The sequence below is a fragment of the Micromonospora sp. NPDC002575 genome (assembly GCF_042889525.1).
Classification (GTDB): Bacteria; Actinomycetota; Actinomycetes; order Mycobacteriales; family Micromonosporaceae; genus Micromonospora; species Micromonospora carbonacea.
Map to the genome: position 1 here is coordinate 1 of NZ_JBIARA010000031.1, position 57,399 is coordinate 57,399.

At 73.6% G+C, this 57,399-nt stretch carries 49 protein-coding genes (1 of these 49 only partly in view); 14 read left to right on the forward strand and 35 right to left on the reverse strand.

The window, feature by feature from the left end:
• Positions 1–500 (forward strand): cellulose binding domain-containing protein (locus ACFYWL_RS29390; RefSeq protein ID WP_386979435.1); only part of this gene is annotated, 500 nt, incomplete at its 5' end.
• A 46-nt stretch (positions 501–546) separates the two neighbouring features.
• Here ACFYWL_RS29390 and ACFYWL_RS29395 read toward each other — a convergent pair.
• From ACFYWL_RS29395 to ACFYWL_RS29410, 4 genes are all read right to left on the reverse strand, one after another.
• A complete protein-coding gene (locus ACFYWL_RS29395; RefSeq protein WP_386979438.1) occupies positions 547–1,536 on the reverse strand; it encodes a LacI family DNA-binding transcriptional regulator in 990 nt (329 codons plus the stop codon).
• A 98-nt stretch (positions 1,537–1,634) separates the two neighbouring features.
• Complete coding sequence (locus tag ACFYWL_RS29400) at positions 1,635–2,474, reverse strand: carbohydrate ABC transporter permease (protein ID WP_386979441.1); 840 nt, start codon at positions 2,472–2,474, stop codon at positions 1,635–1,637.
• Entirely contained in the window at positions 2,471–3,463 is a 993-nt protein-coding gene (locus tag ACFYWL_RS29405; RefSeq protein ID WP_386979444.1) for a carbohydrate ABC transporter permease, read from the reverse strand. Before ACFYWL_RS29405 ends, ACFYWL_RS29400 begins: the two co-directional genes overlap by 4 nt.
• Positions 3,464–3,510: 47 nt before the next feature.
• A complete protein-coding gene (locus tag ACFYWL_RS29410) occupies positions 3,511–4,806 on the reverse strand; it encodes an ABC transporter substrate-binding protein (protein WP_386979447.1) in 1,296 nt (431 codons plus the stop codon).
• 247 nt (positions 4,807–5,053) lie between these two features.
• Between ACFYWL_RS29410 and ACFYWL_RS29415 the strand changes: the two genes are divergently transcribed.
• Positions 5,054–6,679: a glycoside hydrolase family 43 protein gene (locus tag ACFYWL_RS29415; RefSeq protein WP_386979450.1), complete on the forward strand. Its 1,626-nt coding sequence runs from the start codon at positions 5,054–5,056 to the stop codon at positions 6,677–6,679.
• 38 nt (positions 6,680–6,717) lie between these two features.
• On the forward strand, positions 6,718–7,326 hold the full coding sequence (locus tag ACFYWL_RS29420) for a polysaccharide deacetylase family protein (RefSeq protein ID WP_386979453.1): 609 nt from the start codon (positions 6,718–6,720) through the stop codon (positions 7,324–7,326).
• Positions 7,327–7,356: 30 nt separating this feature from the next.
• Here ACFYWL_RS29420 and ACFYWL_RS29425 read toward each other — a convergent pair whose 3' ends face one another.
• A complete protein-coding gene (locus ACFYWL_RS29425; RefSeq protein ID WP_386979455.1) occupies positions 7,357–8,352 on the reverse strand; it encodes a zinc-binding alcohol dehydrogenase family protein in 996 nt (331 codons plus the stop codon).
• Positions 8,353–8,426: 74 nt separating this feature from the next.
• Between ACFYWL_RS29425 and ACFYWL_RS29430 the strand changes: the two genes are divergently transcribed.
• Entirely contained in the window at positions 8,427–8,801 is a 375-nt protein-coding gene (locus tag ACFYWL_RS29430) for a winged helix-turn-helix transcriptional regulator (RefSeq protein ID WP_386979458.1), read from the forward strand.
• 228 nt (positions 8,802–9,029) lie between these two features.
• On the opposite strand, the gene ACFYWL_RS29435 is transcribed toward ACFYWL_RS29430, so the two are convergent.
• Positions 9,030–10,487 (reverse strand): non-reducing end alpha-L-arabinofuranosidase family hydrolase, encoded by a 1,458-nt coding sequence (locus tag ACFYWL_RS29435; protein ID WP_386979461.1) that lies wholly within the window; start codon positions 10,485–10,487, stop codon positions 9,030–9,032.
• A gap of 749 nt (positions 10,488–11,236) precedes the next feature.
• On the opposite strand from ACFYWL_RS29435, the gene ACFYWL_RS29440 reads away from it, so the two are divergent.
• The gene (locus ACFYWL_RS29440; protein WP_386979464.1) at positions 11,237–12,289 is read left to right on the forward strand and encodes a S1 family peptidase; all 1,053 of its coding nucleotides are present in this window, start codon (positions 11,237–11,239) and stop codon (positions 12,287–12,289) included.
• An 893-nt stretch (positions 12,290–13,182) separates the two neighbouring features.
• Positions 13,183–14,478 carry a hypothetical protein gene (locus ACFYWL_RS29445; protein ID WP_386979467.1) on the forward strand — a complete coding sequence of 432 codons (1,296 nt, stop codon included), beginning with the start codon at positions 13,183–13,185 and terminating at the stop codon, positions 14,476–14,478.
• Positions 14,479–14,963: 485 nt separating this feature from the next.
• On the opposite strand, the gene ACFYWL_RS29450 is transcribed toward ACFYWL_RS29445, so the two are convergent.
• On the reverse strand, positions 14,964–16,025 hold the full coding sequence (locus tag ACFYWL_RS29450; RefSeq protein ID WP_386979470.1) for an ornithine cyclodeaminase family protein: 1,062 nt from the start codon (positions 16,023–16,025) through the stop codon (positions 14,964–14,966).
• Positions 16,026–16,543: 518 nt separating this feature from the next.
• On the opposite strand from ACFYWL_RS29450, the gene ACFYWL_RS29455 reads away from it, so the two are divergent.
• Entirely contained in the window at positions 16,544–17,947 is a 1,404-nt protein-coding gene (locus tag ACFYWL_RS29455; RefSeq protein WP_386979574.1) for a cellulase family glycosylhydrolase, read from the forward strand.
• Between the two features lie 166 nt (positions 17,948–18,113).
• On the opposite strand, the gene ACFYWL_RS29460 is transcribed toward ACFYWL_RS29455, so the two are convergent.
• Positions 18,114–18,803, reverse strand: coding sequence for a FadR/GntR family transcriptional regulator (locus tag ACFYWL_RS29460; protein WP_386979473.1), 690 nt, complete (start codon positions 18,801–18,803; stop codon positions 18,114–18,116).
• A 290-nt stretch (positions 18,804–19,093) separates the two neighbouring features.
• Between ACFYWL_RS29460 and leuA the strand changes: the two genes are divergently transcribed.
• Positions 19,094–20,791, forward strand: coding sequence for a 2-isopropylmalate synthase (gene leuA, locus ACFYWL_RS29465; protein ID WP_386979577.1), 1,698 nt, complete (start codon positions 19,094–19,096; stop codon positions 20,789–20,791).
• A gap of 20 nt (positions 20,792–20,811) precedes the next feature.
• Entirely contained in the window at positions 20,812–21,597 is a 786-nt protein-coding gene (locus ACFYWL_RS29470) for an ABC transporter ATP-binding protein (RefSeq protein WP_386979476.1), read from the forward strand.
• Positions 21,598–21,615: 18 nt separating this feature from the next.
• On the opposite strand, the gene npdG is transcribed toward ACFYWL_RS29470, so the two are convergent.
• From npdG to ACFYWL_RS29525, 11 genes are all read right to left on the reverse strand, one after another.
• Entirely contained in the window at positions 21,616–22,278 is a 663-nt protein-coding gene (npdG, locus tag ACFYWL_RS29475; protein WP_386979479.1) for an NADPH-dependent F420 reductase, read from the reverse strand.
• The gene (locus ACFYWL_RS29480; protein WP_386979482.1) at positions 22,275–22,613 is read right to left on the reverse strand and encodes a VOC family protein; all 339 of its coding nucleotides are present in this window, start codon (positions 22,611–22,613) and stop codon (positions 22,275–22,277) included. The genes npdG and ACFYWL_RS29480 overlap by 4 nt, the downstream gene beginning before the upstream one ends.
• Positions 22,610–23,593: an LLM class flavin-dependent oxidoreductase gene (locus ACFYWL_RS29485; RefSeq protein ID WP_386979485.1), complete on the reverse strand. Its 984-nt coding sequence runs from the start codon at positions 23,591–23,593 to the stop codon at positions 22,610–22,612. The genes ACFYWL_RS29480 and ACFYWL_RS29485 overlap by 4 nt, the downstream gene beginning before the upstream one ends.
• A gap of 9 nt (positions 23,594–23,602) precedes the next feature.
• A complete protein-coding gene (locus ACFYWL_RS29490; RefSeq protein WP_386979488.1) occupies positions 23,603–24,574 on the reverse strand; it encodes an enoyl-CoA hydratase/isomerase family protein in 972 nt (323 codons plus the stop codon).
• A 9-nt stretch (positions 24,575–24,583) separates the two neighbouring features.
• On the reverse strand, positions 24,584–25,582 hold the full coding sequence (locus tag ACFYWL_RS29495; RefSeq protein ID WP_386979491.1) for an LLM class flavin-dependent oxidoreductase: 999 nt from the start codon (positions 25,580–25,582) through the stop codon (positions 24,584–24,586).
• The gene (locus tag ACFYWL_RS29500; protein ID WP_386979494.1) at positions 25,579–27,138 is read right to left on the reverse strand and encodes a class I adenylate-forming enzyme family protein; all 1,560 of its coding nucleotides are present in this window, start codon (positions 27,136–27,138) and stop codon (positions 25,579–25,581) included. The genes ACFYWL_RS29495 and ACFYWL_RS29500 overlap by 4 nt, the downstream gene beginning before the upstream one ends.
• Complete coding sequence (locus ACFYWL_RS29505) at positions 27,135–28,142, reverse strand: LLM class flavin-dependent oxidoreductase (protein WP_386979497.1); 1,008 nt, start codon at positions 28,140–28,142, stop codon at positions 27,135–27,137. The genes ACFYWL_RS29500 and ACFYWL_RS29505 overlap by 4 nt, the downstream gene beginning before the upstream one ends.
• Positions 28,139–29,239: an LLM class flavin-dependent oxidoreductase gene (locus ACFYWL_RS29510; protein WP_386979500.1), complete on the reverse strand. Its 1,101-nt coding sequence runs from the start codon at positions 29,237–29,239 to the stop codon at positions 28,139–28,141. The genes ACFYWL_RS29505 and ACFYWL_RS29510 overlap by 4 nt, the downstream gene beginning before the upstream one ends.
• A gap of 72 nt (positions 29,240–29,311) precedes the next feature.
• Positions 29,312–30,364 (reverse strand): acyl-CoA dehydrogenase family protein, encoded by a 1,053-nt coding sequence (locus ACFYWL_RS29515; protein WP_386979503.1) that lies wholly within the window; start codon positions 30,362–30,364, stop codon positions 29,312–29,314.
• 13 nt (positions 30,365–30,377) lie between these two features.
• Entirely contained in the window at positions 30,378–31,529 is a 1,152-nt protein-coding gene (locus ACFYWL_RS29520) for an acyl-CoA dehydrogenase family protein (protein WP_386979506.1), read from the reverse strand.
• A 33-nt stretch (positions 31,530–31,562) separates the two neighbouring features.
• Positions 31,563–33,110 (reverse strand): AMP-binding protein, encoded by a 1,548-nt coding sequence (locus ACFYWL_RS29525; RefSeq protein ID WP_386979509.1) that lies wholly within the window; start codon positions 33,108–33,110, stop codon positions 31,563–31,565.
• 80 nt (positions 33,111–33,190) lie between these two features.
• Here ACFYWL_RS29525 and ACFYWL_RS29530 point away from each other — a divergent pair, with 80 nt between their 5' ends.
• Positions 33,191–34,159, forward strand: coding sequence for an MBL fold metallo-hydrolase (locus tag ACFYWL_RS29530; RefSeq protein WP_386979512.1), 969 nt, complete (start codon positions 33,191–33,193; stop codon positions 34,157–34,159).
• Between the two features lie 17 nt (positions 34,160–34,176).
• On the opposite strand, the gene ACFYWL_RS29535 is transcribed toward ACFYWL_RS29530, so the two are convergent.
• From ACFYWL_RS29535 to ACFYWL_RS29585, 11 genes are read right to left on the reverse strand one after another with little or no spacing between them, the layout of a single operon-like run.
• Positions 34,177–35,784 carry a class I adenylate-forming enzyme family protein gene (locus ACFYWL_RS29535; RefSeq protein WP_386979515.1) on the reverse strand — a complete coding sequence of 536 codons (1,608 nt, stop codon included), beginning with the start codon at positions 35,782–35,784 and terminating at the stop codon, positions 34,177–34,179.
• Positions 35,781–37,307, reverse strand: a complete 1,527-nt coding sequence (locus ACFYWL_RS29540) for a class I adenylate-forming enzyme family protein (protein ID WP_386979518.1) — start codon at positions 37,305–37,307, stop codon at positions 35,781–35,783. Before ACFYWL_RS29540 ends, ACFYWL_RS29535 begins: the two co-directional genes overlap by 4 nt.
• Entirely contained in the window at positions 37,307–37,804 is a 498-nt protein-coding gene (locus tag ACFYWL_RS29545) for a VOC family protein (protein ID WP_386979521.1), read from the reverse strand. Before ACFYWL_RS29545 ends, ACFYWL_RS29540 begins: the two co-directional genes overlap by 1 nt.
• Positions 37,805–37,842: 38 nt before the next feature.
• On the reverse strand, positions 37,843–38,760 hold the full coding sequence (locus tag ACFYWL_RS29550) for an SDR family NAD(P)-dependent oxidoreductase (protein ID WP_386979524.1): 918 nt from the start codon (positions 38,758–38,760) through the stop codon (positions 37,843–37,845).
• Complete coding sequence (locus ACFYWL_RS29555) at positions 38,757–39,941, reverse strand: acetyl-CoA acetyltransferase (RefSeq protein ID WP_386979527.1); 1,185 nt, start codon at positions 39,939–39,941, stop codon at positions 38,757–38,759. Before ACFYWL_RS29555 ends, ACFYWL_RS29550 begins: the two co-directional genes overlap by 4 nt.
• A complete protein-coding gene (locus tag ACFYWL_RS29560) occupies positions 39,931–41,352 on the reverse strand; it encodes a zinc ribbon domain-containing protein (RefSeq protein WP_386979530.1) in 1,422 nt (473 codons plus the stop codon). Before ACFYWL_RS29560 ends, ACFYWL_RS29555 begins: the two co-directional genes overlap by 11 nt.
• A 15-nt stretch (positions 41,353–41,367) precedes the next feature.
• Complete coding sequence (locus ACFYWL_RS29565; protein ID WP_386979533.1) at positions 41,368–42,159, reverse strand: ABC transporter ATP-binding protein; 792 nt, start codon at positions 42,157–42,159, stop codon at positions 41,368–41,370.
• Entirely contained in the window at positions 42,156–43,043 is an 888-nt protein-coding gene (locus ACFYWL_RS29570) for an ABC transporter permease (protein WP_386979536.1), read from the reverse strand. Before ACFYWL_RS29570 ends, ACFYWL_RS29565 begins: the two co-directional genes overlap by 4 nt.
• Positions 43,044–43,048: 5 nt before the next feature.
• Positions 43,049–43,972 (reverse strand): ABC transporter permease, encoded by a 924-nt coding sequence (locus ACFYWL_RS29575; RefSeq protein WP_386979539.1) that lies wholly within the window; start codon positions 43,970–43,972, stop codon positions 43,049–43,051.
• Positions 43,969–44,814 carry an ABC transporter ATP-binding protein gene (locus ACFYWL_RS29580; protein WP_386979543.1) on the reverse strand — a complete coding sequence of 282 codons (846 nt, stop codon included), beginning with the start codon at positions 44,812–44,814 and terminating at the stop codon, positions 43,969–43,971. Before ACFYWL_RS29580 ends, ACFYWL_RS29575 begins: the two co-directional genes overlap by 4 nt.
• A 2-nt stretch (positions 44,815–44,816) precedes the next feature.
• Positions 44,817–46,343 (reverse strand): ABC transporter substrate-binding protein, encoded by a 1,527-nt coding sequence (locus tag ACFYWL_RS29585; protein ID WP_386979546.1) that lies wholly within the window; start codon positions 46,341–46,343, stop codon positions 44,817–44,819.
• Positions 46,344–46,532: 189 nt separating this feature from the next.
• Here ACFYWL_RS29585 and ACFYWL_RS29590 point away from each other — a divergent pair, with 189 nt between their 5' ends.
• Genes ACFYWL_RS29590 through ACFYWL_RS29600 form a run of 3 tightly spaced genes read left to right on the forward strand, consistent with a single transcriptional unit; the run spans position 46,533 to position 48,597 of the window.
• Positions 46,533–47,270, forward strand: coding sequence for an enoyl-CoA hydratase/isomerase family protein (locus ACFYWL_RS29590; protein WP_386979549.1), 738 nt, complete (start codon positions 46,533–46,535; stop codon positions 47,268–47,270).
• Complete coding sequence (locus ACFYWL_RS29595; RefSeq protein WP_386979552.1) at positions 47,267–48,085, forward strand: VOC family protein; 819 nt, start codon at positions 47,267–47,269, stop codon at positions 48,083–48,085. Before ACFYWL_RS29590 ends, ACFYWL_RS29595 begins: the two co-directional genes overlap by 4 nt.
• Positions 48,082–48,597, forward strand: coding sequence for a flavin reductase family protein (locus tag ACFYWL_RS29600; protein WP_043963085.1), 516 nt, complete (start codon positions 48,082–48,084; stop codon positions 48,595–48,597). Before ACFYWL_RS29595 ends, ACFYWL_RS29600 begins: the two co-directional genes overlap by 4 nt.
• A 136-nt stretch (positions 48,598–48,733) precedes the next feature.
• Here ACFYWL_RS29600 and ACFYWL_RS29605 read toward each other — a convergent pair whose 3' ends face one another.
• Positions 48,734–49,222, reverse strand: a complete 489-nt coding sequence (locus ACFYWL_RS29605) for a MaoC family dehydratase (protein ID WP_386979556.1) — start codon at positions 49,220–49,222, stop codon at positions 48,734–48,736.
• A 234-nt stretch (positions 49,223–49,456) separates the two neighbouring features.
• On the opposite strand from ACFYWL_RS29605, the gene ACFYWL_RS29610 reads away from it, so the two are divergent.
• Entirely contained in the window at positions 49,457–50,605 is a 1,149-nt protein-coding gene (locus ACFYWL_RS29610) for an acyl-CoA dehydrogenase family protein (RefSeq protein WP_386979580.1), read from the forward strand.
• Positions 50,606–50,618: 13 nt separating this feature from the next.
• Here the strand turns inward: ACFYWL_RS29610 and ACFYWL_RS29615 are convergent, their stop codons facing one another.
• The 4 genes from ACFYWL_RS29615 to ACFYWL_RS29630 all read right to left on the reverse strand — a co-directional run.
• Complete coding sequence (locus tag ACFYWL_RS29615; protein ID WP_386979559.1) at positions 50,619–51,257, reverse strand: TetR/AcrR family transcriptional regulator; 639 nt, start codon at positions 51,255–51,257, stop codon at positions 50,619–50,621.
• Between the two features lie 97 nt (positions 51,258–51,354).
• Positions 51,355–52,089, reverse strand: coding sequence for an SDR family oxidoreductase (locus ACFYWL_RS29620; protein ID WP_386979562.1), 735 nt, complete (start codon positions 52,087–52,089; stop codon positions 51,355–51,357).
• A 168-nt stretch (positions 52,090–52,257) separates the two neighbouring features.
• The gene (locus tag ACFYWL_RS29625; protein ID WP_386979565.1) at positions 52,258–54,159 is read right to left on the reverse strand and encodes a hypothetical protein; all 1,902 of its coding nucleotides are present in this window, start codon (positions 54,157–54,159) and stop codon (positions 52,258–52,260) included.
• A protein-coding gene (locus ACFYWL_RS29630; RefSeq protein WP_386979568.1) for a DUF5682 family protein crosses the window boundary here: on the reverse strand, positions 54,156–57,399 show its 3' portion. It continues 425 nt past the right edge of the window; 3,244 of the gene's 3,669 nt are visible here — the last part of the coding sequence; its start codon lies beyond the right edge, outside the window; the stop codon is at positions 54,156–54,158. The genes ACFYWL_RS29625 and ACFYWL_RS29630 overlap by 4 nt, the downstream gene beginning before the upstream one ends.

The following is a 57,399-nucleotide window of genomic DNA, read 5'->3' on the forward strand; positions in this document are numbered from 1 at the left end:
CGTGTCCGGTGAGCGGCGCGACCGGCACCCAGGACCTGTACCTGCGGTTCGTCGGCGGCAGCGGCAACCTGTTCAACCTCAACTGGTGGCAGTTCGGCACCGGCGGCGACCCGACGCCCACGCCCACCCCCACCACCCCGGCCCCCACCACGCCCGCTCCCACCACCCCGCCGCCCACCACCCCGCCGGCCGGGCAGGCGTGCGGCGTCACGTTCACGCAGGTCGGATCCTGGTCCGGCGGCTACGAGGGCAGGCTCACCATCGCCAACACCGGGGGTGCCGCCATCAGCGGCTGGCGGGTGACCTTCTCGCTGCCCACCGGGCAGACCCTGTCGCAGGGCTGGAACGCGACCTTCGGCCAGCAGGGCAGCCAGGTCACCGTGACCAACGCCGCCTACAACGGACAGTTGTCCCCCGGCGGCTCGACCACGGCCGGCTACATCGCCTCCAGCACCGGCAGCGCCCAGGCGCCTACCAACCTCACCTGCACGTCCTCCTGACCGCGCGACGGTGACCGGGGGTGGGCCGGAGCAGGCCCACCCCCAGTCAGCGCGTACGGGACGGGGGCGCGGTGCTGTCGCGGACGACGAGCTCGGTGGCGAGCTCGATCCGCGGGCTCTCGATCCGCTCGCCCCGGGCGAGCCGCAGCACGGTACGCGCCGCCAGCATGCCCATCTCCGCGAGCGGCTGCCGGACGGTGGTCAGCGGCGGGGAGCACCACCGCACCTCGGGCAGGTCGTCGAAGCCCACCACGCTGACGTCGTCGGGCACCCGCAGGCCGCGCTTGCGGACCGCCTCGTAGACGCCGAGCGCCATCTGGTCGCTGGAGGCGAAGATCGCGGTCGGCGGGTCGGGCAACGCCAGCAGCTGGGTGCCGGCGGCGTAGCCGGACTCGTGGTAGAAGTTGCCCGGCCGGATGAGGGCGTCGTCGACGGCGACGCCCGCGGCGTCGAGCGCCGCCCGGTAGCCGTCCAGCCGGGCCCGGCTGCACATCAGCTGCGGCGGCCCGGCGATGAAGCCGACGCGCCGGTGGCCCAGGCCGAGCAGGTACTGGTTGGCCTCCAGGCTGCCCGCCCAGTTGGTGGCGCCGATGGTGGGCGCCTCCTGCGGGGCCACGCCGGCGGGGTCGACGATGACCACCGGCAGGTTGAGCCGCCGCAGCTCGGCCTGCAACGGCGGCGCCACCATCGAGGTCACGAAGATGACCCCCTCCGTGGACCGGCCGCGCATGTTGTCGAGCCACTGCTTGGCCGCCGAGGTGCGCTGGTGGATGGCCGAGACGACGGTGCCCGCGCCGCTGCTGTGCGCGACGTCCTCCACCCCCCGGATGATCTCCACGGCCCAGGGGCTGTCCAGGTCGTTGAAGACCAGGTCGATCAGGGCGGAGCTGGCGCGCCTGCTGGGCAGCCGGCGGCGGTAGCCGTGCCGGGTCAGCAGCTCCTCGACGCGCTCCCGGGTCTGCGGGGCGACGTCGGAGCGGCCGTTGATGACCCGGGAGACCGTAGGCACGGAAACGCCGGCCAGACGCGCGATCATCGCGATGGTGACGTTTCGGCTGCTGTCGGAACCCACGGCCCGCCCTTTCGTCTCACCTGGTGCCTACGGTCGCAGAAGGCTATCGCAGCAGCCGCCGGTCACCCCTTGACGCTGCCCGAGAGACCACTGATGAGCTGGCGTTCGGCCACGGCGTAGAAGCCGAGGGCCGGCACCATCGACAGCACCACGTAGGCGAGCACCCGGGCGGTGTCGTCGGAATACTGCCCCTGGAACGCCTGGACCCCGACGGGCAGGGTCCACCAGCTCTGGTCGGTGAACACGACCAGCGGCAGCATGAAGTTGTTCCAGCTCGTCACGAGGGCCAGCACGGAGACGGTGGCCAGCGCGGGGCGGGCCATCGGCAGCAGGATCCGCCAGAAGAACCCGAACGGGCTGCACCCGTCGAGGATCGCGGCCTCCTCGACCTCGCCGGGAATGGTGCGGAAGAACTGCCGCAGGATGATGACGGTGATCGGCAGGCCGAACGCGGCCTGGGGCAGGATCACCCCGAGGGGGTTGTCCAGCAGGCCCAGGCCACGCAGCAGCACGAACAGCGGCAGGATGGCCACCGCGAACGGGAACATCAGCCCCACGCCGAACAGGGTGAACAGCAGCTCCCGCCCCCGGAACGCGAAGCGCGCGAAGACGAACGCGGCCATCGCCGCCGCGGCGACCATGATGAACGTGCCGGTCACCGCGATGAGGACGCTGTTGCCCAGCTGCCGCCAGAACACCCCGGAGGTGAGGATGTCGGTGTAGTTGCTCGGCACCCACGGGTCGGGCCAGCCGAGGGGGTTGACGGACAGCTGCCCGTTGTCCTTGAACCCGCCGAGCACCCCGAACCAGACCGGCACGACGATGAGCGCGCCGACGGCGATGCAGACGAGGTGCAACACGAGGCGGCGGGCCCGCAGGGCGGGGTTCGCCGTGCTGGTCATCGGTTGTCTCCCTGGTTGGTGATCGCGCCCTCGGTGTCGCGGCGCAGCACGACGCGCTGGTAGATGAGGGCGAACACGAAGCTCAGCAGGAACATGACGATGCTGATCGCGCTGGCGTAGCCGACCTCGAAGCGGCGGAAGCCGTACTGGAACATCGTCACGGCCATCGTCTCGGAGGCGTGGATGGGGCCGCCGCCGGTGAGCACCCAGACCATGTCGAACAGCTGGATGGTGCCGATGACCGACAGGAAGACGCTGATCCGGATCGTCGGCCCGAGCAGGGGCAGGGTCACGTGCCGGAAGGCCTGCCAGGGCCCGGCGCCGTCGGTGGTGGCGGCCTCGTTCAGCTCCTTGGGGATGCCCTGCCGGGCGGCCAGGAAGAGCATCATGTAGAGCCCGAAGTACTTCCAGGACACGATCATGAAGACGGCGAACAGCACGGTGTCCGGGTCGGCGAAGATGGTGCCGGCGTCGGAGCCCAGCCACCGCGTGATCGAGTCACCCAGCCCCCGGTTCGGCGAGAACACCAGGTTGAACAGGACCGCGGTGGTGACCTCGGAGAGCACGTACGGGGCGAAGAAGATCAGCCGGTAGATGCTGCGACCCCGCAGGGGCTGGTTGAGCAGCATGGCCAGGCCCAGCGCGACGGGCAGCTGGATGGTCAGCGACAGCACGATCAGCACGAGGCCGTGCCAGAGGTCGCCGCGGAACGTCGGGTCGCCGAAGGCGCGGGTGTAGTTGTCCAGCCCGACGAAGTTCTGCGGCAGGTTGAAGCCGTTCCACTTGTAGAGGCTGGCGTAGCTGGCCACCACGATGGGGGCGATGACCAGCAGCAGGAACAGCACCAGGGCCGGGGTCAGGAAGATGGCGAGGACGCGGCGGCGGCCCGGCCGGGGCCGGGCGCCGCGCCGTCGCGCGGTACCCGGCCCCGGCGGGTCGGTCGCCGGGCCGCCGCGCCTGGTGTCCGGCACGGTCGATGGCCTGGTCATACGTGTTCCACTCGATTCTCTCAGCGGGCCACGGGTCGGGGGAACGGCTACTGGCTCTTCGCGACCGCGGTGATGTCCTTGAGGATCTCCGCGGACGTCTTGTTGCCGGCGATCAGTTCGGCGACGCTGTCGTTGACCTGCTGGCCGACGGCGGGCGGGTACGCCTGGTCGAGGTAGAGCTGGAAGCCGGTGGCGCTGGCCAGGGCCTGCGCGACGGTCTTGTTGTTGGGGTCGGCGATCGCGTCGGTCGCCTCCTTGACCGTCGGCAGCACCGCGCCGGTCTTGGCGGACTTGCGCTGGCTATCGACGCTGAGCAGGGCCTTGAGGAAGTCGAGGGTCGCGGCGGGGGCGTCCTTGCCGACGGCGAAGCCGTTGCCGCCGCCGAACACCTCGGTGGCGGAGCCCTTGCCGCCGTCGACGGCCGGGAACGGGAAGAAGCCGAGCTTGTCGCCGATGCCCTTCTTGCTGGTGGAGCTGGACGCCTGCACCGACGGGGCCCACTGCCCCATCAGCTCCAGCGCCGCGCCGCCGTTGCCCATGGTGGCGGCCTGGCCGTCCGGGGAGCCGTACTCGGCGCCGAGGAAGCCCTTCTGGAACGGCTGGAGGTCGATCAGCTCCTTGAGCCGGTCGCCGGCGGCCACGAAGTCGGGGGTGTCGAAGTTCTTGTCCTTGGCGGCCTGCTGGAGAGCGCCGAGCCCACCGATGCGCATGGACAGGTAGGCCCAGTAGAAGTGGGCCGGCCACTTCTCCTTGCCGGCCAGCGCGATCGGGACGATGCCGGCGGCCTTGAGCTTGCGGACCGTGTCGAGCAGCCCGGCCCAGGTGGTCGGCGGCTCGGTGATCTGGGCCTTGGCGAAGAGGTCCTTGTTGTACCAGAAGCCGACCATGCCAATGTCGAACGGCACGCCGTAGATCTTGCCGTCGATGGTGTAGGGCTCCAGGGACAGGGGCAGCAGGCTCCCGATCCACGGCTGCACGTCGTCGGTGATGTCCTTGACCAGGCCGGCCTCCGCCTGCTGCCGGAGCACGCCGCCGCCCCACGACTGGAAGAGGTCGGGCGGGGACCCGGCCTGGGTGGCGGTCGTCAGCTTGGCCTTGAACGCCTCGTTCTCCAGGGGCTGGATCTCGATCTTGACGTTCGGGTGCGCGGTCTTGTACTCCTCGGCCGCCGCCGCCCACACCGGCAGCATCGGCTCGGTGTTCTGGATGTGCCACCAGTCGATGGTCTGCGGGGCGTTCGGGTCGCCGGAGTCGTCGTCGCCGCTACAGCCGCTGAGCAGGTAGGCGCCGGCGCCGGCGCCGACGAGGCCGAGCAGCGATCTGCGGGAGAGGTGCGCTGACATGGTCCATCCCTTCGGGGACTCACGAGGTGCTCGGATGCTGATCGAGCCGGCAGGACTCGACGTAATCTTCGGAAGTTCCAATGCTTCGCCGGTATTACCGATCGATGGCGGGCACGCTACGACGAAGCGTATGTCCGGGTCAAGGGGTCTGTCCTAAGGCGACGTCAACGGCTACCGTGGTCGACACCTACCGATAATCCGGGCCGAGCGTCCGGAAGTTCCGAAAGCCGCACCATGAGGAGCCGACGTGTCGACCGAGACCGCTGACGTGGCGACCGCTGCCCGGTCGATCCGCAATCCCGTCCTTCCCGGGTTCCACCCGGACCCGTCGATCCTGCGGGTCGACGACGACTACTACCTGGCCACCTCCACCTTCGAGTGGTACCCGGGGGTCCGGGTGCACCACTCCCGCGACCTCGTGCACTGGCGTCCGCTCGGCGGGATCGTCACCGAGCGCCGCCTGCTCGACCTGCGCGGCTGCGGCGACTCCAACGGGGTGTGGGCACCCGACCTGACCTGGCACGACGGCCAGTTCTTCCTCGTCTACAGCGACGTGGCCAGCTTCGCCAGCGGCTACTGGGACCCGCAGAACTACCTCATCACCGCGCCCGACATCGCCGGCCCCTGGTCGGATCCGGTGCAGCTGCACGGGCGTGGCTTCGACGCGTCGCTGTTCCACGACGAGGACGGCAGCACCTGGATGCTGAGCATGCGCGCGGACTGGCGGCCCGGGCGCGACCGCTTCGCCGGCATCGAGATCCAGCGCTACGACCGCGCCGAGCGCCGCCTCGTCGGCCGCCCCCGGCTGCTGTTCACCGGCACGTCGGTCGGGCTGACCGAGGGCCCGCACCTCTACCGCCACGACGGCTGGTACTGGCTGGTCACCGCCGAGGGGGGCACCAGCTGGGAGCACCAGGTCACCGTGGCCCGCTCCCGCGAGCTGCTGGGGCCGTACGAGGTGGACCCGGCGGGACCGCTGCTGACCTCGGTGGGCCGGCCCGACCTGCCGCTGCAGAAGGCCGGGCACGGCAGCCTGGTGCAGACCCCGCACGGCGACTGGTACCTGGCGCACCTCGTCGGCCGCCCCTACACCCCGCTGGGCAACTGCGTGCTGGGGCGGGAGACCGCCATCCAGCGGGTCGAGTGGCCCGCCGGCGGCTGGCCGAGCATCCCCGGCGGCGTCCCGGCGGACGAGGTGGCCGCGCCCGGCCTGCCCGCGCACCCGTGGCCGGACGAGCCCGCCACCGACCACTTCGACGCCGGCGAGCTGGGCCCGTGCTGGTCGACGCTGCGCCGGCCCGCCACCGACGACTGGGTCGACCTGCGCAGCCGCCCGTCGCACCTGCGCGTCCACGGGGGACAGTCGCCGGTGGGCAGGCAGGCGCCCAGCCTGGTCGCGCGCCGCGTCGGCGCCACGCACTGCTCGCTGGAGACCGTCGTCGAGTTCGACCCGGTCGACCACTACCAACTCGCCGGGGTCACCGCCTACTACAACACCCTCAACTGGCACCACCTCTACCTCACCCGCGCCGACGACGGCCGGCGGGTGCTGGAGCTGCTCAGCTCCGACAGCGGGCGGCGCACGCCGTACCCCGAACTCACCGTCGACGCGCCCGGCACCGGCCCGGTCGGCCTGCGGGCCGAGTTCGACGGGCCCGTGGTGCGATTCTGGTACGACCTCGGCGCCGGGTGGCTGCGGCTCCCGGTGGAGCTGGACGCGACGATCCTGTCCGACGAGCACGCCGCGCTGATCATCGACGGCGAGCCGGCGGCGTGGGGCTTCACCGGCGCCCTGCTCGGGCTGTGGGTGCAGGACCTCGGCGGCGACGGGGCTTACGCCGACTTCGACCTGGCCACCTACCGGGAGCACTGACGACGCCCATGCGACCCGTCCCCGCACCCCGCCCCGGGGTGAGCGCCGACATCGTCGACACCACCCGTGGCGGGGGCCGGGTGCTCGGCCTCACCTTCGACGACGGGCCGAACCCCGCCGACACGCCGCGCCTGCTCGACGTGCTGCGCCGGCACGGCATCGCGGCCGTGTTCTGCCTGTGGGGCGAGCACGTCGACGCCCACCCCGAGGTGGCACGCCGGATCGTGGCCGACGGGCACACGCTGGGCAACCACAGCATGCGCCACGAGGACATGAGTTCCTGGTCCCCGGAGCGGATCGAGGCGGACCTGCGGGAGGCCGACGCGGCCATCCGCCGTGCCGTGCCGGGGGCGCGGATACCGTACTTCCGCGCCCCCTACGGCGCCTGGGGCCGCACGCCCGCCGTGGCCGCCGCCCTGGGCATGCGCCCGCTCGGCTGGCGGCTGGCCGTCGGCGACTGGGACCCGCCGGGGGCCGACGAGCTGGTCCGCCGCCTGTGCGACGGGATCACCCCGGGGGCCGTGGTGCTGCTGCACGACGGGGGCGGCGACCGCAGCCAGACCGTCGACGCGGTCGAGCGCGTCGTGCCCCTGCTGGCGGCGGAGGGCTGGCGGTTCGCCCTGCCACGGCGGCCGGACTGGCCCTGACGCCGGCCCGGCGGGTCGGGCGGGCGGTCCTCAGAACCCGGCGAGGACGATCTTGCCAATCGTCGCGCCGCTTTCGACCAAGGCGTGCGCCCGGCGCAGGTTGGCGGCGTCGATGCCGTCGATCCGCGTGGTCATCGTGGTACGCAGGACCCCCTTGTCCACCAGCTCCGAGACCTGCCGCAGAATGTGGTGCTGCGCGAGGCTGGCCGGGTCGTACAGGGGCCGGGTGAACATCAGCTCCCAGTGCCAGGCGATGCTCTTGGCCTTCAGGGGCAGCAGGTCCAGGCCCGCAGGCTCGTCGATGGCGACCACGGCACCGAACGGGCGCACGATCCGGGCGAAGGTCTCGACCATCCCGGCGGAGAACGGGCTGAAGACGTGGTCGACGCCGCCGGGCAGCGCCTCGGCCAGGTCCGCGTGGTGGTCGACGACGCGGTGCGCGCCCTGGTCGAGGACGAACCGCCGGGACTCCGGGCGCGACGCCGTCCCGACGACCTCGAGGTCGGTCAGGTGCCGGGCGAGCTGGACGAGGATGGAACCCACGCCGCCGGCCGCGCCCAGGACCAGCAGGGTGCCGGTGCTGGTGGCGGTCAGCCGGAGCCGGTCGAACAGTGACTCCCACGCGGTGAGCGCCGTGAGCGGCAGGGCCGCGGCCTCGGCGAAGTCCAGCGACGCCGGCTTCGGCCCGACGATGCGCTCGTCGACCAGGTGCAGCTCGGAGTTCGTGCCGGGGCGGACCATCGAGCCCGCGTACCAGACCTCGTCGCCCGGGGCGAAGAGGGTGACCGCGGGGCCGACGCGCTCCACCACGCCGGCCGCGTCGTACCCGAGGATCTTCGGCTCGTCGCCGGGGACGCTGCCGGCGCGGACCTTGACGTCGGCCGGGTTGACGGAGACGGCCTCGACCCGGACCAGGAGGTCGTGGTCCCCGGGCGTCGGGACGGGGAGGGTCAGGTCGAGCAGCGAGGACGGATCGGAGCTGGGCAGGTTCCTGCGGTACCCGACCGCACGCATCAAGTCAGCCATGCCCGGGACGCTATTTCGACGACCCTAGTTACCGTCAACGGTCATTGGTATCCGAAGGGAACTAGGATGGCCGCGTGCTCACGACCGCCTGCGGCCGGGCCCACGACGTCTACGACGCGTCCTGCCCGTGCCGCCACATCCTGGACCTGCTGGCCAACAAGTGGAGCGCGCTGGCGCTGGGGGCGCTGGAGGACGGGCCCCGGCGCTTCGGCGAACTCCGCGCCCGCCTCGACGGGATCAGCCCGAAGGTGCTCACCGCCACACTGCGCCGGCTGGAGGAGCACGGGCTCGTCGACCGCACGGTGTATCCGGCGGTGCCGCTGCACGTGGAATATTCCCTGACGGCCCTGGGATGGGACGCGTGCGAGCCACTGGCCCGGCTGCGCCGCTGGGTGGTGGAGAACATCGAGCGCTTCCCCGACCGGGCGCACGCGCCGCACGGCCAGTAGCCCCGGTCGGAGACGATGTCGACCGCGCGCCGGCCACGGCGGCGTCGCCGCGGTCGTCCCGGCGCACACCACGGGGCCGGTGCGGAGCTCGCCCCCTCCGCACCGGCCCCACCGGCTCGGCCAGCCGACGCGTCCGCGCCCGCCTGTGGCCGGTGCCCTGCCGGTGGTGATCCCGACGCCGGTCGTGGCCCGACCGGCGCCGGAGCGTCGACCCGCCGCCGGACGCGGTCAGCAGGTGGAGTTGGTCTGGGTGATCAGGCCCAGCCGCCAGGGCAGGCTGTTGTAGTCCCCACCCGCGTTCGGGTCCAGCCCCTGATAGAGGAAGCGCAGGTTGCAGGGGCTAATCGGCAGGGTCTGGTCGTTGCCGCTGCGGATCAGCTCACCGTGGCTGATGTCCCGCGACCAGGCCGTGCCGCTGAAGGTCACGTTGTTGTGCCGGGCGAACGGGTTGTTCTCCTCGGCGGCCAGGGCCTGCCACGGCCCGGCGATGCTGGTGGAGGTCCAGGACCGGAACCAGCGCCGCCCGTCGCTGCCGATCGCCTCGATCAGCAGCAGGTACCGGTCGCCGACCCGGTAGACGTTGGACGCCTCGAACAGCCGGTTCTTGTCGGTGTCCTGCATCGCGATCACCGGCTGGCTCATCCCGTTGGGGAAGTTCGCCACGCTCGTCTGCGAGCGGTAGAGGTGGCCGTTGTCGTCGGAGGAGAACAGGTGGCAGTTGGCGCTGTCGCAGATCACCCACATGTCGACCCAGTAGCCGTCGCCGATGTTGTCCCGGATGATCTGCGGCATGCCGCTGTAGAAGTGCTTCGGCGCGGTCCACCCGTTCGGGTTGCTGATGTCCGGGTTCGTCGAGTACGACGCGTTGCCCGTCTGGTAGACCAGGTACCACAGCCGCTGCGGCGCGAAGTAGAACACCTGCGGCGCCGCCCGGTAGCCGGTGCCGATGGGCGACTGGTCGAGGTAGTGGAACGTCGCCGAGCCCGCCTGCGACCAGTCGGTGAAGTTGAAGTAGACCAGGTTGTAGCCCGCCGACTGCGCCGTGCTGGCGAACACGTGGTACTTGCCGTCGTGGTAGACCACCGACGGGTCCTTGATCCCCGCGATGCCCCGGCCGTCGTTTTTCGGGCCGACCAGCGCGCCGCTGGAGGACCACCGAAAGCTGGACGGCAGCGTCCCGGTGGGCGGCGTGGTGGGCGGGGGCGTGGTGGGCGGGGGCGTGCTCGTGGGGGGCGGGGTGGTCGTGGGCGGGGGCGTGGTCGGGTTCGTGACGCCCCCCGTGCAGACGGTGCCGTTGAGGGTGAAGCTCGTCGGGGCGGGGTTGCTGCCGGCCCAGGAGCCGTTGAAGCCGAAGGACACGCTGGCGTTGGTGCCGATGGTGGCGTTGTAGCCGACGTTGCGGGCCGTCACCTGGGCCCCGCTCTGCGTCACCGTCGCGTTCCACGCCTGGGTCACCTGCTGCCCGGCCCCGTAGGTCCAGGTCAGCGCCCAACCGACGACCGCGTCACCCAGGTTCGTGACCGTCACGTTCGCGCCGAAGCCACCGGTCCACTGCGACGACACGGCGTAGCTGACCGAGCAACCGGCGGCAGCCGCCTGCGCGGGCAGCACGGCGGCGGCGCCGGAGGCGGCGAGCCCGGCGGCGGCCAGGACCAGGCCGGCTCGGACCCTCGCAGACTTTCGCACTGGCATTCCAATCTGTCATGGGTGTCGGAGACGAGAAGGCGGGCCGACGGCGGCGGACGCTCGCCCCGGGCCGGAACGGGCGTCGCGCGGCGCGCATCGGCTGGAGGTGCCCGGTGGCCGGGGCGCGGGGCGGGTGGACCCGCCGGCAACGTCCGCGCGCACGGCGTCGGGTGACGCTGGGCAGTGTGCGGCGGCGGCCCCGGACCTGCCGTTCGACACTGTCCCGCTCGACCGGCCGGCTCCGCAGCGGCGGGGCCGGCGGTCGGTGGAGCGTGCCCTTCGCTCCCGTAGCGGAGGGTAGCTTGTGACCGCTCACACTCACAAGGCATCGACCGGTGGCGATCTTGTCGCGTCGACCCAGGGCGGCTGTGGCTCCGCGGGGCCGGGCCGGCAATCCTGGCCCGACGCCACCGGGGCCTCCGGCGGCGCGCCGCCGACGCCGGGGCGACTTTTCGCCCCCGTCCCGCCATCCGGTCACCGGGCAACCGAACCCGTCGCCGGAAGGCCGCAAACCGCGACGAGCGGCCTGCGAAAACTCGCCAAACCGCCGGTAACCATCGGAGTTGCCGCTCACCGGACTGTCGGGACCCAACGTGTGAGATCCGGCCGAGTCCGACCAACCATCACCCTTGCAATGATTGTTAAACCTATGAATACTTCGACGCCTCCGATCGGGTGGGCCTCACCACCCGATCGGCTGCCCGGGGCAGTCCGAAAGGCTGCCCGCGCTCAGCTCCAGGAGGTACCACATGCGACTCTCCGGGTCCCCGCTGCGCCGCGCCACCGCCGTGTCGGCGGCAGGCGTGCTGGCTGTCGGCGCGCTGGCCGGCGCCCCCGCCCAGGCCGCACCCGCGACGCCCGCCTCCCCAGACAGAGTCACCGCGCTCGCCGCCGCACTCGGCGACCGCTCCGGCGGGGCGTACGCCCGCGCCGACGGCACCATGGTCGTCACCGTGACCGACGACTCCGCCGCCCGGCAGGTCCGCGCGGCCGGCGCGACCCCGAAGCTCGTCACCCGCGGCGCCGACGACCTCGCCCGCGCCACCGCCGCCCTCGGCAGCTCCGCGCGGATCCCCGGCACCGCGTGGTGGACCGATCCGGCCACCAACCAGGTCGTCGTCTCCGTCGACAGCACCGTCACCGGAGCGAAGCTCCAGCGCGTCGAGGCCGTCGCCGGCCGCCTCGGCGGCAGCGTCCGCATCGAGCGGGAGGCCGGGACGCTCAGCACCCGGGCCGCCGGCGGCGAGGCCATCTGGGCCGAGGGCGGTGGCCGCTGCTCGCTCGGCTTCAACGTCCGCAGCGGCGACACCTACTACTTCCTCACCGCCGGGCACTGCACCGACATCGCCGCCAACTGGTACGCCGACTCCGGGCAGAGCGTCCTGCTCGGCTCCGGCGGCACGGGCAGTTTCCCCGGCGACGACTACGGCATCGTCGCGCACAGCAGCGCGGCAGCCGCCGACGGCAGCGTCTCCCGCTACGACGGCACCGCCCAGGACATCACCGCAGCGGCCGACGCCTTCGTCGGCCAGAGCGTGCAGCGCTCCGGCAGCACCACCGGCCTGCACGACGGCACGGTCGAGGCGGTCGACGCCACGGTGAACTATGTCGAGGGCTCCGTCACCGGGCTGATCCGCACCACCGTCTGCGCGGAACCGGGCGACAGCGGCGGCGCGCTGTTCAGCGGGAGCACCGCCCTCGGCCTCACCTCCGGCGGCAACGGCAACTGCTCCTCGGGCGGCACCACCTACTTCCAGCCGGTGACCGAGGCGCTGAGCGTCTACGGGGTCGAGATCGTCTGATCATCGGTCGGGCGGCCGGGCGGGGCACGGGCTGTCGCCCCGCCCCGCCCGGCCGCCCTTCCCCGGGGCCGCGACGCAGCCTCCGAACGACAAACGCCAGGCATTTCGGCGCACGCCTGCACCGCGCCGAAATGCCTGGTGTACGCCTTCCCACCTCGCCTGTCACCGCGCTTGTCGACGCCAAGCTCCGACCCACGCCCGCCCGCATGGCTCCGCCCACCGCACGGGCGGTCCGGCATCGACGGCGCCGGAGCCGGTGACGGTGTTCCGACAATGCCCGGCCCGCGGGGACGCAGCCCTCCCGGCCGTGGCGCCGGAAACGTGGGAATGCGGCGCGACACTCGAATCGCCTGCCGCAGGAACGCGGTCTTTCCCGTGCCGACCCGGCGGGACGGCGCGCGGCCGACAACAGCGCCGACGGGCTCCGCCACGGACGCGATCCGCCGGCCATGGGAAAGCGTTCCCGTACCATCCGGACGACTCGGCACGGGCGAGGACCGCCTTACGCCGCGACGGGATCCGGGGCGGATCGGGCGACGGGGGCCACCCGGCCGGGCGCGATTCGAATTCGCCCAGGTGTGCGCCTTTCCGTTGAATGATGCGGATTTCGGCGTCTTGAGCGAAACGAACACTTCACCCTCCGGGCGGCCGCTATCGGCGAAGGCACCGAATCGACCCGGGCCGAACGGTGGAAATTGTCCACCGCTGATCCGCGTGTAACCTTCTGGCAATATCCATGTGGTCAAGTCGATCACATGACGATACCCGTTCGGGGAAAAGCGATTCGGAGTGCGGGCCGGGCACTCCTTTTGACGTCCGGGCTGATTGCGTTGGCCCTTCCTCTGACCGCGGCACCTGTCGACGCCCAGGGCCCGGCCGCCACCACCATCGCGATGCCCGAGTGCGCGTGGGCGTCGAAATACGGGGTTACGGGGCTGAATGCCTACTGGCCCGACAGCGCCGCCACCTACTGGTCGACCGTCTACCCCGTGACGGAGGACCTGGAGATCACCATCTCGGGGGTCTTCCCGGACGCCCGCTACGCGTCCTTCACCGTCTACGACGACAAGCCCACCTGGTTCAGCCGTAACGGTGCCAGCTCCAGCCTGCCCGACCACCTCATCGCACCGGACCCGGGCAGCGCCAACCCGTGGCAGGGCATCAGGGGGCCGGGCGGCCGGTTCACCATCACGCTCAGCCCGGACGTGGCCCCCGGGCAGACCAACCGGTTGCCGCTGTCCCGGGAGGACGCCGTGCCCGGGGCGAAGGCCTCGGTGATCTACCGGGTCTACCTGCCCACCGGCGGCGACTCGACGGTGGTCCTGCCGACCGTGACCCTGACCCAGGGGGGCGTGTCGAAGACGCTGCCCACCTGCCCTCCCGCACCACCGCCGACCCCGTCCCCGACCCCTCCGCCGCCCTCCCCGCCGACCAGCCCGTCACCCGCGCCCCCGTCGCCGACCGCCACGCCGACCGCCGTGCCGCCGGCCGCCGGGACGGAGGTGGGGGTGGCGACCTCCGACTCGACGGGGCAGTCGACCGGCGACGGGCCCGAGGGCCCCGGCCAGGCGAACCGCCCCAGCCCTCCCCCGATCACCGGCGACAAGCTCTTCACCCGCACGTCCGAGGTGGAGAACCTCGCTCCGAACCCGGACAACGCCTACCTCGGCACCTGGCTCATCCCGCCGGGGCCGGACCACGTCGTGGTGATCCGCGGCCGGGCGCCGCAGGCGGTCTCCGGGACCCGTCCGGTCTCCTGGCCCCGTCGGCGGTCCGAGGTCCGCTACTGGTCGATGTGCACCAACCTGGGCGGCCAGTACAAGCCCGTCGTGATCAACCGGTTCGCCGACGGGTCGACGAGCTACGGCTGCCGCTACAACGACGAGACCCGCGTCGACCGACACGGTAACTACGCCTTCGTCCTCGGCACGGAAGGCCAGCGGGCGGCCATCGAGGACGTCAGGAACACCACCTTCGTGCCCTTCTCCGTCTCCTACCCGACGGTCCCGCACATGGTCCTGCTCCGGCACCTGCTCCCGGTGGAGGACTTCCCGTACGCCGTGCAGAACGTGCCGATGAACAGCTCGGCGGAGACGGCGGCGGCGATCATGGGGGCGTACTACCCGCTGGTGACGGTCTGCTCGTTGGCCACGCTCACCACCGAGGGGCCCCACGGCTGCTCCGCCTGATCCGACCGGCGCACGCGCCACGATCGGGGTGCTGCCCGGGCTACGGCCCGACCACCCACCGCCCGGCCCGCTGGTCCCGCGGGCCGGGCGGACTGCCGTGGGGCTGGCCCGAGCAACCGTTGTCGCCGCTGCCGCCGGTCGTCCTAGCCGCCGGTTATCCTCGCCGCCGGTCGTCCTCGCCGCCGGTCGTCCTCCGCGTCGGGGCAACCGAGGCGGCAGTCCCGGCGGCTGGACCGGCACGTTGCGCCGGCGCGCCGATTCCGGCTGTCCGAGGGCTCCGGGAATGGCGCTGCCGGCTGCTGTGCTACGGGCAGCCCTACGCCACGACCGGCCCGTGCCGCGGCCGGCCGGTAGACGTATCGCCGGTTCGGACGTTCGCGCCCTGCGCCGCGTTCGGCGTTGCGCGGCCGGGAAGGCGACGCCACAGGGCCGTGTTCACCACCAGGACATCGGGGCGGGGTGCCCCGCGCGTGACGGCGTGCCCGTCAGCGCATCGACCGGGCCGCGGGCACGGCCGCCGTGCCGATGGCGTACGGGTTCAGCACGTCGGTCGGCTCGTCGGAGAACTCGACCTCCGTGCCCACCCGGAGCTGCGCGGCCAGTTCGACGAAGAGGTCCAGGGCGACGTGGTCCTCGAGCGCGATGCCGGTCGAGTCGAAGACCGTCTGCCCGTAGCGGGCGTCCGCCACGATGCCCGGGTCGGCGCAGATCTCGCTGAGCGAGGGGCCGAGGCGTCGCGGATCGAGGACCTGACTCTCGCCCTCCCGCGCCGCCTGCTCAGGGTGGTCGGGGCACACCAGCGCCCGGTCCACCAGCGTCCGGGGCAGCTCGACCTTGCCCACGATGTCGGAGCCGACCGCGTTGACGTGCAGGTGCTCCCGCAGCGAGGCGTCCGGGAAGACGGGACCCGCGCCGATGCCCACCGACGTCGCCGTCACCAGGATGTCGGCGGACCTCGCCACCTCAGCGGGGCTGGCCGCCGTCACCGCCAGCCCGGTGAAGCCGGCCCTACGGCCGAAGGACGCCAGGTGGGCGGGGTCGACGTCCCAGGCCAGCACCGCGTCGATCGGGAAGACGAGGCTCAGGGCGTGCAGTTGGGTGACCGCCTGCGCGCCGCAGCCGACCAGCCCGACCGTTCGGCTGTCGGGGTGGGCCAGCGCCCGGCTGGCCAGCGCCGACGCGGCACCGGTGCGCAGCGCGGTGAGCGCCGCGCCGTCGGCCACCACCGTCGTGCGCCCCGTCCGGTCGTCGAACCGGGCCACGCAGGCAGTGATCGTCGGCAGGCCGTGGTCGTCGACGTTCGCCGGGCTGTACGAGACGACCTTGATGGTGGTGCTCTCGTTCCGCTCCCGGTGCGGCATCCACTCGATCACCCCCGGGGCGGGCCCCTCCCGCTCGAAAGCCCCCCGGGCGGGCGACAACTCGGCCACGCCCTTGTGCACCTCGACGAACTTCTCGCCGAGACGCGAGATCAGCTCCGTCAGCAGCGCGTCGACGCCGACCTCGTTCATTATTCGGCCGATGTGCCGCTGGGTCAGAATGAGCATCTCGCTGGAACCCTGTCTGTCGAGCCACGGCTTCACCGTCGGGAACGCGTTCTGCGCGCGGAAAACAACAACCGGCCGGATTCGGCCGGAAAGCGCCACCAATAGAGCGATCGAAGGAAATTGTCATCCGTCGGCACGCGACAACATCGGATAGTAGTTGGCCCTCCAGCGGACGGCAATGGCCGACGCTCCCCGCATAGCCGATCCACACCACTTCCCGCTTCGGTTCACATCGTTTTCTCATCCAATTCGGAAACACATCGGAGCGAACCACCACACATCACTTGAGTCACCTCCCCCGCCACGGCGGCGGGCACCCCGCGGGCGGCGGGGGGGGGCACCCCGCGGGCGGCGGCGCGGCGGGGCCGGGAGGCCCGGCGCGAGGGCGGACAGGGGCGGCACCCCGACCACATCGACGATCCTCGTTGCCACAACACTTAACTTTCTTTATATTTCTATGGCGATAGATCACCTTCCCCGCCCCCCGGGAGGCACCCGTGCGACTCCTCGGCAGAACCATCCTGGCCGCCGGCCTCCTCGCGGCGGTCGCGCTGGCCCCGCTGACCCTCACCGGCACCGCTGGCGCGGCGGCGGCACCGACCGCCAGCTTCACCAAGGTCAACGACTGGGGCTCCGGGTGGGAAGGCAGCTACCGGATCACCAACTCCGGCAGCACCGCGATCAGCTCCTGGCGGCTGGAGTTCGACCTGCCCGCCGGCACCACCGTCGGCTCGTACTGGGACGCGCTGCTGACCAGCAGCGGTCAGCACCACACCTTCACCAACCGGTCCTGGAACGGCACGGTCGCCCCGGGCGCCTCGGTGACCTTCGGCTTCGTCGCCGCCGGCGTCGGCGCCCCGACCGGCTGCACCCTCAACGGCCAGCCCTGCGCCGGCGGCACCACCCCGACCACCGCCCCGCCGACCACTCCCCCGACCACCAGCGCGCCGCCCACGACGCCGCCGCCCACGACGCCGCCGCCGACCGCCGCCTCGCCGGTCGCCGCCAACGGCCAGCTCCGCGTCTGCGGCCGCCAGCTGTGCAACCGCGGCGGCCGGGCAATCCAGCTGCGCGGCATGAGCACGCACGGCATCCAGTGGTACGCCAACTGCGCCACCCCGGCCTCGCTGGACGTGCTCGCCCGCGAGTGGAACGCCGACGTGCTGCGTATCTCGATGTACGTCCAGGAGGACGGGTACGAGACCGACCCGCGCCGCTTCACCGACCTGGTGCACAACTACATCGAGCTGGCCACCGCCCGGGGCATGTACGCCATCGTCGACTGGCACATGCTCAGCCCCGGCGACCCGAACTACAACCTGACCCGGGCACGCGCCTTCTTCGCCGAGATCGCCGACCGGCACAAGGACAAGGTCAACGTGCTCTACGAGATCGCCAACGAGCCCAACGGCGTGCCGTGGAGCGCCATCAAGAGCTACGCCGAGCAGGTCGTCCCCGTCATCCGCAGCCGCGACCCGGAGGCCGTGGTGCTGGTCGGCACCCCCGACTGGTCGTCCCTCGGCGTCTCGGGCAGCGGCGGCGGGGTGGACACGATCGCGGCGAACCCGGTCGCCGGCGGCAACCTCATGTACGTCTTCCACTTCTACGCCGCCTCGCACGGCGACACGTACTACGACACCTTCGCCCGCGCCGCCGACCGGCTGCCGCTGTTCGTCACCGAGTTCGGCACCCAGGACTACTCCGGTGACGGCCCGAACGACTTCGCCATGGCCCAGCGCTACCTGGACCTGATGGCCAGCAAGAAGATCAGCTGGACGAACTGGAACTTCTCCGACGACTTCCGCTCCGGCGCGGTCTTCACCACGGGCACCTGCGGCAGCGGGCAGTTCGGCGGCACCGCCCGCCTCAAGCCGGCCGGCGCCTGGATCCGCGACCGCATCCGCACCCCCGACACCTTCTGACAATCCCCCCACACCCCCACTCGCCCCCTCGCCCCACCCGCCCCCCTCGCCCCACCCACCCGGCCAGGCTCCGGTGATCAAGAGAAATGTGTCATTCACGAGATCAACTCTGACGCAATCCTCTTGATCACCGGGGCGGGGAGGGGGGCGGGGAGGGGACGGCGGGTCAGAGGGAATGGAGCAGGGTGAGCGTCTGCGTGAGCTCGTCCCGCAGCGCCTTCCCGGCCGCCTCGGCGTCTCCCTCCGCGATGGCGCCCACCAGCATGGCGTGCCCCTCGTCGCCGTGGTTCGGGTCGTCGGCGCGCAGGTCGAGCAACTCCATCAGGTCGAGCAGCCGTTGTCGCAGCACCGGCACGAACTCGGTGAACAGGCCGGTGAGCACCGGGTTGTGCGCCGCGGCGACCACCTTCTCGTGCAGGACGATGTCGGCCGCGACGAACTCGGCGTCGCCGGCGGTCGCGGCAGCATGGCGCCTGGCCAGGGCCCCGTGCAGGGCAGCGATGTCCTCGTCGGTCCGGCGCTGCGCCGCCAGCTGCGCGGCGGCGACCTCGACGAGCATCCGGACCTCGTAGACATCGGTGATGGCCGCCTGGCGGAGCTGGGTGGACCAGCCCTCCCTGGGCTCGGTCGCGATGACGAAGACACCGGATCCCTGACGCGCCTGCACCAGCCCTGCGCCGGCGAGGGCGCGCAGGGCCTCACGGACGGTCGAACGCCCCACGCCGAGGGACTTGGCCAGGGCAATCTCGCCGGGGAGCTTCGTTCCGACGGACCATTCACCAGCGGTGATCTGCTCGCGGAGGCGGTCGGTGGCCTGCTCGACCAGGGGGGACGGCCGCAAGGCGCCTAGTGGCATCTGAGATTCACCCTTCCAGACCCATCGGGTTGTCTGAGGAGCTGAGTTGTTGTTACCGTACTCCCCATGCTGCCGCACGAGCTTCTTCTCCTCGGCTGCCGCTGCGGGGCCTGACACGACCGGCACCCCGCAGCGGGGTCCCGGGCTGCGCCGGTCACCGAATGGCCGACCGAAAGAAGTTCCGCACAGTGATCTCCCACTCTCAGGGCACGGTCTTCCCCACCCTGCACACTCCCTCCGGCGACGTCCCCGCGGACGCGCCGCGCTGGAATCCCCAGCGCCCCAGCGCGATGCCACATCACCGTTACCAGTCCGCGCACGAACGGGTCGCCCTGCCGCTCACGGACCGGACCTGGCCCTCGCGGCGGATCGAGCGCGCTCCCCTCTGGGTGCCCGTCGACCTGCGCGACGGCAACCAGGCGCTGGCCGAGCCGATGGACACCGGGCGCAAGCGCCGGATGTTCGACCTCCTGGTCACCATGGGATTCAAGGAGGTCGAGGTAGGCTACCCCTCCGCCAGCCAGACCGACTTCGACTTCGTACGCCACCTGGCCGACAGCGACGCCGTCCCCGAGGACGTCACCATCTCCGTGTTCACCGCCGCCCGCAAGGACCTGATCGACCGGACCATCGCCTCCGTCGAGGGGCTTCCCCGTACTCTCGTGCACCTCTACACCGCGACCGCGCCCACGTGGCGGAACGTGGTGCTCGGCCGCTCCCGTGCCGAAGTCCACCAGCTGATCCGGGACGCCGCCACCTACGTGATGCGCCGCGCCGAGGAGCGCCCGGACGTCGACATCCGGTTCGAGTTCTCCCCGGAGGTCTTCAACCTCACCGAGCCGGACTTCGTCCTGGAGGTCTGCAACAGCCTCACCGAGCTGTGGGAGGCGAGCCCGGACCGGCCGGTGGTCCACAACCTGCCGGCGACGGTGGAGATCGCGACCCCCAACGTGTACGCGGATCAGATCGAGTACATGGACCGGCATCTGGCGCGCCGTGGGTCGGTGATCCTGTCGGTCCACCCGCACAACGACCGCGGCACCGGCGTCGCCTGCGCCGAGCTCGCCGTCCTGGCGGGGGCGCAACGGGTGGAGGGCTGCCTGTTCGGCAACGGCGAGCGCACCGGCAACGTCGACCTGGTGACCCTGGCCCTGAACCTGTACGCACAGGGCGTGAACCCGATGATCGACTTCTCCGACATCGACGCGGTGCGCGAGGTGGTGGAGTACTGCAACCGGCTGCCAATCCACCCCCGCCACCCCTACGGGGGCGACCTCGTGCACACGGCCTTTTCCGGCACCCACCAGGACGCCATCGCCAAGGGCATGGCCCACCACGCCAAGCAGGCCGCCGAGCGGGGCGTCCCCGCCCGGCAGGCCCCGTGGGCGGTGCCGTACCTGCCCATCGACCCGGGCGACATCGGCCGCACGTACGAGGAGGTCATCCGCATCAACTCCCAGTCGGGCAAGGGAGGCATCGCGCATCTCCTCCGCACCCATCACGGCCTGGACCTGCCCCAGGCCATGCGCCCGGACTTCTCCCGCACGGTGCAACACGTCACCGACGCCACCGGTCAGGAGCTCACCCACAAGGAACTGTTCGAGCTCTTCCGCGCCACCTACCTCGCCCCGGCCCTGGACGGCCCGGTCACCCTGATGTCCTGGAACACCGCGGAGACCGCGCCCGGCGCGCACCGGTTCACCTGCACACTGCGGATCGACGGGCAGGAACGCTCCTGCCAGGGCACCGGCAACGGGCCGCTGTCCGCCCTCTCCGAAGCCCTCCGTGCGGTCGGCATCACGGTCGACATCCTCGGCTACGCCGAGCACTCCACCACCACCGGACCGGGCAGCCCCGCGGTCGCCTACGCCGAGTGCCGCGTGGACGACGTCACCTGCTGGGGCGCCGGCTGGGACACCTCCGTCCTCACCGCATCGGTGCACGCGGTCATGGCCGCCGTCAACCGCTCCCGACGGGCCTCCTCGTGACCGCGCCCCCGGTGCTGCGCGTGACGGACGCGACCGTCGTCCGCGACGGCAATCCGATCCTGTACGAGGTGTCGCTGACGGTGCGGGCCGGCGAGCACTGGGCGCTGCTCGGCCCGAACGGGGCGGGCAAGAGCACGCTGCTCGGCCTCCTCGGCGCCGTCGCGCACCCCACCCGTGGCACCGTCGAGGTGCTGGGTCACCGGCTGGGGCGCGTCGACATGCGCGAGTTGCGGTCCCACGTCGGCCACGTCAATCCGCGGCACGACCTGCGCTCGCCCCTCACGGTGCACGACGTCGTGCTGACCGGGCTGACCAACACCGTCGAACGCGTTCCCCGCTGGACGCCGACACCCGAACAGGTCGCGATGGCCGACCGGGTGATCGGCCTGCTCGGCCTCGGCGAGCGCCACGGCGCGCGGTGGCCGACCCTGTCGCAGGGGGAACGGGGCCGGGCGCTCATCGCCCGCGCGCTGATGCCCAGCCCGCGGCTGCTGCTGCTCGACGAGCCCGCGACCGGTCTCGACGTCGCCGGCCGGGAACAGCTCATCGAGCGGCTCGACGAGCTGCAACACGCCTACCCGGAGCTCGCGTCCGTCCTGGTCACCCATCACCTGGAGGAGCTTCCTCCCGGGACGACCCACGTGCTGCTGCTGCGGGACGGGCGCTGCCTGGCATCGGGCCCCGCCGACGAGGTCCTCACCAGCGACCAGGTCAGCAAGTGCTTCGACCATCCCATCCGGCTCACTCGCGCGGAAGGACGGTGGAGCGTACGGGCGAACCGCCCGGCCCGGCCACGAGCCGGCTGAGGCTCGCGCCGGGAGCGGTCACACGTCGGTGACGCGCAGGCCGGCGTGCGAGCGGTAGCGGCGGTTGACCGAGATGAGGTTGGCGGTGAACGCCTCCACCTGGTGCGCGTTGCGCAGCCGCCCGCCGTAGACGCCGCGCACGCCGGGGATGACGGCCGCGAGGTCCTGGACGAGGTCAGTGGCCTCGCGGTCGTCGCCGAGCACCAGCACGTCGGTGTCCACCGTGTCGAGGTCGGGGTCCTCCAGGAGCACGGCGGAGACGTGGTGGAACGCGCCGACCACCCGCGACCCGGTGAGGATGGCCGCGGCCTGCTGGGCGGCCGAGCCCTCGGCGACGGCGAGGGCGTAGGCGCCCTGCCTGTCGAAGCCCAGCGGGTTGACGCAGTCGACCACGACCTTCCCGGCCAGCGCCGGGGCAAGTTCGGTGAGCAGCTCGGCGTGGCCGTCCCACGGGACGGCGACCACGACGATGTCGCCGGCGGCTGCCGCGTCGGCGTTCGCCGCGCCCCGCACCCGGCCGGGCAGCGCCGCGGCGGTCTGCGCCGCCCGGTCGGCGTCCCGCGAGCCGAGCACCACGTCGAGGCCCGCTGCGGCGAAGCGGCGGGCGAGGCCGCGTCCCTGCGGGCCGGTGCCGCCGAGCACGGCGACGGTACGGCCGCGAAGCGTGTCGCTGACGGTCATGCCGGTGTCCTCTCGTAGACGACGAGCGGGTTGCCGCAGGGGTCGACGACCACCGCCCGCCGCTCGTGCGGGCCGGCCTGCGGGGCACCGGCCGTGGCTCCGGCCGCCGCCAGCCCGGCCAGGCAGGCGTCCAGGTCGTCGACCTGCACGCTGAGCAGGGTCCGCCCGGCGACGGGCTGCTGGGTGGCGTCGGCGAGGCCGACGGTGACCGCGCCGTCGGTGACGGCGGCATACCGGTCGCCGTCGCGGAACCGCACCGTCAGGCCGAGGCTGGTGTAGAAGGCGAGTTGGGCGTCCAGGTCCCCGGCGGGGACGATCACGTGCCCGATCCTCATGGGCGGAACCTCGGCATGACCTCGCGGGCGAACCGCTCGACGATCTCGACGGAGCGCTCGATGGGCAGGCCGAGCCACTGGGCGCGGAAGACGAAGTGGTTGTAGCCGGCGTCGGCGAAGTCGCGGATCTTCGCGGCGATGTCGTCGGGCGAGCCGAAGAACAACGCCTTCTCCTTGATCGCGTCCCACTGCGACTCGAAGAAGTCCATGCCGTACTGGACGTACTCGCCGTAGGAGCGGCGCACCGCGTCGCCGGCCACCGCGAAGGCGGCCTCCGCCGAGTCCGCGACGCACAGGTCGCGGTGGATCGGGAACACCGCGCCGGCCTCGCCGAAGCCGGCCGCCCGGCGCTGCTGGCGGTAGTCGGCCAGGTTGCCGACGGCCCAGTTGCGGCGCACGTTCGACGGGGCCAGCCACGGCAGGCCCTGCCGGGCGATCCGGGCGATGCCCGTCGGGCCGTTCGCGCCGACCCACACCGGCGGGTGCGGGCGCTGCACGGGCAGGACGCTGCACCGTACGCCGTCGAGGGCGAAGTGTCTGCCCTCGTGGTGGACCGTCTCTCCCGTCCACAGCCGCTGCATCACCGCGAGGGCCTCGTTCATCCGCGACACGCGGGTGCGCCGGTCGATGCCGAACGACGCGAACTCGACGTCGCGGTAGCCGGAGCCGATGCCCAGCACGAACCGGCCGCCGGACATCTGGTCGATGGTCGCGATCTCCTCGGCCCAGTGCACCGGGTGGCCCAGCGGCAGGATGAGGATGCCGGTGCCGAGCTGCATGGTGCCGGAGTGGTCGACGAGCCGGCTCAGCAGCGGCAGCGGCTGCGGCGTGCGCAGCGACGACAGGTAGTGGTGGATGCCGAACACCGAGTCGTAGCCCAGGTCGCGGACGTGCTGGACGTACTCGACGGTCTCGCCGAGACGCCGGCCCAGGTCGTCGCCGGGGGCGTACTGGTGGTCGAGGAGGATGCCGAACCTCACGCCGCGCGCCTACTCTTCCCGGGACCGGGTGTCGCTGAGCCGGAAGTAGGGCGCCACCAGCCGGTCCCGGTCGGCCAGCGCCTGGGCGATGCCCTTCTCGCGGCGCTCCTTGAGGAAGTTCCAGTCGCCCTCGTCGAAGCTGACGTTGGTGGCCCAGCCGTGCCCGACCCAGCCGGTCATCGCGCCCAGGCCCTTGCCCCGGGCCTCCATGACCACCTGCATCATCGACTTGCCCATCATCAGCGAGTCCAGCGGCATCACCGCGATCGCGTCGGCGTAGTCGTCGACCCACCGCTGCAGCTCGTCGCGCTCGACGACCTTGGTGACCAGGCCCTTGCGCTCGCCCTCCTCCGCGCCGATGGCACGCATGGTCAGCATGACGTCCTTCATCGTCGTCAGGCCGACCTTCTCGATCCAGTGGTACATGTCCTGCGGCGCGGGGCCGAGGTAGCGGAACGCCGGATGGGTGAACCGGGCGTCCGGGGAGGCGATGACGATGTCGGCCGACAGCGCGATCTGGAAGTGGCCGCCGTAGCAGTAGCCCTGCACCTGGCAGATGGTCGCCTTCAGCGACTCGATGATCGGGCGGGTGAAGCCGGAGCTGAGCACGTTGCGGTCGGGCAGGATGCGCTGCCGCTGCGCCGGCCGCCGCCGCGACGCCTTGTCGGTGCCGGTCCGGTAGCCGATGTAGTGGCCCAGCTCGGCGGCGTCCGCGCCGGTGCCGAAGTGCTCGCCCTCGCCCTTGAACACGATGACCTTGACCCGGTCGTCGGTCTCGGCCTCCCGCACCAGGTCGCCGACCCGCTCGAACGCGGCCACCGGGATGGCGTTGAGCCGCTCCGGACGGTCGAAGGTGATGGTCGCGACCGACCGCTGTTCGTCGACGTCATAGCGGACGTACTTCGCGAGGACCTCGGGGTCGACCTCCATGTTCTCGACGTCCCACTGGTGTTCCAGAAGCTCGGCTTCGGTCTTCTTCACGGCGGTTCCTTAGGTGGCGGGGGTGCGGAAGGCGGGGAGCACTTCGGTGGCGAACAGCCGCAGCGAGGCGCGCAGCTTCTCGGTGGGCATGCCCAGCCACCCGGGACGGAAGATGAGGTGGTCGAAGCCCAGGTCGCGCAGGGCGGAGATCCGTTCGACGAGGAACTCCGGGGAGCCCAGCAGCAGCGTGTTGCGCACCAGCTCGTCGAACCGGTCCCGCTGCCAGCGCAGCGCCGGGTACTCGGCGTACGTCGAGTACTCGACGCGGGCGTGCGGCAGCGCCTCCTCGACGGCCCGCTCGGTGGTCGGCGCGCAGTACAGCTCGACGCCGACGGGCCGCTGCACGGTCGCCGGGTCGCGGCCGTACTCGGCCAGGGCCTCGTTGTAGACGGCCAGGTGCTCGGGCAGGAAGCGGCGGCTCGGGGAGTTGCCCGGCGCGTACCAGGCGTCGCCGAGGCGGGCCGCCCGGCGGACGGCCTTCCTGCCGCCCGCGCCGATCCAGATCGGCGGGCCGCCCGGGGTCAGCGGGCGCACCCCGATCGTGGCGTCGGTCTGCGGGTAGAACTCGCCCTCGTGGGTGACGGGCTGCCCGGTCCACAGGGCCCGGATCAGCCGCAGGCTCTCGTCGAAGCGGCGGAACCGGGTCTCCGGGTCGATGCCGAACGCGGCGAACTCGTTGTCGCGGTAGCCGGCGCCGACGCCGAGGACCACCCGCCCGCCGGAGAGGTGGTCGAGGGTGGCGAACTCCTCGGCGACGTGCACCGGGTGGAACATCGGCAGCAGCAGGATGCCGGTGCCGAGCAACATGTCGCCGGAGCGCGGGATGAGGCTGGCCAGCATGGAGATCGGCTGCGGCGTGGCCAGGTTGGACTGGAAGTGGTTGATCGTCCACACCGAGTCGTAGCCCAGCTCGGCGGCCAGCTCGACGGTGCCGAACAGGTCGTCGAGGTGTCTGCGCAGGTCGTCGCCGTGCGGGTACTGGTGCGACGCCATGATGCCGAACCTCATCGGCTTCCCCCCTCCTGCGACACGGCTGCCGCTGCGCGGCTGGTCTTGCCGGTGCTGCTGCGTTCCAGGGCGGGCACGAACTCGACCCGCCGGGGCGTTTTGAAGTGGGCGAGGCGGTCCCGGGCGTACGCGACGACGGCGTCGGCGAGGTCGGCGTCGGTGACCGCGTCGTCGGCCGCCCGCACGACGAGCGCCACCGGGATCTCGCCCAGCCGGTCGTCGGGGCGGCCGAGCACCCGCACGTCGCGCACGAGCGGGTGCTCGCGCAGCACGTCCTCGATCTCCTCGGGCCACACCTGGAAGCCACCGCACTTGATCATGTCGCGCTTGCGGCCGACGAGGAACAGGACGCCGTCGGCGTCGACGTAGCCGATGTCGCCGGTGTGCACCCAGCCGTCGCGGACCAGGTCCCGGGACGCCTCCGCGTCGTCGACGTACCCCCGGGTGAGCGCGGACCGGACGACCACCTCGCCCGAGGAGCCGATGGGCAGGGCCCCGCCCGCGTCGTCGCGGATCTCCAGCTCCACGCCCGGGTAGACCCGGCCGGCCGACCCGGGCTTCCACCGCCCGGCCTTCATGTCCCGGCCGGTCCAGCCGGCGATGTGCCCGGCCTCGGTCGAGCCGTAGTTGACCAGGATCGGCACCCGGTAGCGCTCCTCGAAGGCGCGCCGCACCGGCCACGAGATCGCCTGCCCGGCCACGAGGACGGACTTGACGCCATGGAACGGCAGGTCCCGTTCGGCGTGCACGATGTCGAAGACCATCGTGGGCAGCAGGAAGAGGTTGTCGAACGCGAACCGGTCCATCAGGCCGGCGAGCCGGTCGACGCCGAAGCGTTCCCAGACCACGGCGGCCCGCCCGACGAAGTACGCGAACAGCAGCGAATGCTGGCCGCCGCTGTGGAACAGCGGCAGGGCGATGAGGTTGGGGGCGGCGTCGGGCGTGGCGGTGCCCTCGGCGTCGGTGCCGGTGCTGACCCGGGCCAGCCGCCCCAGCGACTCGCGGGTCCCGCCGTGGGTGACGCTGACCGCCTTCGGCCGCCCGGTGGTGGTGCCGCCGGTGAACAGGATGCACGCCTCGGCCTCGGGCGCGACGTCGACCGCCGGCACCCGCGCCTCGTGCCGCCACGGCAGCGCCGCCGCCCCGGCGAGCGGTTCCGCGACGCTACGCACCGGCGGCGCGTCCCCGGCGGCGGCGAGGAACTCGGCGACCACGTCGGGGCGACGGTCGTCGACGAGCAGCAGGCGCGGGTGGGTCTTCGCGACCGACTCGGCCAGCTCGGCGGCGTTGTAGAGGCTGCTCACGGTGACCGGGACCGCGCCGATCTTCCACGCCCCGAAGAGGAAGAAGACGATCTCGGGGCCGTTGGTCAGGTAGCAGGCGACGCGGTCGCCGGGGTCGACGCCCTCGGCGCGCAGCGCGGCGGCGACCCCGCCGGCGAGCAGGTCGATCTGGTCGAACGTCCACGACCGGCCGTCCTCGCCGTACAGACCCGGGACGTCGGGGCGGTCGGCGCAGCGCCGGTCGAGGATGCGGGCGAGGTTGCCGGCGCTCATCGGGACGCCTCCCGTCCGGTCGGTGCGGTGTCGACGCGCGCGATGACCTCCGCGCCGAAGCGGGCGAGCTGCTCCATCGCCTCGTCCTGGTCGGCGCCGACGAACTGGTGGCGCAGGGAGACCTCCGTGATGCCGAGGTCGGTCTGCCAGCGGCGCAGCTTGTCGACGATCTCGTCGGCCGACCCGACGAGGCAGTCCTCGGCGAGGTAGCGGTCGAGGTCGAGGGACTGGGCCTCGTCCCACGACTTGTAGCCCGCGTACTGGCGCTCAAGGTGGGGGCGGACGGCCGCGACGGCGCTGGCGTAGCTGTCGCCGAGGTACGCCTCGCGGGTCATCGGGTACTCCCGGTCGAGGGCGAAGCCGCGCTCGGCGAGGTCGGCGCGGTAGATGCCAAGCAGCCGGGCCAGCTCGGCGTCGTTGCCCTTGGGGCCGATGAGCCACGGCGCGTCCAGCCGGGCGGCCCGGCGGATCGCGGGCTCGGCGAACGCGCCGATCCACAGCGGCGGGCCGCCGGGCTGCACCGGGCGCAGCGCCAGGGACGCGCCGGGGACCTCTCCCCAGCTGCCGGCGAGGTCGACCGTCTCGCCGTTCCACAGCGACCGCAGCGTCGGCACGTACTCGCGCAGGCGGCGCAGCCGGTCGTCCCAGGCGACGCCGAAGGCGGCGGTCTCCCGCCTGCGGTAGCCGGCGCCGACGCCGACGGTCAGCCGGCCGCCCGAGAGCACGTCGAGGGACGCGAGGTCCTCGGCGAGCGCGACCGGGTTCAGCAGCGGCGCGAGCAGCACCCCGAAGCCGATGCGGACCCGCGAGGTGGCGCGGGCGAGGTACCCGGCGAGCGGGATCGGCTGGACGAACGCCGACCGGGCCAGGTAGTGGTGGCCGAGGTAGACGGCGTGGAAGCCGGCCGCCTCCGCGGCGGCGGCCTGGGCGAGCACGCCGTCGATGCCGTCGACGGCGGAGGCCGACGGGTCGAACTGGGCGCTGAGGAAGCAGCTGATCCTCACCCGACGACCGCCTCGGTGACGGGCGGGGCGACCGGGGCGGCGTCGGCCTTCTCCTGGGCGCGGAAGTGCGGGATGACCTTCCCGGCGAACTCCTCCATCGACCGCAGCGCGGCCCGGCGGTCCAGCGACGGGATCCGCAGCCAGCCGATGTAGTGGTTGATGCCGAGCTGTTCGCGCAGCATCTCGATGGTCTCGATGACCCGCTGCGCCGAGCCGAAGTTGCCGCCGTGGGTCAGCGTCTGCTCCAGGGTCAGCAGCTCGATGTTCTTCGCGACGGCCGCGTAGTAGGAGCGTTCCTGTTCGATGGCCTCCTCCGAGCCGGGGATGACCTTGCCGACCGACTTGTAGTAGTTCATCGCGGCCAGGGCGGCCTCCCGCAGGCCCTCCTCGCCGTCGCCGCACCAGACCTGCTGCATGAACGGCAGCTCGTAGTCGGCGATGTCGAACCCGTTGTCCCGCATGCTCTGCCGGTAGAGGCCGAAGTTCTTCTGCATGATGCCCAACGGCGTGAAGTTCGGCGAGGTGATGATCGACTCGCCGACCGCGCCGCGCTCGCGGAAGCTGTCCGGGGAGACGGTGCCCTGGAGGATCGGCGGGCCGCCGGGGGTGTGCGGGCGCGGGTAGGTCGTGACGTTGTCGTAGTGGAAGATCTGGCCGTGGTAGGAGAAGTTCTCCTGTGACAGCGCCAGCCGCAGGATCTCCAGGGTCTCCTGGTAGCGCTGCTTGGACTCCTCCAGGGGGATGCCGAAGCCGGCGAACTCGGCGGGCTGGTAGCCCCGGCCGACGCCGATGCGGACCCGGCCGCCGCTGAGCACGTCGAGGGCGGCGATGTCCTCGGCCAGGCGCAGCGGGTGGTGCAGCGGCAGCACGAGGACGGCGGTGCCGATGGTGATCCGCCGGGTCCGCTCGGCGACGGCCATGCCGAAGTTCACCGGGCTGCCGAGGATGCCGTACTTGGAGAAGTGGTGCTCGGCCAGCCAGATCGAGTCGAAGCCCAGCTCGTCGGCCAGCTGGATCTCGTCGAGGGTCTCCCGCAGCACCTGGTGGTCCGATGAGCCGTCGCTCACCGGGAACAGGTTCATGATTCCGAACTTCACGGCCTCTCCTCGTTTATTCCGACCAGCCGGTATGTTACTGCCGTGGTAGATGGCCTGCAAGGGTTGCGCAGGTCAGGCCCCTGCGGCGCGCCCGGAAACGGGCAGCGCGCCGACACGCGCGCCGACCCGCAGCTCGCCGGCGCGGCGGCGGTGCCACGAGCCGCGCCCGAACCGGGCGTCGAGCACGAGCGCCCGGCGCAGGAACAGGTGCGGGTCCGCCTCCATCGTGATGCCCATCCCGCCGTGCACCTGGATGCACCGCTCGGCGGCGAAGACCGCCGCCCGCCCGGCCGCGGCCTTCGCCGCGTGCACCTGGATGCCGGCGTCGGGGCGACCGGTGTCGACCGCCCACGCGGCGTACAGGGTCAGGTCCCAGGCGGCCTTGCGCGCCGTGGCGGCCTCCGCGAGCTGGAACGCGACCCCCTGGAACGAGCCGATCACCCGGCCGAACTGCCGGCGGGTGCGGGCCTGCTCGGCGGCCAGGTCGATCGCGCCCTGCGCGACCCCGCACAGCTCGGCGGCCACCACCAGCGCGGCGCGCCGCACGCCCGCGCCGGCGGGCGTCACCCGCCCGGGCGCGGCCAGGGTGACGTCCGACAGCGGCACCGACGGGTCGACGGAGTCCCGCGCGGCGACCCCGGCCGCCCCGGCGGTCCAGACCCCGTCGGGGCCCAGGACGGCGACGCCGTCGGCCTGCGCCGCGTACGGCACCAGGGTCCGCACCAGCGGATCGGGCGACGCCCCGTCCGCCCAGCCGGAGCCGCCCGGCACGTCGACGGCGCAGGTGAGCACCCGGCCGCCGGAGAGCACCTCGTCGGGCAGCGGGTCGGGCCGGTCGCCGCCGCTGAGGAGTTGGACGGCCGCCGCGTGCGCCGGGAACCGGCTCGGCACGAGCCGCTCGCCGAGCGCCTCGACGGCGACCAGCAGGTCGATCAGGTGCGACCCGACGCCGCCTGCGGCCTCGGGCACCCCGAGGAGGCCGAAGTCGCCCAGCAGCGGGCCGTCGCAGGCCGGGGCGCGCCACGGGCCCGTCAGGGCGTCGCGGGCCCGGGCTTTCTCCCCCGCCGCGAGGGCGGCGACGGTGTCGCCGATCTCCCGCTGCTCCGGGGTGAAGGTTGCTCGCATGTGGCCACTCCGCTCAGCGTGAGCGGGGCAGGTTCAGCACCCGCTCCGCGAGGATCGACTTCTGGACTTCCTCCGTGCCGCCCTCGATGGTGTGGGCGCGGGCGCGCAGGTAGCGGCGCATCCGGGCGGCGGCCCCGTCGCCGTCGAGCAGCACGCCGCCGGCCTCGTCGAGCTGCACGGCGAGCCGGTTGGCGTTCTGCACCACCTGCGCCCACAGGCTCTTGAGCGCCGACGTCTCCGGGCCCGGCACGCCGCCGGCCCGGCTCTCACCGAGCATGCGCATCGACCCGATCCGGACCGCCTCGGCGTCGCAGTGCAGCGCGCCCACGGTGTCGAGGAACGCGCCGTCGTCGGCCACGCCGCGCGCGACCGCGAGGTCGACGACCCGGTCCACCGCCTGCCGGGCCCACACCCACAGGTTCAGCGCCATGCTGCCGCGCTCGAACGCCAGGGTGGTGAGCGCGACGTTCCACCCGTTGCCGACGCCGCCGAGCACGTCGGAGTCGGGCACGAAGACGTCGTCGAGGAACATCTCGTTGAACTCGGTGTCGCCGTTGATCATCTCCAGGGACCGGACGGTGAAGGCGTCCATCGGGGCGAGGAAGTAGGTGATGCCCCGGTGCTTCGGCGCGTCCGGGTCGGTGCGCGCCAGCAGCAGGCACTTCGACGCATTGTGCGCGTTGGACGTCCAGATCTTCGCGCCGTTGACGCGCCACCCGCCGTCGACCCGGGTCGCGGCCGTGCGCAGGCTCGCCAGGTCGGAGCCGGAGCCGGGCTCGCTGAAGCCCTGGCACCAGTACGTCTCGCCGCGCAGGATCCCGGGCAGGTGCCGCGCCTGCTGCTCGTCGGTGCCGTGGGCGATGATCGTGGGCCCGGCAAGCATCATGCCGACCCCGTTGAGCGGGTACGGCGCGCCGCGCACGGCGGCCTCCTCGTTGAAGATCGCCTGCGCCAGCGAGTCCATGCCCCGGCCGCCGTGCGCGGTCGGCCACGACAGGCCGGCCCAGCCGCCGGCGCACAGCCGGTCCTGCCACACCCGCGACCAGTGCTCGCGCTCGTCCTGCGACAGCTCCTCCTGGTCGGGCACGTCGGCCAGCGCCTTGTCGAGCCAGTCGCCGACCTCGCGCCGGAACGCCAGGTCGGCGTCGCTGTCAGCGAAGTCCATGCCCATCCCCCACCGGGTCGTCGTCGATGCCGCTCACGCGGAGAGCTCCTCGGAGCGCGTGAGCCGGGCCTTGTAGAGCTTGCCGTTCGGGTCGCGCGGCAGCGCGTCGCGCACCACGTACGACACCGGGCGCTTCGGCTTGGCCAGCCGCTGCGCGAGGTGGCCGCGCAGCGCCGCCACGGCCGCGTCGGCGTCGGGCGCGACGTCGGCCAGCACGACGTGCGCCTGCGGCACCTCGCCGAACTCCTCGTCGGGCACGCCGATCACGCCGGCGTCGACGACCCAGTCGTGTTCGAGCAGCGCCGCCTCGATCTCGGCCGGGTAGACGTTGACGCCGCCGACGAGGATCAGCTCGGCCGCGCGGCCGGTGACGTAGAGGAAGCCGTCGGCGTCGACGTGGCCGACGTCCCAGACGGTCATCAGGCCGTCGCGGCGCGCGCCGTCGGTCTTGCCGGGGTCGTTGTGGTATTCGACCCGGTCGTCACCCTGGCGCATGTAGACGATGCCGGTCTGCCCGACGGGCACCTCGTTGCCCAGCTCGTCGAGGATCTTCAGGGTGGAGATCGAGGCCGGGCGGCCGACCGTGCCGGGGTGGGCGAGCCACTCGTGGGGGCGCGCGATGGTGGTGCCGACCTCGGTCGAGCCGTAGTACTCGTAGACGACGGGGCCGAACCAGTCGAGGATGCGCTGCTTGACCTCGCGGGGGCAGGGCGCCGCGCCGTGCAGCACGTAGCGCAGCGAGGAGACGTCGTAGGCGTCGCGCACCTCGGCGGGCAGTTGCAGCAGCCGGTAGAAGTGGGTCGGCACCATGCTGGTGCCGGTGACCCGCTGCTGGTGGACCCGCCGCAGGAAGCCCTCCGGCGTCCAGCCGTCCATCAGGACCAGGGTGCCGCCGGCGTGCAGCGCGCCCATGGCCGGGGTGATGTTGGCCGAGTGGTACATCGGCGCGGAGACCAGCCAGGACGCGAACGCGGGGCGTTCCATCCCGAATTCCTTGAACAGCCAGACGTACGTCAGCGCCCCGGTGTCGGCGTCGACGCCGCTGAGCGGTCGCTTGACGCCCTTCGGGCGGCCGGTGGTGCCCGAGGTGTACATCATCAGCGAGCCGGCCGGCGTGTCCTGCGGGCTCGTGTCGGGCATGCCCTCGGTGAGCGCCGACAGCGGGCGGGCCCGGTCGGTGCCGGGCGTGCCGTCGACGAAGACCTGGATATCGGGGGCGGCCCCGGCGGCGGCGACCACCACGTCCTCGACGCGGGCGGAGCCGACGACCACCTTCGCGCCGCTGTCGGCGAGGATGTAGCCGACCTCGGGCGCGGTGAGGTGGTAGTTGAGCGTCACGAGGTAGAGCCCCGACTGCATCGCCGCGAGATAGAGCGCCACCATGCCGGGGCTGTTCGTCATGACCGCCGCGACCGTGTCGCCGGCCCGGAGGCCCGCCCGGGTGCGCAGGCCGTGCGAGATCCGGTTCACCTCGGCGAACAGCTCGCCGTAGGAGATCCGCCGATCGTCGGCGGTCACGATCGCGCACAGGTCCGGTTCGGCGACGGCCCACAGCCGAAACCCCGTCCGTTCCTCGCTCATCGGACTCCTTGAATTAAATTCCGACCATCCGGTATGTTGTTGTCACACAGTAAGGGAGCCGTCCGACGATGTCCATACCCGTGAGCGACGCACACGCCGCCAGCTACCGCGCCCGCCAGGTGCCGGACCCCGTCCAGGTCGTCGACGGCGTCTGGGGCATCCCGATCCCCCTGACCGGCAGCGCCCTGCGCTACGTCACCGTCTACCTGGTCGACACCGGCGACGGCCCGGTCCTCGTCGACGCCGGCTACGACCACCCGGCCTGCTGGGCGGCGTTCCGGCGGTCGGTCGAGTCGCTCGGCCACCGGGTCGAGGCCATCACGACCGTCTTCCTCACCCACAACCACCCCGACCACGTCGGCTTCGCCGCCCGCCTGCGGGAGGTCTCCGGGGCGCGCGTCGTCATGGGCCGCGCCGACGACTTCGCCACCGCGCACCGCACGCGCGGCACCTTCCTCGCCCAGCTCCGCGCCGCCCTCGACCTCACCGGCGCGCCGGCCGACGTCGTCGACGGCATGTACGCCGACGCCGTCGCGGTCGCCGAGCACCACGAGACGCTGCGGCTCGACGTGGCCCTCGACGCCGACACCGAGTTCCGCTTCGGCGGGGTGACCATCCGCGCCGTGCCCGCCCCCGGGCACACCTACGGGCACACGGTCTTCCACGACACCCGCGGCCTGGTCTTCACCGGCGACACGATGATGGCCGAGGGGCCGACCCAGCTCGCGATCGTGAGCCGGCCCGACGACGACCCGGCCGGCGACCTGCTGCGCACCCTGGCGCGCATCCGCGACCTCGGCGCGGCCGTCGCCTGCCCCGCCCACCAGTTCCCCTACCGGGACGTGGCGGCGCGCGCCGACGCGCTCGCGGCCTTCCACCGGGGCGAGGTCGACCGGGTCCGGGACCTGGCCCGCGACGGCGTCGACGCCTGGCGGCTCGCCCCGCGGCTGCCGTGGCGCAAGCCGTGGGACGACCTCGGCCGGGGCACCCGGCGCTTCTCCCTGATGCACACCCTCGCCCTGCTGCGACACGTCACCGCCGCCCGGTAGGCGGCAGCGGCCGGGCGTCAGCCGCGCCCGGGCTCGGCGTACGCCCAGTCCGGCCGCAGCCCGGCGCGCAGCTCCCGCAGGGTCCGCTTGAGCACCTTCCCCGACGGGTTCGTCGGCAGCTCCGCCACCAGGTAGACCTCCTTCGGCAGCTTGAACCGGCCGAGCCGCTGCCGGGCGTACGCGATCAGGTCCTCGGCCCGAAGCCCCGGCCGGCCGACCACGAACGCCACCGGCACCTCCACCCACACGGGGTGCGGCGCGCCCACCACCGACGCGGCGAGCACGAGCGGGTGCCCGGCGAGCACGTTCTCGATCTCGGCGCTGGCGATGTTCTCCCCGCCGCTGCGGATCATGTCCTTGAGCCGGTCGCGGATGTAGAGGTAGCCGTCGGCGTCGAGGCAGCCGACGTCGCCGGTGTGGAACCAGCCGTCGCGGAACGCGGCCCGCGTCGCCTCCGGGTCGTCGAGGTAGCCGGGGCTCACCTTCGGCCCCCGCGCGACCACCTCGCCGCTCTCGCCGGCCGGCACGTCCCGGCCGTCCGGGTCGACCACCCGCACCTGGACCCACGGCACCGGCAGGCCCACCGAGCCCTGCTTCGATTCCTGGTGCGCGGCGTCGAGGTAGGTCAGCCCGCTGCACGTCTCGGTGAGGCCGTAGCCCTCGATCAGGCGCGCGTCGGGGAACAGCCGTCGCGCCACGGCGAACAGCGCCGACGTCACCTGCGAGTAGATGACCCAGCGCACCGACGACAGGTCGGCCGCCACGTCCGTGCGGCGGCGGAGCATGTCGAGCATCGTCGCCGCCATCACCATGCCGGTGATCCGTTCCGCCTCGATCGCCCGCAGCACGGCCGCCGGCTCGAACCGCCGCAGCAGCACCATCGCGCCGCCGACGTGCCAGATGCCGTAGCCGGGCAGGTCGGTGCCGCCGACGTGGTAGAGCGGCGCGAAGTTGAGGATCCGGTCGCCGCGGCGCAGCCCCAGCTCCACGATCTGCGCGTGCATGTTCATGTTCACGTTGCCGTGGGTGAGCATGACCCCCTTGGGCAGGCTGGTCGTGCCGGAGGTGTAGACGATCCGTTGCAGGGCGGCGTCGTCGAGGTCGGCGTCGGCGACCCGGGCCCCCCGGTGGGCGTCGATCACCGCCCGCAGGTCGAGCCAGCCGTCGCCGATCGGTTCGAGGGCGAACCGGCGCACCCCCGCCGGGCCGGGACCACCGGCGGCCGGCGCGGCGTCGGTCGGCCCGGCGTCGGTCAGGGCGGCCTCCGTCAGGGCGGCCTCCGTCAACGCCGCGAACTCCGGGACGGTCGCGACCGCCTGCACCCGGGCGTGCGCGAGCAGCCGCGCCAGCTCCCCCGCCGTCAGCCGGTAGTTCAGCGGCACGAACACCGCGCCGAGCTTCGCCAGCGCCAGGGACAGGAGGAGGAACTCCGGGACGTTGTTCGCCACGATCGCCACCCGGCTGTCCCGGCGTACCCCCTCGGCCGACAGGCCGGCGGCCAGGGCGTTGACGTCGGCGTCGAGCTGCCGGTGGGTCCACCGGCGGCCCTCGAAGACGAGCGCGTCGGCGTCGGCGAAGCGCCGGGCGTTGCCGGCCAGCATCGCGGCGAGGTTCGCGGTGCTCACCCGGCCACCGCCGGCCCCCGGCGCAGCAGCGTCTTCAGGACCTTGCCGGAGTCGTTGCGCGGCAGCGCGGCGACGACCTCGACGTGCTTGGGCACCTTGTACCGGGCCAGTTCGGCCCGGCAGTGCCCGCGCAGGTCCTCGGCGGTGGCGGTCGCGCCGTCGCGCAGGACGACGAACGCCTTCGGCACCTCGTCCCACTGCGGGTCCGGCACGCCCACGACGGCGACCTCGGCGACGTCGGGGTGCCGGGCGAGGACCCGTTCGATCTCGGCGCTGGCGACGTTCTCCCCGCCGGACTTGATCAGGTCGGCGCGGCGGTCCACGAACCACAGGTAGCCGTCGGCGTCGATTCGCCCGACGTCGCCGGTGAGGAACCAACCGTCGCGGCGGGTCCGCCGGTTGGCCTCGTCGTCGTTCCAGTAGCCGGGCGAGACCTTCTCGCCGCGCACGACGATCTCCCCCGCCACGCCGGGTGCGACGGGCCGGAAGTGCTCGTCGACGATCCGAATGTGCACGCCGGGGAACGGCGCGCCGAGCGCGCCCAGCTTCGACTCCTCGTGGGCGGCGTCCATATAGCAGACGCCGTTGCACAGCTCGGTCATGCCGAACGTGTCGACGAGGCGCACGTGCGGCAGGCGGCGCTTCACCTCCCGCCGCACGCCCGGCGCGACGCCGGCGAAGAGCAGGTAGCGCAGCGCGGCGAGGTCCGGCGGGTCGGGCAGGTCCAGCACGCCGAAGAGGATCTGCGCGGCGAGCACCATGCCGGTGATCCGCTCCTCGGCGGCGATGCGGGCGATGTCCGCCGCCTTGAACGTCGGCGTGAGCACCATCGTCGCGCCCGCCACGAACGTCGCCAGGCCCGGCGCCTCCAGGCCGCTGACGTGGAACAGCGGCGCGGAGACCAGGATGCGGTCGGCGCTGGTCAGCTCCAGTTCGAGGACCTGCGCGAGGTGGTTCGCGGCCAGGTTGCCGTAGGTGTGCACGACCCCCTTGGGCCGGGCCGTGGTGCCCGAGGTGTAGAGCAGCCGGTGCACGTCGGCGGGGCCCTTCTCGGCGTCGGCGACCCGCACGCCGGCCGGCTGCCCGGCGAGCAGATCAACCAGCCGCCGCGCGCCGCCGACGACCCGCTCGCCGTTGGCGACGAGGGTCCGCAGCCCGGTCGCGGTCGCCAGCCGGGCCGCGTCGTCGGCGAAGTCGTCGTCGTAGAGCAGGCCGGTGACCCCGGCCTGGTCGAGGACGTACGCCTGCTCGGTGACGTGCAGCCGCCAGTTCAGCGGCACCGAGATCGCGCCGATGCGGCTGAGCGCGAGCAGCTCGATGACGTAGGTGGCGGTGTTGCGCCCCAGCACGCCGACCAGGTCGTCGGCGGTGATGCCGGCGGCGAGCAGCGCCGCCGCGTGCCGGTCGACGTCGGCGTCGAGCGCGGCGTACGTGAAGCGGCGGTCGCCGTCGACGAGGGCCTCCCGGTCGGCGCGGCGCAGCGCCTGCCGGCGCAGGTGCTCGGTGACGTTGCCGGCCGCCATCAGTTGCCGCCGCCGTCGCGCCGCCGGGCCAGGATCTCCTCCCGGGACGGCAGCGACACGAACTCCAGCAGGTTGCCGTCGAGGTCGCGGGCCGCGAACGCGGTGATGTGGCCGTAGTTCTCCAGCAGCACCCGGTTGGGTGCGGTCAGGCAGTCGGCGCCCAGGTCGGCCAGCCGCCGGTGCAGCTCGTGGATCTCGTCGAGCGGCACCTCGAAGCTGAGCAGGAAGGGCCCCAGCTCCAGGTGACCGCCGGTCGCCGTCCGGGTCGGGACGCCGTTCCACTCGATGAGTTCGAGCTGGCCGACGCGGCTGGGCCCCTGGAGGTACTGCACCTTCCCGGTGGTGCCGGCGGGCAGGCCCAGCGACACCTCGATCCCGGGCCCGCCGACGTCGGTGCGCAGCGTCCTGCGGTAGCCGAGGGCCCGCTCGTAGAAGTCCGCGGCCCGGTCGACGTCGGAGACGGTGATGGCCACGTGGTGCACTTCGCTGACCGGCATGGTGACTCGCTTCCTGTGTGATCCTGGTCCGCGCCGGCTCAGGCCGGTCCGGTCGGCCCGGCCAGGACCCGCTGGATCAGCGTGACCTCGTCGGCGCCGCTGTCGGGCACGACGAAGTCGTCGAGCCGGCAGATGTCGTCGATCGCCCCGTCGATGTCGTCGGGGGTGGCCGGCTCGGGCCCGCCGTACCAGCCGGGGGTGACGCCGAGGAAGATCCGCCCGACCCGGCCGCCGCCGACGGTGAGGACGTGCCGGTTGATCCGGCACCGCTCGGACGCGAGGTACGTCGCCACGGCCGCGACGTGCCGCGGGTCGAACCGGTCGGCCAGGTCGCCGAGGAGGTTCTCGGTCATCCGGGTCGCCGCGGTGGGCGCGATCGCGTTGACCAGGATGCCGTGCCGGGCGCCCTCCAGCGCGAGGACGTTCATCAGGCCGATCAGCCCGGCCTTCGCCGCGCCGTAGTTGGCCTGGCCGAAGTTGCCGAACAGCCCGGACGACGAGCTGGTCAGCACGATCCGGCCGTAGCCGCGTTCGACCAGGTGCGGCCAGGCGGGGCGCAGCACGTGGAACGCCCCGGCCAGGTGCACGTCGAGCACGGCGGTGACGTCGTCGTCGCCCATCTTGGCCAGGGTCCGGTCCCGCAGGATGCCGGCGTTGTGGATGACGGCGTCGAGGCGTCCGTACGCGTCGACGGCGCGGCCAACCAGGTTCGCGCCGCCCTCGGCGGTCGCGACCGAGTCGGTCGAGGCGACGGCGACGCCGCCGGCCGCACGGATCTCGGCGACGACCTGCTCGGCCGCGCCGGACGAGCCCGACCCGTCGACCGCGCCGCCGAGGTCGTTGACGACCACCGCCGCGCCCCGCTCGGCGAGGCTGAGGGCGTGGGCCCGGCCGATGCCGTTGCCGGCCCCGGTGACGACGACGACCCGGCCGTCGAGGGTGACCCGGGCGCTCATCGCTCGTTTCCCAGGACCGCCACGAACGCGACGCAGGAGCCCGGCTGCCCGCCGAGGTTCTGCGCGACCGCCAGCCGGGCGTCGGGCACCTGCCGGGGGCCGGCCTCGCCGCGGAGCTGGGTGAAGCACTCGAACATCATCCGCAGCCCGGTCGCGCCGATCGGGTGGCCGAACGACTTGAGGCCGCCGTCGGTGTTGACCGGCAGCGCCCCGTCGAGGTCGTAGCGGCCGTCGAGGACGTCGCGCCAGGCTTTGCCGCGTTCCGAGAACCCGAGGTCCTCCATGAGCACCACCTCCGTCGGTGTGAAACAGTCGTGCACCTCGGCCAGGGAGATCTGGGACGCCGGGTCCGTGACGCCGGCCTGCTCGTATGCCTGCCGGGCCGCCGCGACCACCTCCGGGAAGGTGGTGAAGTCGTAGCCGTCGGTGGCCAGCCCGGCTCCCGACCCGGCGACGAAGCCCATCCCCCGCAGGTAGACGGGCCGGTCGGTGTAGCGGTGGGCGTCCTCGGCGCGCACGAGGATCGCGGCGGCGGCCCCGTCGGAGACGCCCGAGCAGTCCATGACGCCCAGCGGCCCGGCCACGCGCGGGGAGTTCTCCACCGTCTCGGCGGTCACCGCCCTGCGGAACTGGGCGCGCTCGTTGCGCGCGCCGTTGGCGTGGTTCTTCACGGCGACCCGGGTCAGGGCGTCGCGCATGCCGCGCGCGTCCACCCCGTACGCCCGCTGGTAGGCGGGGACGAGCAGGGAGAACCCGGCGGGGGCGGTCCAGTCGACGTCGGTGCCGTCGGCGGGCGGGTAGACGGCGGACAGCCCCGAGTAGGAGGAGTCCTTCAGCTTTTCCACCCCGGTCGCCATGACCACGTCGTACGCCCCGGACGCGACGGCGTACGCGGCGTTGCGGAACGCCTCGGAGCCGGTGGCGCAGTAGTTCTCGACGCGGGTGACGGGCTTGCCGGTCAGCCGCAGCGGCCGGGCGAGGGTCTGCCCGGACATGCCCGAGCCCTGCGTGCCGACCCAGAACGCGTCGACGTCGTCGAGGGTGAGCGCGGGCAGCGACCCGACGCACTCCCGCACGGCGTCGACGAGCAGGTCGTCGGCCGAGGCGTGCCAGTGGTCGCGGAACGGGGTGCAGCCCATCGCGACGATCGCGACGTCGTTGACCGTGCGCCTACTGGCCATCGGTGGTGTCCTTTCCGGACGGGGCGTCCTGGGACGCCGGGCGGAGCTTCCAGAAGTAGTTGTGGATTCCGTCGGTGGTCCACAGCCGCCGGAAGGTCGGCGTCATCGCCATGCCCACCGTGACGTCGGCGGGCGCGACGTCGGTCGCGTACGCGCTGAGCCGGCCGCCGCCGTCGACGTCGGCGACGACGACCGCGACCTCCGGCTCCGGCATGGTGGTCAGGTGGTCGCGGGTCACCGACACGACCCGGGCTGCGCGCTCGCGCAGCGAGACCTTCCCGGTGGCGTCGGGGGCCCCGGCGATGCCGCAGGCGGCGCAGACCCGGCCGGGGGGCGTGGTGACCGCGCCGCAGGCGCCGCAGCGGCTGCCCTCCAGCCGGTACTTCCAGCCGGCGCGGCGGTGCATCGGCGGGGCCGCCGGGGCGGGCGCCGCCGGCCGGGCCGGGCCCTGCACGTCGAGCAGCCCCCGCCAACGCAGGTAGCGGCCGTAGCCGAGGGGCTGCCGCGCGGCGAGCTGGTCGCGCACGGACGGTCCGCCGCGCGCCGCGCGTACCCCGTCGCCGACGCGGAAGACGAACGCGTCGGCGCCCTCGGTGGCCGACAGCAGCAGGATCGTCTGGCCGGGGCGCGCCTCGTCGAGCGCGGCGGCGAGCAGCAGCCCCGGGTGGGCGGCCCCGGTGAAGCCGGTGGCCCGCTCGATCGTCGCGTCCCGGCCGTCGCCGCCCAGCGCCCGGCGCAGCGCCGCCGCCGCGCGCGGGTTCGACGACGACACGACGACGGTGTCGACGGCGTCGAGGGACGCCTCGGCCAGGGCGCGGCGGGCCGCGTCGAGGCCGGCGGCGGCGAGGACCTCGGCGGTGAACCGCTCGTCCCAGACCCGGTCGTGCCGCTCCCCGGGCAGCCGCCAGCGTTCCAGGACCTCGGCGGTGCGGCCCGCGGTGGCCAGGAGCGCGGCGGCGGTGTGGCCGCCGCCGACGAGGCCGACGGCGGCGTCGCCCTGGGCCAGCTCGTCGGGCGCGCCGGGGCGGGTGGTGCGCAGGTCGGCCAGGGCCGCGGTCGCGCCGGCTCGGACGACGAGGTCGAGGGCGGTCGCGCCGCTGCGGTGCCCGCGCAGGTCGACCGCGCCGACCCCCGGGTCGAGCCCGAGGGCCTCGTGCGCCACCCCGGCGGAGGTCTTCGCCTCGTACGGGGCGTTGGTGGTGGCGAACAGCAGTTGCCGCCCGGACCCGGTGGCGGCGGCGACGTGGCGCAGCGCCTCGACGGCCATCGTGACGGTGTCCTCGTCGAACGCGGCCACGCCGCGCGCCGGGCCGCCGGGCCGGGGCGGCCCCGCCGCGTCGAGTCGGTTGTCGGCGAGCACGTACGCCGGGAGGTAGGCCGCGTAGGCGTCGAGGCCGGGCTGCTCGGGCATGGGTGGGGTTCTCCTTCAGGTCCAGGAGGGGATGGCGGCGAGGAGCCGGCGGGTGTACTCCTGCTGCGGCCGGTCCAGCACGCTCGCGGCGTCGCCGGCCTCGACGACCCGCCCGCCGCTCATCACCGTGATCCGGTCGCAGAGGTCGCTGGCCAGCATGAGGTCGTGGGTGACGAACAGCAGGCCGATGCCGAGCTCGTCGACGAGGGTGCGGAACAGGCCGACGACCTTGGTCTGCGTCGTGACGTCCAGGGCGGTGGTGCACTCGTCGGCGATCACCAGGGCGGGGCGGGTGACGACGGCGAGGGCGATGGCGACCCGCTGGCGCAGGCCGCCGGAGAGCTGGTGGGGGTAGCTGTCGAGGACGCGCGCCGGGTCGGCGATGCGCATCTGCTCCAGCACCTCCAGCGAGCGGCGGCGCACCTCGGCCCGGGTGATGTCGCGGACGTGCCGGCGCAGCACCTCGGCGAGCTGGGCGCGGACCCGCATCAGCGGGTTCAGCGACCGCGACGCGTCCTGGAAGACCATGCCGACGGCGCTGCCGCGCACCCGGTCGGTGCGGTCGACGCCGGGGGCCACCACCACGTCGCCGGCCAGCGCGACGGCGCCGCGCTCGACGCGGACGTTGCGGTCGAGCAGCCCGACGACGCAGCGGGCGAGGGTGGTCTTGCCGCTGCCGGACTCCCCGACGACGCCGACGATCTGGCCCCGGCGGATCTCCAGGTCGACGTCGTCGAGCAGGCGCAGGTCGCCGGCGGCGAGCCGGGCGGTGACGGCGAGGCCGTCGGCCTTCAGCAGTACGCTCATCGGCGCGCCTTCCGGGGGTCGTGGTGGGTGAGCAGCGCGTCGCCGAGCAGGTTCACCAGCAGCACCAGCAGCGTGATGGCGAGCCCGGGGAAGAACGCGATCCACCACGCCTGGCCCAGCTCGTCCTGGCCGGACGCCAGCATCGAGCCCCAGCTGTTCATCGGCGGCACCACGCCCAGGCCGAGGAAGCTCAGCGCGCTCTCGACCAGGATGGCCGTGCCCACCTGGAGGGTGCCGAGCGCGACGGTCGTGCCGGCGAGGTTGGGCAGGACGTGGCGGAAGACGATCCGGGGTTCCGACGCGCCGGCCGCGCGCAGGCCGAACACGAACTGCCGCTCCCGGATCGCCATGGTCGCCGAGCGGGTGACGCGGGCGCAGACGGCCCAGCCGGTGAGCGCCAGCACGACGAACAGCACCGGCAGCGAGCTGCCCCGGTTCGCGATGATCGCGAGGGCGACGAGGATGAACGGCAGGGCGAGCTGGGCGTCGATGAGCACCGAGACGACCCGGTCGACCCAGCCGCGGAAGTAGCCGGCGAGCACGCCGAGCAGCGTGCCGGGGCCGATGGCGACGAGCGCGCCGACGAGGCCGATGACGATCGTCAGGCGGCCGGCCGTGACGAACTGGGTGAGCACGTCCTGGCCGAGCTTGTCGGTGCCGAGGGGGTGCGCCCAGGTGCCGCCGGGCAGCAGGGCCGGCGGCTGCCGGGTCGCCGCCAGGTCCTGGCCGGCCGCCGGGAGCAGCCCGGTCAGGGGCAGCACGAACACCCCGACGGAGACGACGGCCAGCGGCAGGGACAGCCAGAACACGGAGGTACGCGCCCGCCGGCCGGGCCGCCGGGGCGACGCGCCCGCGGCGGTCGGGTCGAGTTCGAGTTGGCTCACGCCGGTCACCTCACCCTCGGGTCGACGATCGAGTGCAGGACGTCGACGACCAGGTTGAGCAGGACGAAGACCAGCGCGCCGAAGACGACGATCGCCTGCACGAGCGGGAAGTCGCGGAACTGGATGGCCTGGAGCGCGAGCTGGCCGAGGCCCGGCCAGGAGTAGACGTACTCGACGGCGACCGCGCCCGAGAGCAGGATGCCGGTCTGGAGCACGACGATCGTCAGGATCGGCATCATGGCGTTGGCGAACGCGTGCCGCCACACGACCCGGAGGTTGCCGAGCCCCCGGGCACGGGCGGAGTCGATGTAGGGCTCGGCGAGGGCCTCGCTCATCGAGGCGCGGGTGAGCCGGGCGACGTGCGCCATCGGGTAGACCGACATGGTGAGGGCGGGCAGGATCAGGTGCTTCGGGGTGCCCGACTGCCCGGCGGGCAGCCAGCCGAGCTTCACCGCGAACAGCACCACGAGCATCATGCCGAACCAGAAGACGGGCACGGACTGCCCGAGCAGGGCGAGGGTGGACGCGGCCCGGTCCCACCAGGTGCCCTCGCGGGTCGCCGCGAGCACGCCGAGGGGCACGCCGACGCACACGGCGAGGCCCATGCCGGCGGCGACCAGTTGCAGCGTGTACGGCAACCGGTCGGCGATCATCGACGTGTTGGACTGGTAGAACTGCAACGACTGGCCGAGGTCGCCGGTGAGGACGCCCCGCAGGTAGTCGAGGTACTGCACGACCAGGGGCAGGTCGAGTCCCAGCTCGTGGCGCAGCGCCTCGCGCTGCTCCGGCGGCGCCATCGGCCCGAGGATGGTCGCGGTGGGGTCGCCGGAGAGGCGGCCCAGCAGGAACGCGAGGCTGAGGGCGATCAGCAGCGACGCGAACAGGGACGCGAGCCGGCTGCCGACCCGGCGGACGGTGCTGGCCTTCATCGGCGGGACCTCCAGCGCGCTCCGGGCATGGCGGCGAGCAGCTCGCGGGTGTAGTCGTTCTCGGGGGTGACGAAGACCGTCTCGCAGGGCCCCGACTCGACGACCCGGCCGCGGTACATGACGTGCACGACGTCGCAGAGCGACCGGACGACGGCGAGGTCGTGGCTGATCATCAGCAGCGCCGCGCCGGTGGTGGCGCGGATCTGCCGGAGCAGGGCCAGCACGTCGGCCTGGACGGAGACGTCGAGGCCGGACGTCGGCTCGTCGGCGACGATGAGGCGCGGGCGCATGAGCAGCGCGCGGGCGATGCAGACCCGCTGGGCCTGGCCGCCGGAGAGCTGGTGCGGGTAGCGGTCGAGCAGCTCGGGGGCGAGCCGGACGCTGCCGAGCAGGTCGGCGTCGCCGATCCACGAGGTGCGCTCGGGTTGCAGGGCACGCAGCTCCCGCAGCCCGGACCGCACGGACTGCCGGGGGTCGAGGGAGCCGTGCGGGTCCTGGAAGACGACCTGCACCTCGGGCCGGAGCCGGCGCAGCCGCGTACGGCTGAGCTCCGACAGGGAGTGGCCGAGCAGCCGGATGTCGCCCCCGCCGCGCGGCCCGAGCGCGGTGGCGGCCATCGCGAGCGTCGTCTTGCCGGAGCCGGACTCGCCGACGACGGCGACGCTCTGGCCGGCGTCGATGCGCAGCGACACGTGGTCGACGGCGCGGAAGACCTGGCCGGTGCCGCGGTCGCGGTGCTCGACGACGAGGTCGTCGACCACCAGCACGGGGGCGTCCGGCTCCGGGGTGCGGGGGCGCCGGGCGGCCTCGCCCGACACCCCCCTGCGCACTGCCTCGGTCATCGTCAGCGGGTCGTCTTCGTGAAGTCCACGGTGTTCAGGGGACCGAACACCACGCCGGAGACGCCGGGGGCGGTCGCGTAGTTGAACACCTGCCGGTACAGCGGCACGTAGCAGTGCTTGTCCACCACGCCGATCGTGTTGAGCTGGTCGTAGATCGGGGCGGCCTGCTCGGCGCCGTCCTGCTCCAGCGCCTGCTGGGCGAGCTCGTCGATCGTGGGGTCGGGGCAGTTGCCGGTGATCGACTTGGTCTTCATGAAGCCGCTGACGAAGTAGTCCGGGACGGCGACGTTCGGCACCCCGGCGAAGATGGAGATGCCGGGCACCTGGCGGCCGATGATCCGCTTGACGAGCGTGCCGTAGTCGAGCGGGGCGTAGGTCACCTTGAAGCCGGACTGTTCGAGGCTGCCGCCGACGGCCTGGGCGACCTCCTCGATGTTGGTGTACTGGGCCGCCGGGTAGCTGATCTGCACGGCGGGGGCGGCGGAGCCGACGAGCTCCTTGGCCCGGGCGGCGTCGGCGGTCACGCTCCGCGCCGGCTGCTGGCCCGGCTTGACGTTGAGCAGCCCGGCGTCGGCGACGGCGTGGCCGTCGAAGATGCCCTTGACGATCGCGTCGCGGTCGATGGCCAGGGCGGCGGCCTCGCGCAGCTTCGGGTCGTCGAAGGGGGCCTTCGTCGAGTCGAGGAACGCGATGATCTTCATGGCGGTCTCGGTGCTCACCACGTCGACGCCGGCGCTCTTGGCCGCGCTCGCCTGCGCGGGCGGCAGGTCGAAGGAGACGTCGACGCTCTTGCTCTGGATCAGCGCGAGGCGCTGCGCGGCCTCGTTGGCCCAGGTGAAGGTGATGCCGTCGTTGGCGGCCTTGGCGCCCCAGTAGTCGGGGTTCTTCTTGACCGAGATGTCGCGGCCGGCGTTCGCGCCCGCCCACACGTACGGGCCGGTGCCGACGGGGGCGGCGGCGAAGCCCTCCGACCCCTTCTCCTGGTAGTACTTCGGCGGCACCAGGTAGACCGTGGTGAGCAGGTCGGGGATGTTGTACTGCGGGGTCTTCGTCTTGACCACGACGGTGGTGGCGTCGGACGCCTCGATCGCGGTGACGTTGGTGAAGTAGGACTTGAGCTGGGAGGCGGCGGCGTCGCGGGTGAGCGTGATGGTGTTCGCCACGGCCGCCGCGTCGGCCTTCTCGCCGTTGCTGAAGGCGATGTCGGGCCGGACCTTGAAGGTCCAGGTCGTCGCGTCGGTGCGCGTCCAGCTCGTGACCAGGCCCGTGTCGGTCGGGGCGAGGTCCTTGTCGGTGTTGATCAGGGGCTCCAGCATGGTCGCCCAGACGATCTGGGCGGAGCGCGCGCCGACGATCGGGTCGAGGGTCGCCGGCTGGGCGGCGAGCAGCGCCCGGATGGTGGCCGAGCCGGACGACCGGGTGTCCTCGGAGTCGGACCCGCCGCACGCGGTGAGGCTGGCGCTCGCGACGGCGAGCGCGGCAGCCGCGGCGAGGGGCCGCCGGGAGCGCAGGAATTTCGTGATCATCATGGGCGTCCTTCAGAGGCGATGGACCCGTCAGGTCTCGGCCTGAGCCGGCGGTGACGTTCGCCACAAAGTACCGACCAGCCGGTATCAAGTCAACGGGTCGAGCGGGTATCTCGTCCGTGACGTTCGTGTGTCAAAGGGCCGCCCGCCAGGGACGTTGTATTCATACCGACCGGTATGTATGATGCGGCGGTGACCATCACCCTCACCCATGGGCACGACGGCCGCGTGGCGCACGTCCGCTACGACAACGCCGCGCGCGGCAACTGCGTCGACGACGCCGCGCTGCGGGAACTCGTCGACACGATGACGGCCGCCGCCGCCGACGGGACCTGCGCGGTGATCCGCCTCGCCATGGCCGGGCGGCACTTCTGCGGCGGCTGGGACACCTCGTCCTTCGCCGAGCTGGCCGGCGCGACCCGCGAGGCGGTCTCCGCCCGCCTGCGCGGCAGCGACGCGGCGCTGGAGGAGATCCGGCGGCTCCCGGTGCCCGTCGTCGCCGCCGTCCGGGGCCGGATCATCGGGTTCGGCGCGGGCCTGCTCGACGCCGTGCACCTGCCCGTCGCCGCCGCCGACGCCCGGCTGTCGCTGCCGGAGGCCCGCTTCGGCTTCGCGCCCGCCGGGGTCGGCCACACGATCGCCCGCGCCCTGCCCCGGGCGCACGCCTACCACCTGCTGACCGGCGCGGCGACCGCCACCGCCGCCCAGCTGCACGCGTGGGGCCTGGTCGTCCGGGTCGTCCCCGACGCCCACCTCGACCGCGAGGTGGACGACCTCGTCGACTCGCTGCTCGCCCTGCCGCGGGGCACCCTGCGGGCGGTGGTCGAGGTCGTCGAGTCGAGCCTGGCCACCGGGGCCCCCGACCACGCGTACGACGTCTCGGCGCGCACGATCGTCGCCGGCCTCGCCGCGCGGGCGGTGTCCGGGTGAGCCGGCCGTTCCGGCCCGGCGAGGCCGTGTGGGTGGAGCTGTGCACCCCGGACCCCGAGCGGGCCGAGGACTTCTACGGCGCCCTGCTCGGCTGGACGGTCCGCGCCGAGCGGCTGGGCGCCGGCGCCTACCGCATGTGCGGCGTCGACGGGCGCGACGTCGCCGGCATCTCCGACGCCGCCGCGCTGCACGGGGGCCGCCCCCGGGGCTGGCTCACCTACTTCGCGGTCGACGACGTCGCGGCGTCGGCACGGCAGGCCGTCGCGCTCGGCGGGGAGCTGGTCACGCCCCCGCGCTACCTGCCCGCGGCCGGCACCGGCGCGGCGGTCGTCGACCCCTTCGGCGCGGCCTTCGGCCTCTACCAGGGCGAGTCGCGCGCCGGCGTCCAGGCCCTCAACTCCGTCGGCGCGCTGTGCTGGAACGAGCTGGACACCGGCGAGCCCGCGCGGGCCGTGGCCTACTACCGGGCCCTGTTCGGCTACACCACCCGCGCGCGCGGCGACGCGCCGACGGCCCGGCCGTACACGCTGTTGATGCTCGGCGACGTCCCGGTGGCCGGCGTCCTGCAACTGGACAACGAGTGGCCCAACCTCATTCCGTCGAAGTGGATCACCTACTTCGCCGTCGCCGACCTCGACGCCGCGCTGGCCCGGGTCGGGGCCCTGGGCGGCACGCCGACCGTCGGGCCGGTCGACAGCCCGCACGGACGCCTGCACCTGATCAAGGACCCCGGCGGGCACACGCTGTGCCTCATCCAGCTCGAAGGCGGGCTCCGCCCCGCGCCCGACTCCTGCGACCCGGCGGTGACCCGATGATGGCCGAGCCCCTGTTCGACTCCGCCGAGTTCCGTCAGGTGTGCGGGCACTTCCCCACCGGCGTGACCGCCGTGACCGCCGTGACCGGCGCGGGCGAGGTCGCCGCGCTGACCGTGAACTCGTTCACCTCGGTCTCGCTTCGGCCGCCGAAGGTGCTGTTCTGTGTCACCAGCCACTCGTCGAGCTTCCCGGTCCTGATGGCGGCCGACCGCATCGCGATCCACATCCTCAGCCAGAACCAGGAGGACGTGGCCCGGCGGTTCGCCACCTCCGGCCTGTCCGGCGCGCAGCGGCTCGACGGCGTGTCCTGGGTGCCCGGCCCCGACGCCGTCCCGCTGCTGCCCGGCACGCCGGCGATCCTCGCCGGCCGCCGCGACGAGGTGATCACCAGCGGCGACCACGTGATCGTCCTGCTCGACGTCGACCACGTGCACCTGAAGCCGACGGGCGTGCCGGCGCTGTCGTTCTACCGGGGCCGGTTCGTCGCCCCGTCGGACGCCGCGCCGGAGTGAGCGCGCTGGAGTGAGCCCGCTGGAGTGAGCCCGCTGGAACGCCCCGCGGGCGTCGGGCGCACGCGCCGGCGCGACCCGGCGGGTCGCGCCGCTGCGGCGCTCAGCCGCGGCAGCGGACTCGGCCCTGGCCCCGGGCTCAGCCGTAGTAGCGGAACAGGATCTCCGCCACGCAGCAGGGCTGCGACCGGTCGGCGAACTCCACGGCCACCGCCGCCTTGGCCTGCACGCCGCCGGGCGAGCCGTCCTGCGCCGCCGGGATCGGCCGGGCCGAGACGAGGGTCGCCGTGCCCTGGATCTCGACGTCCGGCGGCAGCGGCCGGACGAAGCGGACCCGGTCCAGGCCGTAGTTGACCCCCATCGAGTGCGTGCGCACCTCGAGGATGTCCGCGAGCAGCAGCGGGACGAGCGCCAGGGTCAGGAACCCGTGCACGACCGTCGTGCCGAACGGCCCGGAACGCGCCCGTTCGACGTCGACGTGGATCCACTGGTGGTCGCCGGTGACGTCGGCGAACCGGTCGATCTGCTCCTGGGTCACCACCCGGGGCTCGCTGACGCCCAGGTCCTGGCCGACCAGGTCGAGCAGGTCGCTCGGGGCCTGCACGACGGTCTTCTTCGCGGTGCGCATGGTGGTGGTCGCTCCGTTCCGGCTTGTCGGTCGAGGGTCGACGGGGCGGTCGGCACAGGGCTCGACGACGTAGGCGGCCCTCATGCCGGTGGCCGGACGGCGCGTGCCACTCGAAGCCCCAGACATACCGACTGGAAGGTATTTAGCACGTCCAGGGGGCCAACTCAAGGGGCGCACTTCATACCGACCGGATGGTATTGTGCGGCGACAGGGTATCCGACGAGGGGGTTCGTGGTGTTCGAGGCGTACCAGCTGCCCGAGGAGCACGCGGCGGTGCGGGCGGCCGTCCGCGCGGTGTGCGAGGCCAGGGTCGCGCCCCACGCGGCCGAGGCCGACGAGACCGGCCAGTTTCCACAGTCCTCCTACGAGGCGCTGCGCGCCGCCGACTTCCACGCCCCGCACGTCCCCGCCGAGTACGGCGGCGCCGGGGCCGACGCCCTCGCCACCGCGATCGTCATCGAGGAGGTGGCGCGCGCCTGCGCCTGCTCCTCCCTCGTCCCGGCCGGCAACAAGCTGGGCACCATGCCGCTGCTGCTGGCCGCCGACGAGCCGCTCAAGCAGCGCTACCTCCCGCCGGTGGCCCGGGGCGAGGCCATGTTCTCCTACTGCCTGTCCGAGCCGGAGGCCGGCAGCGACGCGGCGAGCATGCGCACCCGCGCCGAGCGCGACGGCGACACCTGGGTGCTCAACGGGGTCAAGCGCTGGATCACCAACGCCGGGCTGAGCGAGTACTACACGGTGTTCGCCGTCACCGACCCGGGCGCGCGTTCCCGGGGCATCTCCGCGTTCGTGGTGGAGCGCTCCGATCCCGGGATCAGCTTCGGCGCGCCCGAACGGAAGCTCGGCATCAAGGGCTCGCCGACCCGCGAGGTCTACTTCGACGACTGCCGCATCCCGGCCGACCGGATCATCGGCGCTCCGGGCACCGGCTTCGCCACCGCGATGCGGACGCTGGACCACACCCGGGTCACCATCGCCGCCCAGGCCCTCGGCATCGCGCAGGGCGCGCTCGACCACGCGCTGGCCTACGTGCGCCAGCGCCGGCAGTTCGGCCGTCCGGTCGCCGACTTCCAGGGCGTTCAGTTCATGCTCGCCGACATGGGGATGACACTGGAGGCCGCGCGGCAGCTCACGTACGCCGCCGCCGGCCGGTCCGAACGCGGCGAGCCGGACCTGACGTACTTCGGCGCGGCGGCGAAGTGCTTCGCCTCCGACGTGGCCATGCGGGTCACCACCGACGCGGTGCAACTGCTCGGCGGCTACGGCTACACCCGGGACTTCCCGCTGGAGCGGATGATGCGCGACGCCAAGATCACCCAGATCTACGAGGGCACCAACCAGGTGCAGCGCATCGTGATGGCCCGCCAGCTCCTCGCCGGCTGACCCGGCCGGCGGGTCAGGCGTAGAGGCCCTCCAGCACCATCGCGCTGAACTGGCGCGCCACCTCGTCGACGCTGAGCGGGCCGCCGACGTTGAGCCACTGGTACGCCCAGGCGCACATGCCGACCAGCCCGAACGTGGCGATGCGCGGGTCGACGTCGGAGCGGAACACCCCCCGGGCGACGCCGTCGGCGATCATCCCGGCGAAGGCCGACTCCACCAGGCCCCGCTTGCGGGTCACCTCGGCGAACAGGTCGGCGGTGAGGTTGCGCCGCTCCTGGTAGAAGATCGTCACGTGCGCCCGGTACTCGGCCACGCTGGTCAGGCTGAACCGGATCAGCTCGGCCACCCGCACCTTCGGGTCGTCGCTGCCGGCCTCGATCTTCGCGATCGCGGCGAGCTGCGCCTCCAGGTACTCCTCCTGGATGTGGCGCAGCAGGTCGTCCTTGCTCTCGAAGTGGTGGTAGAAGGCCCCCTTGGTGAGCTTGGCCCGGTCGGCGATCTCCTGCACCGACGTGCGGTCGAAGCCGCGCTTCTCGAACAGCTCCAGCGCGCTGGCGATCAACGACTTGCGGGTGTTCTCCGGGTCGTAGCCGTCGGGCCACCGCTGCCGGCGACGGGTCGACTCCGGCCGGTTGGACGTGGCACGCGCCATTGGTGGCCTCCTATCCCCTGCGCAGCCCCACAATGCTACCGTCCGGTCGGTAGGAATGGGGCACGCGACCCGGGTGGTTCGGGCCGCGCCCCGTCAGTCAGGCCGCGCCCCCGTTGACGTACACCACCTGGCCGTTGACCCAGCGGGCCGGGCCGGCCAGGAACGCCACCACCTCTGCGGTGTCGGCCGGGTCGCCGAGCCGCCCCATCGGCGACATCGCCGCCATCGCGGCGACCGTCTGCTCGTCCTTGCCCGCCAGGAACAGGGCCGTGGCGGTGGCGCCCGGCGCGACCGCGTTCACCGTGACGTCGCGCCCGCGAAGCTCCCGGGCCAGGATCAACGTGATCGCGTCCACCGCCGCCTTGCTTGAGGCGTACGCGGCGTAGCCGGGCTGGGACAACCGGGGTGTGGTGCTGGAGATGTTGACGAGCGCGCCACCGGGCCGGATCCGGCGGGCCGCCTGCTGGTCGACCACGAAGGCGCCGCGCACGTTGACGCGGTGCACCCGGTCCAGCTCCGCCAGGTCCAGCTCGGTCACCGGGGCGTGCGACACCACCCCGGCCGAGTGCACGACGACGTCGATCCCGCCGTACGTCCGCTCGGCGACGTCGAACAGCTCCGCCACCGCCACCTCGTCGGCGACGTCGGCCTGCACCGCGACGGCGTCGCCGCCGGCGGCGACGATCCCCGCCACGACCTCCTCCGCCTCGATCTTGCCGGTGGCGAAGTTGACCACCACCGCGAAGCCGTCCGCCGCCAGCCGGTGCGCGATTTGCCGGCCGATGCCCTGGGAGCCGCCGGTCACGATGGCGACACGCTGCGGATCGGTCATGGCGAATCTCCTGGTCCTCGCGGGGCCGGGACGGCGACGCCGCCCCCGGAGATCGAATTAGATCAAACGGAGTGCGTCCCGCGCCGCCCCCCCCCATGGCGGAGCGCCGCCCCCACGGCCGCCCCGCACCAGGCGTCGTGGGGGCGGCAGCCATACCCCGCCCGTGGCTCAGCCGACCGCCGACGCCACCCAGGAGGACCGGATCAGCTCCCGCTCGGTGGCGGCGAGGTGGGCGGTCGCGGCGAGCCAGGCCCAGGCGTACCGGTCCGGGTCGGGGTCGGCGAGCCGGCCGAACGGGTCCCGGCCGCGCCGGTCCGACTCCGCCACCAGCGCCGACGCCACCGCCGCGGCGGTGGTGAAGCCGGCCCGGCGCAGCGGCACCGCCAGCGAGGCGGCCTCGTCGCGGGCCGCCTCGGCCACCGCCCGGCGGCCACCCGAGACGGCCAGCTCCACCAGCCGGCGCACCCGCCACAGCGGGGACTCCGCGACCGCGTCGACGGCCGACGCCGGTTGCGCCGCGCCGGCCTCCGCGCGGGGCGGCAGGTGGGAGCCCTGGATCTGGTCGTAGCCCAGGTCCGCCCGGCCGTGCCACTGCGGCGGCAGCCGCAGCGTCTCGGTGGCGTCGGGCACCGCGCCGACCGCGAGCGGGCGCAGCGTGCCGGCCCGGTCGGGGTCCAGCCGGCCGACCACCCGGATCAGCAGGCCCGGCCAGGACGCCAGCCGCCGCAGGTTGGCCACGTGCGCCAGCGCGGGGTGCGGGTTCGCCGGCACCAACCGGATCACCGGCCCGTCCGCCACCGGCGTCCGGTACGGCCCCGCGCCGGGGGCCAACTCCCGGGCCAGCACCTGGTCGCCGGCCGCGCCGACCACCACCAGATCGGCGCCGAGCAGCGCCGTGCCGGCCCGCCCCGGATCGGCGGGGTCGTCGGCGGCGAGCTGCCCGGACACCACCTCCGCGAGCGGCCGGGCGAACAACTCCGCCAGCGCCCCCGTGGACCAGTCGGCCCCGGCGATCGGGGTGGCCCGGACCCCCGCGCCGGCACCGAGCCGGCCGTCCGGGGAGACCGTGGTGCCGGTGATCCGCAGGCCGCCCCGGGCCAGCGCCGCGTGGTCGACCGAGGCCGCGCCCATCTCCGTGACCGCGTGGGCGCAGTCCCTGGCCCGCTGCGGGCCGCCCGGCTTCACGTCGGCGAACGAGAGCCGGCGACCGTCGGCGGCGACCAGGTGGGTGACCACGCCGGCGTACCCGGTCGCGCTGATCACCGGTTCCCGGCAGACGCCGTACACCTCCAGCGTGCCGTCCGGCTGGTAGGCCCGCCGGAGCACGCCGACCAGCGCCGGATCGGCATCGCCGGCGGCGAGCCGGCCGGCGACGTACAGCAGGTCGTGCAGCACCTCGACCAGGTCGGCGAGCCGGTGGCCGGTCTGCCGGGAGCGGTGCGCGCGCAGGGCGCGCACGAGGCGCAGCGCGGCGGCCTCGGCGCGCGGCAGGCCGGCCAGGCGGACGCCGTGCGCGGCGCGCAGCAGGTCGGCCTGGCCGACCGCGCCGGCGGCCGGGACACCGGAGGCGAGCACCGCGGCGGCGGCCCGCCACAGGGCGCCGGCGGCGGCCCGCTGCGCCTTCGTCGGCGCGCCGCCGGCGGCCGGGCCGGTCGCGCCCGCCTGCCCCGCCCCGGTGGCCCGCCCGGCGGGCCGGCCGGAGCCGTCCGGGGTGGACGGCGCGGCGGGTGCCGGATCGGGGTGGCTGGCCGGGTCGGCGACGGGGCAGGCCGCCAGGACCGCCGCGAGGTGCAGGCAGCGGGGTGCCAGCAGGCAGGCGCACCGGGCCTGGTCCGGGCCGGTGACCGCGCCGGTCGGGCCGGGCCGCAGGACGACCAGGGCCTCCGGCCCGCAGTCGACCGACACGCCGCCGTCGACCCGGCCGACCGGCGCCGCGGCCAGCCGTTCGACGGTGGCGTCCAGCCGGCGGCGCAGCCGCGACGGCAGGGCCGCCACCGCCGCGGCGGCGACCGCCGGCGACACCGGCGGCAACCGGTCCGTGGCCACGGCGATAGGGGTACGGTTCGTCAACGTGATCCTCCCCGGACACGGTCGCCCACCCAGCGGGCGAGTTCGAGCGGGCTGAGCGCGGCGACCGGCATCCCGGCTGCGACGAGCTGCTCGGCGACCGGCACCGAGTAGCAGGGGACCCCGCGGTCGTTGAGCGCGGCGCAGCCCAGCAGGTGCACGCCGGCCGACGCCAGGGTGCGGACCTCGCCGAGGAGCCCGGCCAGCGGGTAGCCCTCCTCGAAGTCGCTGACCACGGCGACGATGGTGCGGCTCGGCACGGTCACCAGCGAGCGGGCGTGGGCCAGCCCGGCGGCGATGTGCGTGCCGCCGCCGACGCGCACCTCCAGCAGCAGCGACAACGGGTCGTCGACCCGGTCGGTCAGGTCGACCACCTCGGTGGAGAAGGCGAGGAAGTGGGTCGACAGGGTGGGCACCCCGGCCAGCACGGCGGCGGTCAGCGCCGACCACACCACGGACGCCTCCATCGAGCCGGACACGTCGACCACCAGCACCAGCCGCCAGTCGGCCTCCCGGCGGGTGCGGGTGTGGAACACCGGGCGCTGCGGCACGACCACCGTCCGGCCGTCGCCGAGCCGCCGGGTGTGCGCCAGGTTCGCCCGCAGCGTACGGGCGAGGTTGATCCGCCCGCCGGGGCGGCGGGTCGGGCGCGGGCTGGTCAGCCCGGTCAACGCCGGCCGCGCCTGGGTGGCCAACCGCGCGGTCAGCTCCTCGACCAGTCGCCGCACCAGGGGCCGCAGCGCGGCCAGCTTCGCCTCGGGCAGGCCGCCGGCCAGCGACAGCACCGAGGCCAGCAGCTCCACCGAGGGGCGTACCGTGGCCGGGTCGAGTTCGCTGAGCACGTCGGTGCGTCCGCTCTCGGCGGCGCGGGCGATGACCTCCTCGCGCACCGTCGTGCCGAACAGCGCCTCCAGTTCCTCGGCCCACTCGCGGGCCGTCGGGAAGGCGGCCTCCTGTCCCCCGCCGGCCGAGGGGCCGAGGTCGATGCCGCCCTCGCCGCGCCCCGCCCCGTACAGCTCGTCGAGGGCGCGGGCGTAGCGGCGGGCGTCGGCCGGCAGCCGGTCGGGTTGGCGGCCGAGCAGCAGCCGCCACCGGTCGGCCGGGGCGAGCCCGCCGCCCGGCGCGACCGCCGCCCGGTCCCCGCCGCCGACCGGGGCGTCGACGGTCCCGGCGTCGGGGTCGGGGACCGGCAGGGCGCGGGCGAGCAGCACGGCCCGGCCGGCCGCGTCGGCGGCGGCCCACCGGGCCAGCAGCTCGGGCGGGGCGGACAGGGACAGGTCGAGCCGGTCGCCCAGCCGTTCGGCGACGGTGTCCAGCAGCCGCTCCCGGGCCGCCGGGGTGAGCGCGTCGAACCCGCCCCGCAGCGCGGGCAGCCGGTCCAGGAACTCGGGGTCGGTGAGCCGTTCGACCCGCTCCAGCAGCGGGTCCAGCGCGGCGGGCGCGGACTGTAGCAGCGGGTGCGCGGCGGTGAGCAGGCCGCCGAGCAGCCGGTGCAGGTGCCGTCGCGTGTCGGGCCCGGTGGCCGCGTCGATCCAGCCGGCCACCCGGGTGCCCAGGGTCGCCAGGTCGGTCAGGTCGAGCAGCACCCGGGCGGCCAGGGCCGCGCCCTGCATCAGCGCCGAACCGGACCGGGCCAGGTCGTCGAGGGCGGCGTCCAGGCGTAGGCCGATCCGGTCCTGTCCGGCCCGGACGGCGAGGTCGACCAGGGCGGCGGCGTCGTCCGCGGCGTCGCTGCCGGCCAGGCCGGGCAGCCCGCGCACCGCCGCGTCCAGCAGCACGACGGCCAGCTCGGCCGCCTGGTCCCGGCTCTCGGCGGTGGTGCCGGGCAGGTGTTGCCGGCGCAGCGCCTCCACCAGGTCCAGCGCGGCCAGCAGCTCGGGCAGCGTGCCGGCGGCGGGCAGCACGGCGGCGGCCAGGTCGAGCCGGTCGGCGACCAGCTCGGGCAGGTCGCAGCGGGCGGCGTCGCGGAGCCCGGCGAGGACCTGCTCGGCGGTGGGCCCGCCGTCGGCGATCTCGCGGCGGAACCGTTCCCGCAGCGTGCCGGTCGCGGCCAGCGCCGCGGTGACCCCGCGCACGCCGACCAGGTCCAGGCGGGCCGCCACGGACGGGGTCCAGGCCAGCTGCCAGCGGGTGGTCAGGGCCGCCCCGTCGCCGGTGCCGGTCACCGCGACGGGCTCGCCGTAGCCGACGCCGCAGGCGTGCAGGCGGTGCAGCAGGACCTCCCGCCGCCGGTCCAGGTCGGTGCGCAGCGGGTCCAGCCGGACCTCGCGGGCCTTCGGGCTGTCGGGGTGGGGCAGGCGCAGCGCGGCCAGCGCCGCCTCGACCGCCGGGCCGAGCCCGGAGCGGGGCGTGCCGGGGGCCGTCCGGCCCCGGTCGGCGCCGACCAGCACGGTCTCCAGCGCGCGGGCCAGGGCGCGGCCCCGGCCGAGCAGCTCGCCCTGGCCGAGCACGGTGGTGACCGCCTCCAGCACCTCGCCGCGGCCGGGCGCGGGCAGGCCGCGCAGCCGGGCCAGGTCGTCGGCGAGCCGCACCGCCTCGGCGGCCTCGCCGGTGCCCGCGGTGTGCCCGGCCGCACGCAGTTCCCGGCACACGTCGGTGACGGCGCGGGCGGCGGCGGCCCGGATCCGGTCCGGGTCACCGGCGGCGGCGAGGACCGCCTGCTGCCAGCGCGGGTCGCGGATCCCGGCCGGGTAGCCGGACCGGGAGTCGAGCAGGTCGAACGCGTAGGGCACCAGCGAGGTGGCGACGACGTCGCCGCCGGACGGGGCGCCCGGCCGGTCGGCCGCCCCGCCCAGCGGCCCGCCGGTCGACCGGGCCGGGCCACCGGCGGCGGGGCCGGCGCGACCGGCGGAGAGCAGCAGGGCCGGGGCGTGGAAGGCGCCGACGACGGCGGCGACCCGCCGGCCGTCCGCGCCCGCGTCGGCCAGCACCCGGCGCATGTGCTCCTCGCGGGCGAGGTCCCGCGCCGGTACGCCCTCGTCGCCGGCGCTGTCGGCGCGCATCGCCCAGCCCACCCCGAGGGCGGCCCGGCGCACGGCCTCCGGCGGGCAGCCCGGGGCGCGTACCTCGACCACCCGGTCCCACATGTCGTCGCCGTCGCGGCCGGTGCCGCTGGCGCCGAGCCCGGCGGCGTAGCGCGTCGGGCGGGGGGCGGGCGCACCGGGGCCCGCGTCGTCACCGTCGGCGGCCGGGCCCGCGTCGGTGGCCGCGCCCGTCGCCGTCCAGCCGGGGTCGGCCAGCGGC

Excerpts from the sequence above, each read along its gene's own strand:
- ACFYWL_RS29395 (WP_386979438.1), bottom strand. The coding sequence starts at position 1,536 with ATGATCGCGCGTCTGGCCGGCGTTTCCGTGCCTACGGTCTCCCGGGTC.
- ACFYWL_RS29400 (WP_386979441.1), bottom strand. The coding sequence starts at position 2,474 with ATGACCAGCACGGCGAACCCCGCCCTGCGGGCCCGCCGCCTCGTGTTG.
- ACFYWL_RS29405 (WP_386979444.1), bottom strand. The coding sequence starts at position 3,463 with ATGACCAGGCCATCGACCGTGCCGGACACCAGGCGCGGCGGCCCGGCG.
- ACFYWL_RS29410 (WP_386979447.1), bottom strand. The coding sequence starts at position 4,806 with ATGTCAGCGCACCTCTCCCGCAGATCGCTGCTCGGCCTCGTCGGCGCC.
- ACFYWL_RS29425 (WP_386979455.1), bottom strand. The coding sequence starts at position 8,352 with ATGGCTGACTTGATGCGTGCGGTCGGGTACCGCAGGAACCTGCCCAGC.
- ACFYWL_RS29440 (WP_386979464.1), top strand. The coding sequence starts at position 11,237 with ATGCGACTCTCCGGGTCCCCGCTGCGCCGCGCCACCGCCGTGTCGGCG.
- ACFYWL_RS29445 (WP_386979467.1), top strand. The coding sequence starts at position 13,183 with ATGCCCGAGTGCGCGTGGGCGTCGAAATACGGGGTTACGGGGCTGAAT.
- ACFYWL_RS29450 (WP_386979470.1), bottom strand. The coding sequence starts at position 16,025 with ATGCTCATTCTGACCCAGCGGCACATCGGCCGAATAATGAACGAGGTC.
- ACFYWL_RS29460 (WP_386979473.1), bottom strand. The coding sequence starts at position 18,803 with ATGCCACTAGGCGCCTTGCGGCCGTCCCCCCTGGTCGAGCAGGCCACC.
- leuA (WP_386979577.1), top strand. The coding sequence starts at position 19,094 with ATGCCACATCACCGTTACCAGTCCGCGCACGAACGGGTCGCCCTGCCG.
- npdG (WP_386979479.1), bottom strand. The coding sequence starts at position 22,278 with ATGACCGTCAGCGACACGCTTCGCGGCCGTACCGTCGCCGTGCTCGGC.
- ACFYWL_RS29480 (WP_386979482.1), bottom strand. The coding sequence starts at position 22,613 with ATGAGGATCGGGCACGTGATCGTCCCCGCCGGGGACCTGGACGCCCAA.
- ACFYWL_RS29495 (WP_386979491.1), bottom strand. The coding sequence starts at position 25,582 with ATGAGGTTCGGCATCATGGCGTCGCACCAGTACCCGCACGGCGACGAC.
- ACFYWL_RS29500 (WP_386979494.1), bottom strand. The coding sequence starts at position 27,138 with ATGAGCGCCGGCAACCTCGCCCGCATCCTCGACCGGCGCTGCGCCGAC.
- ACFYWL_RS29515 (WP_386979503.1), bottom strand. The coding sequence starts at position 30,364 with ATGCGAGCAACCTTCACCCCGGAGCAGCGGGAGATCGGCGACACCGTC.
- ACFYWL_RS29520 (WP_386979506.1), bottom strand. The coding sequence starts at position 31,529 with ATGGACTTCGCTGACAGCGACGCCGACCTGGCGTTCCGGCGCGAGGTC.
- ACFYWL_RS29525 (WP_386979509.1), bottom strand. The coding sequence starts at position 33,110 with ATGAGCGAGGAACGGACGGGGTTTCGGCTGTGGGCCGTCGCCGAACCG.
- ACFYWL_RS29540 (WP_386979518.1), bottom strand. The coding sequence starts at position 37,307 with ATGGCGGCCGGCAACGTCACCGAGCACCTGCGCCGGCAGGCGCTGCGC.
- ACFYWL_RS29545 (WP_386979521.1), bottom strand. The coding sequence starts at position 37,804 with ATGCCGGTCAGCGAAGTGCACCACGTGGCCATCACCGTCTCCGACGTC.
- ACFYWL_RS29550 (WP_386979524.1), bottom strand. The coding sequence starts at position 38,760 with ATGAGCGCCCGGGTCACCCTCGACGGCCGGGTCGTCGTCGTCACCGGG.
- ACFYWL_RS29555 (WP_386979527.1), bottom strand. The coding sequence starts at position 39,941 with ATGGCCAGTAGGCGCACGGTCAACGACGTCGCGATCGTCGCGATGGGC.
- ACFYWL_RS29560 (WP_386979530.1), bottom strand. The coding sequence starts at position 41,352 with ATGCCCGAGCAGCCCGGCCTCGACGCCTACGCGGCCTACCTCCCGGCG.
- ACFYWL_RS29565 (WP_386979533.1), bottom strand. The coding sequence starts at position 42,159 with ATGAGCGTACTGCTGAAGGCCGACGGCCTCGCCGTCACCGCCCGGCTC.
- ACFYWL_RS29575 (WP_386979539.1), bottom strand. The coding sequence starts at position 43,972 with ATGAAGGCCAGCACCGTCCGCCGGGTCGGCAGCCGGCTCGCGTCCCTG.
- ACFYWL_RS29580 (WP_386979543.1), bottom strand. The coding sequence starts at position 44,814 with ATGACCGAGGCAGTGCGCAGGGGGGTGTCGGGCGAGGCCGCCCGGCGC.
- ACFYWL_RS29585 (WP_386979546.1), bottom strand. The coding sequence starts at position 46,343 with ATGATGATCACGAAATTCCTGCGCTCCCGGCGGCCCCTCGCCGCGGCT.
- ACFYWL_RS29600 (WP_043963085.1), top strand. The coding sequence starts at position 48,082 with ATGATGGCCGAGCCCCTGTTCGACTCCGCCGAGTTCCGTCAGGTGTGC.
- ACFYWL_RS29605 (WP_386979556.1), bottom strand. The coding sequence starts at position 49,222 with ATGCGCACCGCGAAGAAGACCGTCGTGCAGGCCCCGAGCGACCTGCTC.
- ACFYWL_RS29615 (WP_386979559.1), bottom strand. The coding sequence starts at position 51,257 with ATGGCGCGTGCCACGTCCAACCGGCCGGAGTCGACCCGTCGCCGGCAG.
- ACFYWL_RS29620 (WP_386979562.1), bottom strand. The coding sequence starts at position 52,089 with ATGACCGATCCGCAGCGTGTCGCCATCGTGACCGGCGGCTCCCAGGGC.